Below are 57,671 nucleotides of genomic sequence, written 5' to 3' on the forward strand. Positions count from 1 at the left end.
ACGCTCGATTTGCTCAAGCAGTGCCGACTCGCCGGTCTCTTTCCATCGCTCATAAAACACGATGCTCGCGCCAGCATTGGTCACGTCGCCGTCGCGCCGCCCCATGTAAAAATGCTCGATATTCTTGATCGAGTAGCTGGGCTCGGACACCCGGATAGCTTCGCGCACGACCTTGTACAAATCGATCAGCTTGCCGTTGCGCAGCAACCAGTCCACTTGCGCTTCGCGCGTCCCGTGTTGGCTCATCAGTCGCTTGATAGCTGTTTCTTCGTAACTGGCGTAGTGGTAAATATGCGCGTCGGGGTAACGCTTGAGATGGCCGATTACCCAGTCGATAAACTGCTCGAAGGCGATCTTTTCTTCATCCCGGGTATGCGCCCAAAAGGGTTTGAAGATTTGCTGCCCACCCTCATCGATGTAAAGACCGAAGAGGTATTCCAGGCCACCCTCTTCCAGCGGATTGCCCTCCATATCGAAGAACAGGTCACCCTCGACCGCCTTGGGCATCCGATAAAAGCCACGTCGCTCACCCGACACGGGAAGCAGCTCGAATAGCGGGACATCACTGGAACGCCCCTGGAACTGCAAACGCGCCTGATGCCGCAACTTGCTCAATGACTCTGTCTGCAGTTTTGGAATGCGCAGGTCGTGAGTACTGTCCGCCAGCTGGTGCAATGTGGTCACGCCGGCACTCTGTAACTTCTGGATTTGCGAACGGCTGATACCAGCTACCGCCGAGAGATGATCGTCTTGCAGTCGTTGTTCGTCGCAGCGATCACGCCAGGCGCAGAACCCACAATGCCCGCACGGCTCCGGGTAGGTAACGGGTTGCTCGGCACTATTCACGAACGCTTCGAAACGCTGTAGCACATGCTCCAGATAATCGGCGTAGTCGGCGACCCGAAATGCCTGCTCGGTACGAGCAGCATCACCGAGCACGATGTACATGAACTGTGGCTGTACGCCCTGGATCGAGATCAGCATTCGTGAATAAAGCGCAACCTGTACAAGGAACTTGGCCTTAGCCGTTTTCGCCAGCTTGGTGTCGATCACTTCATAGCTGTGGTCGCCCAGCGCCGACGCCCGAGGCACTTTGCGCAGGAAGTCGGCATGACCAATAAAGGCGCCTTCCTGAAGCGACGCCTGGAAGATGATATCGGCGCCGGCCTTCATGGCCTGAATGGTAAGTTCCACCCGACGCGCGAAACTCGGATTGCCCTCGGCAATGTCGACTACGTTGGCATATTCGCTTTTGAGCCGCTCGAAAAAGGCCGCCTCGTGGGCCAATCCTTTGTCCTGTATCAATCGGTTCTGATCGCTTGCCGCCGCTTTTTCCATAGGCATGACAAGGTTCTGAAGGTCTAGCGCCGTCAGGTGCTGGCACTCAAGAAAACCGCAGATGTCTGAGGCGGAGTACAACTGAATTCCGTTTCGGGTTTGCATGGTCGCTTCCAGTCCGGTGAAGCGTCCAGAAACGCTTCATGCTGATTGAATGTCGTGTGTGAGTCAGGCGTCGAGCGAGCAGTCGCGGAAAAACTGCTCGAACAAGGTCGTCGGCAAATGTTTTGCATCGAGCAGACCGAAGTGCTTGCCCACGTTGCGCCCCAACGCCATCAGCGTCTTGGAAGAGTTCTCGGTACCCGCATATCCGGCGCTCAAGAGGTAGTCGATGCGTTTTTTCTCGGTCGTCGCCCGCAGATACGCATTGCCCGTGATCAATACATCTACCAAACAGACACTTGCCCGTTCATCACCCAGGGTGAACGGCTCCAAAGTCTCGGTGGCCAATGCCGCGCACAATCCGTCCTTGCCACCGTCGACGATGCGTTCGAGCTCTTCGAGCGGCCGGCCGAACAGGTCGAACTCATCAATGGAAAACGCGAAACAATAGCCCTGCGCGGTGGCACGCGTGAGCGGGTTCTCGTTACGCGGGTTAGTCAACAGCCATGCAACGAAGGACGCTTTATTGTCGAGCGAACCGCTGTGGCGGAAGGCCAGATAATCATTCAGGACCTGACTGAAGGGGTGCCCGGTAGGCACCCAGCCAGTGCCATCTCGTTCACTTTTCTGCGCAGACATTACTGGCCCTGCTGCCTTCGGGTCAGACGCGAGCATCACACCAAAACACCGCAGGTCATAGCCGAGCATAAACAGGCTGGCCTCGAAGGCGTGGCACCGCGCGGGCAGAGCCCCTTGTTCAGCAAACCAGCCGGTACGCTCAAGCAGGGCTCGGATAATCCACCCCAACCGCACCTGCCAACGTGCCCATTCGGCATAATCGATCGCCGAAAATTGCGGCGCCGCCAAACCGTTCAAGAACGCTTCCGGGTTGCGGATCTGGCTGCCGCGAGCGCCTCCGGACGGGAAAGCCAGCAGAGGTTTTCCGCTCCCCGTCCATTGCTGGCGAAACAGCGAATACAGCATGCCTATCGCTGCGCCGACGCGACTGTCATAGATGGGTGACCCCGACGCATCAAGCAAGGCATGAATCTTGGTCAGGCCTGCATCGAAACGCTCGACACTGATCGCGTCGAGATCATTCAGATCATTGTCGCCGTCGAGCGACATGAGCCCGGCCATTTTTTGCAGGTAGCTCGACAGCTCTCCCTTTGCGGCCAGACGGTGCAAAAATGGAATGGCTCCCCGGACACCACCCCAACGAAGAATCTGCAAGCACGCCTGAAGCGCTTGTTGTTCATCCCCTAGGTTGACCGCACTCGTCAGCCACTCGCGAAGTTGCCCGAGAGAGCGTTGAGTTTCAGCCCAGGTTTGTGAATCCACCGAGCTTTGGTTGGTATCTTGCCAACTTGCCTTCCAGCGATAGTGCTTAAGCACCTGCTCGAAATCTCGGACATCCGCCTGTAAACCGCCCGGCACGAATTTGCTGGATTTGAAACGAAGCTTGAACGTGAGCGTCGGCAAGTTCGCCGCCAGCCATGCAACGAAAGACTCAACTTCAGGTTGTGCCAGGAACTGTTCGCGCTTCATGCAGACTGCCTTGCAGGTAATATCGAATAGCCATACCCTAAGCAAATAAGAAGGCCCCGTCCACGTTGTCTGTCCATACAGGTAAACAAACGGAGCAGGTTCTGAAGCTCCTGAGAGACGCTTCTCTACCAACGTCGGCGTTTAGCACAAAGTGCGTAAAGTTTTCAGACACTCCCTTATCCGTTCGCACGCCCCATGACATCAAGGATCGGCATCCATGGACCATCAAGCACTCAAGACCCGTCATCGCCTGGAACGTGAAAATCATCACCCCAATCTCACCTTGCGTGTTCATCGGGCGTTGAGCTGGCTCAGTCGTGCCGAGCAAGCTGACGATGTCGATGGGCGTTTTATCTTCCTGTGGATTGCCTTCAACTCGGCCTACGCCACCGATATCGACGAACAGTACCGCCTTTCCGAGCAATCCACGTTCAAGGCGTTCCTGGACAAACTCTGTGCGCTCGACACTGCCAACCTGATCGAGAATCTGGTCTGGTCCGAGTTCTCTGGCAGCATTCGCGCATTGTTGGACAACCCCTTCGTGTTCCAGAGCTTCTGGGATCACCAGAACGGCAAGATCAGCGAGCAACAGTGGACCGAGCGCTTTGCCAGCGGTAGGCGAGCAGCGCAGCAAGCGTTGGCCAATCGCAATACCCCAGCAGTGCTCGGAGTGCTGTTCAATCGAATTTATACATTGCGTAATCAGGTAATGCATGGGGGCGCAACCTGGAACAGCAGTGTGAACCGGGATCAACTGCGCGACTGCTCAAATCTCCTCGGCAAGCTGGTGCCGGTGATTATTTTGCTGATGCTGGATAACCCGGAAACGCTATGGGGTGATGCTTGTTATCCGGTTGTTGCTTAGGTAGTGGGACTTTCCAATCCCACGATCACAAACGAAGTGATACCGCTGGCTGCTCACACAGCCAAACCGCCAACATGGCGCTGAAGCGCATGAGTTTCGAAGGGCGCCTGGTAAGCCATGACATGCGCTCAATGGCCTGCACTATCCTCAACGAACACGGCTGGGATCCTGAGTTGATTGAAGTAGCACTTGCCCACGTCGACAAAGACGAGGTTCGCAGCGCCTATAACCGGGCGGACTACATCAAACGCAGACGGCCGATGATGGATTGGTGGAACGAGCACATCCAAGAGGCTGCCACTGGCAACCTCTCCGTGTGAGCTATCAAGGAAAACCGGGACAAAAAGGTCGTATCGATACGCTAACCAGAAATTGCTAGGAAGGTTAGCTGACAGCTTTGCGTAAATCGCGACGAAAGTTATCCAAACTACGACAGTCGCTGGGTGACTTGGCCACAGTCAACGTCGACCGGCCGCCTGGGTGAGTAAGCCGCCCATGTTTACCACCACGCCTAAAACTCCAGCCCTGGCGAACAAGCTTGCGGATAAGTTGGTCGATTTCCTTGTTTGAACAGTACCTCATGCGCCAACCCCCGCGTTGGCTTGGATATAGCGTGCACTGAAGCGCTCATGATCAAAGGTCATTTCGGCGAAGGCTGCCTCCGCGCCAACCTCAAGAATCGGCCGACTGTAAGAGTAACCCTGCCCCGCAATCGTTGGGCTGTTCTGGAAGAAGCGCCCGTGAGGATCGATCATCAGGTAAGACTCGCACATGTCCGGGTTGTCCTCGGCGCAAAGGATTCGGGTAAAAGCGTGATGACGAGCAACGAAGGCAGCAAACTGTTCATCGCTTACAACCAGATGTCGATTCACTACCGGAAGCATTCGCAGAACTTTCCATTTGTCGGGAGCGAAGCGGCGGATTAGCGAGCCTAGGTCTTCGGCGTGATTGTGCTGGTTGACCACGGTATTGAGCTTGATCCGTAAGTCGGAGTTGAGCTGACGAGCTTTGACTAGCCCTTTAGCCAGACTATCCAAATCAAGCGGCCGGCCACGGCGGTCAACTCGGCCGATTGCAAGATTGGTCTCAGGATTGCTTGAGTCGACACTAACTCCCAACCAGCTCAACTGTGGAGCCAGGCAACCCAGTAGATCATTATCCAAATGACTGCCGTTGCTGATCATCGACACCTCAAAACCAAGATCTCGCGCCTGAGTAACGATGGCCGAAAGCTTCTTGGCATGCAGCAATGGTTCACCACCTGCCAAATTTAATCGCACCGAACTCCAAGTCAGTTGACTAGCTAATGGATTGACAAAATTGCTTGGCCGGAAGAATCGGTACAGTGCATTAAGCAGCGCGGCTGTTCTCTGAGAGTCATAAATGAGCTCACGCGGACAGATGGAATCATTCCAAGCTGCATAGCAGTATTGGCAACGATAATTGCAGGCTTCAGTGAGATGCCAGTTCAGAACCAGCGGGTTGGGATTGTGCATTACACGAGCTCCATTGAATGGGGTTCGTGCAGAGTGCCAGCGAGCCAGTTTGCGCTGTATGAAGCACCACGTACCCCCTCCCTGTTGTCGTCTTTAGAGGGGGGATACCGGACTTTTCAGAGGTAAAATAACCGGGTTTTGCAAGGATACAGCACCGTCAATACCATCAAGGAAAGCCGTCATGAGCACCCTTCCACTGCCCGAAGCCATTCTGCTGGAGATTCACCAGAGCCTTGGCGACCAGAACTATCCGACTATCAAGAAGAAAAAGTTCGCGACTGGGCAGGCAAGTTCTGCAACCCAGATGGCCATGGGCCAGGAAGTCCTGCTCGACATATTCAGTGCATTGGATATGGATCAACTGGCACGCGTGGATGCTCTCGACAACTTCATGGAGTTCGGGAATGCCTACAAGTTTATTGAGCTGAATACCTGGACATTTTCAGCCGACCAACGACAGGTTCTCTGGACGTTGCTGTGTCATTTCTATGTGCCTGGTTTAGCGCGCCGCGTGGGTTTTTGGAGCCTTGAGCAAGTGTTAGACAAGGGGATGCCCGGTGGTCGTTTTTGGTATCTACCCGAGCCTCGAGTGGTAGATGGCCAGCCCAGCTTGTATTTACCTGTAGCTCAAGTTGTTGACTGGCTTCTGGATTTGCTGGGAATGTCCGTAGAAGAATTCGCTGACCAACGTGATGAGCTCACCGATGGTAAGCACGAGCACCTACGCCGCTCCTTGTACAACTGGCGCAGTACAACCCCAATCCGCCCCGATACTATCCAGCAATACTTCTCGGATAGTACGGTACTGGACTTCAAGGGTGCGTTCTCACTGGACAGCAGTTGCACACCTGCACAGCAATTCGCTGACGCCTTGAATTTTGTGAAACGCAAGACACTGGATGCCGACAAGCTACGCTTGGAAATCCCCATGACTCAGGAAGGACGCTTGGAGTCAGTTCTGGACGAGACCGCCGATGAAGGTGATCGGGCTGAGTTTGTGCGCTGCCTAGCAGAGCGTTACGCTGTACCCTCACTGAAAACCATACGTCAACGCCTGTTGCTGGCGCGCACGGTGCAGGATGGCTACATCCGCCTACTCAAGTTCATCTGCCCAAGCGTTGACCGACAGTGTGCCAATGCGCAACAGAACAAGCTTCTACAGCTATTCGCTATTTACAAGCTTGTCTACAACCTGACCATCGGCGCCTACCGCAATTGCAGGCACCTCGGTGAGGACGCTGAAAATGCATGGTTCGAGGAGCATCTACCCGAGTGGGACAAGCATGGTCTATATCTATCTATCCTGCCTTCCCGCCGAGAAACAGCCAACCAAACTCTCGCGCATATGCTGACCCGCCGTTTTTACGAGATACAGGCCGGCGCGGACCTTGAAGACAATGTCGGGCTCGATGCGCAATCAGCGTTGCCAATCATTCAACGGAATACCGAACGTGCAGCTGCATTTGCCGACGAGTTGAATAGGGAATTGCATTTGGTTGCGCGCATGAAGAACTCATCTTCTTGGCGAGCCTTGCAAGGGGAGCATTGCTATTGGGTAATCAGTCAGGTGGCACAGGACGCAACTCTCAGCTCACGTGCAAAAGAAGCAGCCATCCAACGCCTGCGCGACTTGGCCGCTACTCCGGCTCAAACTGTCCAAGCCATTCTTCTCGAACTCGACAGCTATCTGAACGGTGAGCGCAAAAATCGACTGAAAGATACGCAATCCAGGGTTCAGTCCTTACTCGAAGAGGCCGAAACTAGCGAGGGGTATGAGTTATGGAGGGCCGCCGTTCTGCAATACAAGGCCAAACATCTATTGGCGTGCAACGACCTGGATGGCGCTGACAAGCTTTTTAAGGAGGCTCTGGAAGCTGGTCTTGAGCGCAATTATGGACCTCTACGCGGCGAGGTCGCACGGGACTGCCTAGCTATGGCAGTGGCCAACCAAAAATTGATCAACAACAACCACGAAAAATACTACAGGGTGATGCTGGCCGGGGGAATGATGGCCGAGTGTGAAGAGATACCCACCTTTGAGGATACCGCGCGATGGGCCTCGGAGTACTTCTGGGACACCTTGTACAAACCCTACCCGGGGTTCCTAGCTGAGAAACGCCGAGCCAGCAAAGCGAGTCAGCAAATGTTCAAAGACCTGATGCCGCTGCTCTCTAACGGCGATCAAGACAGTTTGAAGGCCTGGATAAAAGCCAATCGCCAACTGCTGAAATCTAATCTGCCAGACGTGGACGGTAACTCGGTATTGATGCTGCTGATCAAGATGCATAGCAGTTTCATGCAAAGACTTCCGCTGATGCAGCAGCTAGCACCATCTGAGCTGAGGGACGAAACACGTCACTTTGAAACGATGTTAGACCACTGGCAGCAGTTCCTCCGACTGCTAGCTCTAAACGCACCGGAACAGCTAAACATCCAAGATATCAAGGGCCAGACACCCCTGATGTTAATGACAGAAGCTGGAGATACTGAGCTGGTCAGGATCATGCTGCAGGCTGGTGCAGATCCGGAAATTCAGGACTGGCATGGTATGACAGCCCTTCACTCAGCGATCAAATCCCGCGTGGACAGTTGCGTGGATGCCCTACTTGATCATCCGTGCCGCTTGGATCATCTCACTTATGACGGGCAGTCACCGCTACACACCGCGAGCTGGACCGCTAATTTGCATGCTGTAAGACGCTTGCTGGAACTGGCCCCCGCGCTTGCCTGGCAACGCAACTCTCATGGGATGACACCCTTAGAGCAGGTTGAGTCTTTGATCGGCAATCCAGATGCTTTGGAGAAACTCGCCAAACGATTTGCTCAGGACTGCAAACGCTGCGCCTCTAAGCAAGAGCTGACGTGCATTGCCGAGCAGCTTGAACAAGCAGCACCAGTACCAACTATCTAGAGGAAGACGTGTCAGGCTGGACGCTCCCGCGTTATGGCGTCCAATTGCCTCGGAACTCAACTCAAATCAATTTCAGTCACACATTACTGCAATGACATCACCACCAAGAAGGTCCACCCAATGTCATTGCACTGCCCTCGCTGTCACTCCCCCAAAGTTGCTTCTTTCCATCACGCCATGAAAGTCGGCGCGGCCATCGGCACCCTGGGTGGTGCTGCGCGTGGCATAAGCGCTGCACTGGCTGGTAGTCAGGCCGGTGCGCTTGTTGGTGCTTTCGCTGGCCCTGTTGGTATCACGCTCGGCTCTGTGTCTGGCGCCATCTTCGGAGGCCTGGCCGGCGGTGTCGGAGGTTGTGCTCTCGGCGCACAACTGGGCGATACGCTCGACCGTCACGTTCTGGCCAACAACCTCTGCCTGCTCTGCGGTCACCGCTTCAACCTACCGGCCTGATCTGGCCTTACCGCTTCTATCTTTTCATACCGCCCGGACGGTGCTGCGCAGTGCGCGGCGCTTTATGCCGGCCTGCACCTAAAGGAATCTCAACCATGGCTCATCTCATCGAACAAATGGCCTACGTCGGCGCTACCCCGTGGCACGGTCTGGGCAACAACCTTCCCAAGAAACAACCCATCGAAATCTGGCAACGTGAAGCTGGCATGAACTGGCAGATTCAGGAAAGTCCTGTTTACTTCAAGGCCGACGCTGTCGGCAACCTAGGCACGATCCACTCCTTTCCGGAACAGAAGGTGCTATACCGCTCCGACACCAAGGCCCCCTTGTCGGTGGTTTCTAACCGTTACCAAGTTGTGCAGCCCCGTGAGGTGCTCGAGTTCTACCGGGATCTGACTGAGGTCTCCGGCTACGAGTTGGAAACAGCTGGGATACTCAAAGGTGGTCGCAAATTCTGGGCTCTAGCCAGGACGGGGCAGACAACCGCGCTGAAGGGTAACGACCAGGTCAATGGCTATCTTCTACTGGCTACCTCCTGCGACGGTACGCTGGCCACCACCGCGACCCCGACTTCCGTGCGTGTGGTTTGCAACAACACCCTGACCATATCCCTGAACGGCGCTACCCGCGCAATCAAGGTACCGCACAACACCCGCTTTGATCCGCAGGCCGTGAAGAAACAACTGGGCATCGCTGTCTCGCAGTGGGATGAGTTTATGTACCGCATGCGCGCACTGGCGGAGCGCAAGGTGCAGTGGCATGAGGCGATGGGCTTCTTCATGAATGTGCTGTGTGATGTGGCCCCCAATAGCAAGCTGCCGGAATTGCTTCCGAATGAGCGAGCACTGCGCAAAGTCCAAGGGCTGTACGAAGGCCAAGGTCGTGGAGCGACGCTTGAATCAGCTCAAGGAACTGCGTGGGGCTTGCTTAACGCCGTGACGGAGTATGTCGATCACGAGCGCCGTGCACGCAGTACTGAGAATCGCCTTGATTCTGCGTGGTTCGGTAATGGCGCGATCCTCAAAGAGCGCGCACTGAACGCAGCGCTGCAACTCGCCGCCTAGCCCCACTCACCTACTCAACTATTAAAACGCCTGGTCAGCTTCTGCTGGCTGGGCGTTTTTTATCCCGAATAGGAAATCATCATGGCAACGCAAACACTGCAGAACTCCAACGCCAAACCACGTTCAGCCTTGCGCCTTGTCGGTACCAAACAACTACCGCGTGAGGACTGGCTGGCCGTGCGTAAACAAGGCATCGGCAGCTCGGATGCAGCCGCCGCTGTAGGTCTTAACCCTTACAAATCCCAGCTGGAACTGTGGCTGGAGAAAACTGGCCGTGACAGTTCGCTGCCAAAGCTAGATCACAATGGTGAAGAGAGCCCAGCTTACTGGGGAAACATCCTGGAACCGATTGTCGCGACTCACTACACCAAGCGCAGTGGTAACCGGGTACGGCGGATCAATGCCGTGCTGCAGCATCCTGATCCCAAACTGCCCTGGATGCTGGCCAACATCGACCGCGAGGTCATCGGCGCCGACGATGTACAGATCCTTGAATGCAAGACTGCCGGCATAAACGGTGCACGCCTCTGGAAAGAGGGCGTGCCCGAGTACGTGCAGTTGCAAGTGATGCACCAGTTGGCCGTGACCGGCAAGCAGGCTGCAGATGTGGCGGTACTGCTCGGTGGCCAGCACCTGGAGATCCATCGCATCGAACGCGATGAGTCGATGATTGCTCGGCTGATCGACCTGGAGCGGCTGTTCTGGGATTACGTGGTCAGTGATACCCCGCCACCGGCCGATGGTACGGAGTCAGCGGAAGCCGCACTACGCTGCCTCTACCCCGAGGACAACGGTCAGACCCTGGACTTCAGCCAGCACCCGGAGCTGGCCACCACCTACCGGGAATTCAAGGCTGTTCGCCAGAGCATTGCCCAACAGGAGACGCGTGAGGCGCAGCTCAAACAAGTCCTGCAGCAGGCCATGGGGGCAGCCACCCGTGCGGAGTTTACCGAGGGCTATATCAGTTGGAAGAAGTCCAAGGACAGCATTGGTCTGGACGTCGAACAGATGCTCAAGGACAAACCCTACCTGCAAGCCCGCTATCCCAAGATCAAAACAGGCAGTCGTCGCTTTTTGATCAGCTGAGCCATCCCTCGTCACCCAAGCCACCTGGACCGTTTACGTCCTAGTGGCTTTTTTATTTCCAGATCAAGGATAACCGCCATGCTCAAAGGTTTAGCGATCACCCCTCCTGTACTCGGGCGTCTTTCCATCGGCAAGGTCGTCGAGAAAAACGGCAAACGTCTGCCGGAGAAAGACGATCAATTCACCATTACCTCACAGGTACAAAGCCGCGACGGCTGGCTGCTGCACCCGCTCAATGAGGAACTGCGTAATGGCCAGGATGGCAAACTGCGCAGCATTCCGATCCGTTTGCTGTTCAACGAGCCGGACCTCAACTTTCGCGCTGACTACAGTCTGTTCGACCGCACCACCGGCCGACCTTTGTGCATCGGTAATGGGGAGACCTGCAAGCGCCGGTGTGAGGACGGGATCAAGACCCTGCCCTGCCCTTCACCCGATGGCTGTTCACTGGCCCAAGGCAATGCCTGCAAGCCTTACGGACGACTGAACGTGGTGATCGGGGACGATGATCCGCTGGGCAGTTTTGTCTTTCGTACCACCGGCTTTAACAGCATCCGCACCCTGGCAGCGCGCCTGCATTACCTGCAGGCCATCTCCGGTAATCGTTTGGCGTGCCTACCACTGGAGCTGCGCCTACGGGGTAAGTCCACCCGCCAAAGCCACGGAGCACCAATCTTCTACGTGGACATCACAGTGCGCAGCAGGCTAAGCATGGAAGACGCCTTGCTGGAAGCTAAACAGCTGGAGGAAATCCGAAAAGCCTCGGGCTTTGATCAAGCTGCTTTGGATCACGCAGCCCAGCAGGGCTTTAACAACGGGGCCTTTGAAGACAGTGAGGAAGATAACGGCACCATCGTCGAGGAGTTCTTCCCTATAGCTGAAGACTCACCAAACAATACAGAGCCCCAACCCCAACCGGCAGCGCCTACGAAGCCATCACTGGCTCAGAAGCTGGAGTCTCAGGCTACCCGACACAACAGCAAGCCCTCTATCTAGTAACGCCCCTCTCGATATTCCCAGCGCTCTCACACATTCGTACAGGAATACCAGTATGAAATATCACAAGCTCAGAGCCGGTGAAGCGACCGGCACCTATGTCATGGAATCCCCTGTAACTGAAGCTGATATCCTGCAAATGGCGCAACAACTGGCAATGAGTCGTCTGTCTAAAGGCCGGGCACTGACTGAGCCGAAGCAAGTATTCAGCCATCTACAAACACTGCTCCAATACCATGAGTATGAAGTCTTTGCCTTGCTGCTGCTTGATGCCAAGCACCGGGTGATTGGTTTCAGAGAACTGTTCAGAGGCACGCTAGATGGAGCCAGTGTGTACCCACGGGAAGTGGTCAAGATCGCCTTGGAGCATAACGCCGCAGCCGTGATCCTGGTCCACAATCATCCCTCCGGCGATCCGGAGCCCAGCCACGCCGATCGCACGCTGACCACAATCCTCAAGAACGCTCTCAGCATGATAGGCACCCAAACACTGGATCATGTGGTAGTGGGCGCTGAGGGCTGTGTATCGTTGGCTGAACGGGGTTACCTGTAACCCATAATGGCTGGCTTAATCACTCCGCCCGATAGACTACACCCTGGCGAATGCCAGGGGTGGTTATCGGTGTGGATGTGCTCTAGCTTATGCTTTCTTATTTTTTTCAAGTTGTGTTCGGTGCATTTGAATGACGACCGACAACACTGTGATGCTCATTTGGGGTCAGTCAGCCATTGCTTTCAGCAAGGCATCTTTGGCATCCGAATAAAACTGGATATCGATCTTGGTCGCCATATCATCAGACAAATCGACCAATTGGCGTCGACATGCCACGGGTACTAACAGCGACGTTGCGCCCTTCTCAACGGCGATTTCAGCAATCGTGACCGCGTTGTGAACGGGCTCAATCGACCCCCCGAGGTTGATCTCGCCAACGATGATCAAGCCGCCACGTACGCTTCGCTTCAACAAAGACGTGCACAAAGCAATCAAAGAAGCCACACCGAGCTTCGCGCCAGACTTCGCCGCATCAAACGCCCGAAGCTGTACCGTGAACTCATGCTGTCTGGGGTCCTTGTCACCAACCAGCTGCAGCGACCTGGCATAAAGGTTTTGCTCGGCGAAACCAATGCTTTCGCGGAATGCCGGCGGAATGGGCTTGTTGAGCACCTTCACACCAGACCCAGGGCCATCGTTGACTTCGATGCGGTAGAGGCCAGAGTTTTCCTCGCCACCACCGGGGCTGATGGTCCACACCTGTCCAGGCTCCAGCGGGTCGCCACCAATACTGTTGTCGCTCTGCAGTTCTGGCGTGGAGACGAACTTCTCGACGCCGTCAGCGCCCATGATGTAGCTGAAATGTGTGTTCCGGAATTCGGCAGCACCCACGCGCTTTTGCTGCTCTTTCACCCGGCGTCGAACCTCCATGGCGATGCGAACCGCCCACTCCAAATCCTCGTCGGGAACCGGGACATCTGCGCTGGGGTACAGCAACTTCAGCAAGCCGCTGACTGTCTTGTTGATCGCATTCGTGTCGCGGCCAGACAGGGCGCCGCCAAAGAAGACGCGATTCTGCAGCTCGCTCACTCGGCTCTGGTTTCGAAGCTGGCTCCAGCACTCGGACAGGAAGTCGCTGACCAGACCGAAGTGATTGGTGACCAAGTCCTTGTTGATCTTGGGTACGTCCCAACCAGGCAGAAACGCGTGGATGCGGTCCATGAAGGCGGTGTCATCACGCATTTCCGGTGGCATAGGGCCAAACAAGTGCCCCACGCGCTGCTGGTGTTCCACATCGACATCGAAGTTGCCGACCAAGACGATGCTGCCATCCGCGCGGATACTCTCCTTGCCACGGCTGAATTCTCCGGACTCCATGTAACCCTTCATTATGTTCACGCCGTCCTTCTGATCGAAGGAAATACCGGACACCTCGTCGAAGCAGACTACGTCGTACTGGCACACCAGTCCCCGACGCCCCTTGGCCGTGTTCTCCACGAACATCTTGGCCACAGTGGCCTTGCCGCCTGAAATGAGGTGGGCGTAGGGCGAAACCTGCTGAAACAGATGGCTCTTGCCAGTGCCGCGCGGACCGAGCTCTACCAAATTGTAGTTGCGCTCCACAAACGGAACCATGCGCAGGAGCAGAGCATTCCGCTGGCGTTCGCTAAGCTCGCCGGACTCAATGCCGATGGATCGGAGCAGAAAGCACTTCCATTCTTCGGAGGTGAACTCCTGGCGGGCTTTGGCCAGAATTTCCAACACGTCGCGCTTGGACAGCTGAATCTCCCGCAGCGACGTGATCCCAAATGGACGCCCCTTTGCTTCCTGGGCGATGGCCACATCGAACGTCACCCCCAACTCTGCATAGAAGCCCCCGGTTAACATGCGCTGGTGTTCGTTGACCAGCTCGCTGCTGATGCGCACATCCGTCAGGCGCAGGCTTGGCAGGCTGGCCACGTACTCCCCTTTGTTGTCCACACGCGCTGTCACGAGGTCAATGATCTTCACCTCACCTGTCTCAAGTGCCTTAGCTTTGAACAGCTCCTCCTCGCCGGCACGCACCGTACGAGACTTAAGCTGGCGCTGAACAATCTCCAGGCCCTCGTCAATCTCCTCCTGATCGATGCTAGCGCAATAGCGCCCGAGCATGAACTCGACAACGTAGGTGGGTACCGGAAATTGCCGACTGAAAGTACGCACCAAGTCTTTCCGGACCAGATACCCGTCCAACACCGAGGCGGCTTTTTTGTCTATCTGATCCAATTCAATCATTCATCATCCTCCGATCACAGTGTTTGCCTCTGCCACCAGCTCGCCCGAGGCGCTTAGCAGAACCAGAAATGCCGCGCGGCCTTGCAGTTCTTCGTCCTCAACAACTACAGATGCGGTGCCGTTGTCTTTGAGCGGCTTCACGCACACGATCACGCTGGATGCTGGGTCTCCTGCCTGCGTCCGTACGTCAAGTGACAGATTCGCGTATTGGCCGTCGACGCCCACCGTGCAACGCAAGCCTTTCCACGCAATGTCTGTCACCTCGGCTACCTGCTTGCCTGACGCGCCGCCAGTCAAGGTCACCACAAGATCCAAGGTGAGACATTCCTGAAGGCTCAGCCCGCCATGGTTGTAGTCCACCGATTTTCCGTAGCACCCCACGCCGTCGGCCAGAGCGAACTGCTGATGCGGATTCCAGTACCAAGGGTACAAACGCTCACTGGTGGAAGCGCCTGGCTTGATCGAGGCGCAACGTCCCCATTTGTTGTCGGTGAGGTCCTTGGACATCTGAATCGTGGGTAACTTGCCCGGCATAAGCAGCCAGCCGTGATCGGTCACCACCCTAACGCTGTTCCAACCTGCAGCCAACAAGGCGGCGATGCGTTCTGCAATCTCTGCGAGAAGCGGATCGATGTGCTTGGCCAGCTTCCAGCCGCGCGCATGTCCCTCGCTGTCGATGTCGCCAAATTCGCACCACGCGTTGCCTAGGCCGTCGCCGTTGTCGGTACGATCCAGCACCCTCCAGTGGTTGTCGTTCAGCAGCTTCTTCAGGTGATAGCCACCCTTGAGCGACTGGCCCGTGGCGGCGACACAAGGTTCAAAGTCATCGCAATCATCAGTGCCACTAATCTTGCTTCTGACCGGGGAGACGGCAGCCTTTCCCGTTGCCGTTACGCTGGGTAGAGCCGTCCAGTTCATTGTCTCAGCTAACTGGTAGCCTCGCGCCTCCAAAGCTGCCGATAGCCGTCGAGCCGTATCAAAGCGCAGGCCATCAACAAACAGCACGCATTGCCCGCCGACCTTATAGAAGGCAGGAGCTTCGGCGATTCGTCCACCAGGGTAGATCGCACCATCCACTAGCTTTTGCAGGTAGCGCGCAGACTCTTCCAGCCAGGGCAGATAGATCACCCGCGTCGCTGTCGTCACCGCGTCAACGTCAGGCGCCTTGTCAACGCAAGCCAGTGCCGACAGCACCGCATCGTCGGCTCGCCAGCCCTGGTTGGCGTACCCCGCCTGCAAATCTGCAACCGAGCCGGCAGCCAGAGCAGTCTTAGTCACATCCGCTACCACAGCCAAGTGCTTGGTGGCCAACGCCAGAGGCGATTCACCCAACTCGGCCCAAACCAGCTCGCGGCGAGGCGCATGGGCCTTCTCAAGCTCCAGAACCCGCTTCCTTGCCTCATGCGCAGGCAAGTGGTTCAAGGCCAGCAGATCATGATGTAGCGACTTCTCCTGCTCCTCGTTCCATTGCGGCCAACCGCTCAGCTTCTCTGCTGGGATGTCGAAGATACCCAGATCGGGCGGCTTGCACTGGCGAATTCGGCTAGGGATGTTGGGGTAGCGTCTGGGTGCTTCGCTATAGCGCTCCCACACCGAATTCCAAGGCCCCTCACGCATCGCGAGCTTGCTGGCACCCGCCAGAACGCCATCGCCCTGAGGATTGAACACCAGCTGTGATTTGCAGACCTCAACGAAGGCCTTCCACTCGTTCGCGCCGCGCGTGGTTTGAAACGCGTCACCCTGATCCAACCACTGCAGCAGGTCACGCACAGGGTCACCGCCGGTCAGCAGGGTGTTGAAGTAGTCCTTGTCCAGCCGCTTGTCCTTCAGAAGCTCAAACTCCTCATCCAGCAGGAGGTAGAGCGCCAGTTGTATGGCGTTCTTGGCTTCGTTGTCCTGGGCCACATCCAGTCCCATGCCGCCTTGGTCCGACTTTAGGAAGGCCATGATGGTCCAGTCCTTGGCGTTGGCCTGCGACCAAATCACACCTCGGTACTGCAACTCAGCCAAGGGCTTCAGCATGTCAGGGCAGTCTTCGATTGCCCGCAAGTCCTGGCGGCTCACTCCGGGTAGATAGAACACAGGCACCCGGTCGGCAGGCAAGGTGACATCCGGCGCTTTGCCGGCAATCACACAGCGCAGCCAGATGGCCGGGCCGACGCGGTTCTCTGGCAGATAGTCGCCTAGGACCAGCAGCTCGCCCAGCTCGCTCTGCAGACGCGGAATCACCGCCTCCCACTGCCGGTCCTTGTCGGGCCACAGGATGCACGACGGTGCGACCTGGACCTCGGGGTTGAATACCGCCGAGTCGCGAAGTGCCTTGGTCAGGTAATCAATGACTTTCATGAATGATTCAGATCCCACTTGTCAGCCAATACACAAAGCAAGTTCTCCTGGCGGCTATTCGCAACGCTCTCGGTCCACTCCGGCGTGTTCAACACTTGGGTCGTCAACACATAGGAAGAGACACCTTGCTTCCCACCGAAGTAGGCGGACTTTTTCTTGTCGAAGTCAAAGTTCTGGGCTTGGGAGTTTCGCTTCTGGGTCAGCGGCACGAGGTTGGCGATGCGATGTACCCATTCATCGCGCACCTGAGGGTCAGGCCAAGTCTGAGCCCATTCACTTTTGGCATCGACGGTCTGCGGCAGCACATGCTCGATTGTCAAAACACTCGGATCATAGGTTGCCGCGCCATCGGATAAGAACGAGTCCAGCCGCAAAATGAGATAGTTGCGTCGGCGGGCAGTCAGCCAGTAGATCTTGCCGTCGAGCACGGCAGACATCTCCGCCTTTTCGTTATCCGTGAGCTCCACGGCTTCTACAGGTGACTGCAATGAGTGCGCCTTCTGCAACCCGGCAACGACAATCGCATAACGCTCAATACGTTCATTCACGTTCTTGCCACAGATGTGCATGAACGCCCCCAGGCGCTCCAGCTTCGTAAAGAACCACAGCACGTACTCCGGCTCGCTCTTCTTTTGTGCCAGGAACAGGATCGCTGGGGGCAACCAGTCTGAGTTATCGATCCGGTTGAGCCATTTCAGCAGACCATTGATATCCGACGCGTTGGCCGTGGATACGTATTGACCATTCTTGGCGACGAGATAGGCCTCGGCATAAGGCTCGATCACCTTGGAGACTAAGTCCTCCGGTGAGGCGACGGCGGCAAGGACATGCTCCTTGAATTCCTCCAGAAGTGCGCGCCGCGCTTTTACCCTAGCGTAGATCATTCGAATGTGACCAAACAGCTCGGCGAAGCCGTTGCGCCCGGTTTGCACCTCCAACTCTTCCCACTTATCCGTGAACTCGTCTTGCTTGGATTGAGTGATGCGTCCAATCACGTTCGACTTGATGATGTCGGTCGGCAGCAAGTCCAGCCCCCGGCTATTCAGCACCGAAAACACCCGGAAAGCAGATTGCTGGCTTGGCGTGGAAACGGCGACCAAGAAACAACGCTGCACCAGGAAGGCACCGAACTCGCAGAGTTTGTCGGCATCAGCGCCGAAAGCTTTTTTGAGTCTGTCCAGCAGTAAACGCGCGTTGCCTTGAATGTTCCGTTGCGATTCGTTATTGAGCTGCGCCGGATCGTGGCTCAGCAACTTATCGAGCTGCAGCGCCTGAACATGGTCGGCAAAGAAGGATAGATCACGCTCGCGCAGCGCTAGCCGTGGCTTTGGCTTCAAGCCTTGAGATGCACGACCGGGCTCGCGGATGTAGTTTTCAAAATCAGCCCGTAGCTCGCCAGCAAATTGTGCCGTCAGCGCCGAAAGCAAAATGGTCAGCGTAGTTAAGCGCTGTTGCCCATCGATCACCTCGGAGTGGGGTTTGCCTTCGTCCTTGATCAATACGATGCTACCCAGAAAATAAGTGTCCTCCGGCTCCCGCAGGAAGAAATCATGTAGATCGTCAAATAGCTCGGACGCTTGATCTACGGTCCAGGCATAGGGCCGCTGATAGGACGGAATGACGTAATCGAAATCCGAACTGAATATTTTCGCCAGTGGATATTCGGCGCCGCTGATCTTCTTGCTCATTGTCCGCTCCTTGCCTTTTGCTTTTCTTCCAGGCTGAGATGATGATCATTGATCCGATCGCCCACGTTGCCGTCGTACTGCAATCCGAGCTCGTACCAAGGCGCCGACGGCACATCACTACCACGGTCCCTTTCCCAACGCAGGCTCTTCGGCTTATCGCGCAACACCCCAGCGCCCTTTTTCCCCACATCAGGCACCGAGAGGAACGGCCGGATATTCAGCCGCACTCCATCGTTCAAATCAGGGTTCCAGCCCACCGGCTGCTCCTCGACTGGCTTCCATCGCACGAAGATGTCATAAGGCTTCTGGCCTTCCAGGATCAGCTCGAGGCGCTTCTTTAGCACTTCTGCTGCGGTCAATTTTTCCTGTGCGCCGTCTACGCTGTTATCGGCGTCACGCTTCTGGCGGCTGATCCAGTCCCCCAGGTAGGTGTAGATCAAAGCCTCTAGCGTTTTGTAGTCGAGCTTGTGATAGCTAACCAGGGCGGCAAAACCATCGCGAAGGCCATCCCACACATGCCAAACGAAGGGACGATTAGCAAACAGCGCGCAGTGCTGAGTGAAAAACTTGTCGCGCAACCAGGTTTCAAGTGACTTGCCAGCATGATCAGCAGCGGCCATTAGTTGATTGAAAACATCGCTGCTCCAATCCTCGCCATAGGTTGCAGCAAGCAGGTTGAGTAGCCGATCGCCGGCTGATGCCTCTCGGCCTACTGCTGGGATACATACAATCCCATCATTGTCGACGTAACCTACCAATGCTCCGCATTCCAGTACTAATTTTCGCGACTCATCAGACAACTCAATTTGTTCATCAACTTCAGCTGGCCAAGAAAATCCGAGCAGACGTGCTACGGCGACTTGCAGTACGCTTCCGTCAGTTCGATTGGGCCCTCTAGTAACTTGTTTACAAGCTTCATCCCAAACTACAGAGCCACATGGATGGCCATGGAACACCCATTGAATCGGGTCATTGGAGTACGGTTTTGGAAGGCCATTTGGATATTTTTCGATCGCAATACTTTTCCAGTACTGTAAATCAAATGGAACTTTGGCCAACGTTGCGTTAGTGACGCCGAGTTTTTCATCCAGCTTCCTTACGTCCGCATAGTATGAATCTGACGAACAGTAACACCACAAAGCCGGCAAATCGAGTGAGCTGTTGCAAGCCAAAATTGCAACATTATTGTCAAAGAATCCTCCAAGATAAATTGATGCCGGAAGCTTACGCGTTTGGGTGATTACCACACCATTACTTCCGTGAGCTCCTTCGCCTCGAATTGCTGCCTTGGTGCTCCTTGATAGTCGACCCACTCCTTTTTCCCAAAGCAGGATGTTGGTCAAGCCCTGATAGTGGCCACCCTCTTGATAAGTAACTTGTTGCAGCTCCCAATCGGCGCTTAGTGGGTAGACTTCCCAGAAGTATCGTCCATACAAAGGATAATCAGCAGTCGAAGGACCTTGGTACGACCATGCGTAAGCCTCAAGTAACTTTGATTCACTGGTAACGCCAAATGCAAATTTCGCATCTGGATTAGCTGACAACGACGCCAATGTTGTTACCGATAACGTGTTTAACTTCAACTCTTCAGCACGTGTTTGCTCCGAAGATGTAGTGGCTTCCAGACCTGTTACGATATTTTCTTTCAATGGCCTATTCTTAGAAACGATCGCGATTGCTCGCAGTACGTCCCAGCTAGCTTTTGCGGTTGCGCCAGACCCAACTTTTGTAAGACTAAGAATCGAGGAATTTTCAAGCAAATCCTGCCGCAAAGCAGAGTAAGACTTCAGGTAGTACCAGTTGAGAGGCGTTACCGAGCAGTGAGCTCCATTTGGCAGAAGGAACTCATCAAAACGCTTGAGGAACACAGTTGCCATATCCGCGTCGCCGGCCTTGTAATAGGAAGACAAGAAGCTCTTTAAGCGCTCCGATTGTTTCCCTTTGACTAAATATGGTGGATTGGTAAATATAAGCCAGTAGTTCTCAGAGAGCATCTTGGCAGCTTTACCTATGCCGCTCGCCACAACAGCCATTTCCGATTTCTCGTCACTTTTTTCACCACCGAGTGCTTTTTCAATTAGTGGCCCAACCACATCCCAGGGCAGTTCAAAAAGTGTCCCTTTACCAATATGTTTTCCCGGATTAATCAAACTCCCCAACAATGGCGCATCTTGGAATTGTTTGTAGATTTCTTCGAGACCGGCGCGCAAACCATGATCAGTTCCTGCCAAGGTCAACCATTCGTCTTTTGAGGCGCTGATGGAAAGCCCAACACAGGCAACATTTAATTCGGGCAACGCACGATATCCCCCGGCACCTGGATATCTCCAAGCATTAAGTGCTAGTGCAAAAGCTGCCAGTTCTACGCACCGTTGGTCAAGCTCTAATCCGTTTATGTTTTCTCTTAGAACAGCATCAACGGCTTCACGCGCGGATAAATTTTCTCTGGCCATCCTCATTGGCACGAGCATTAGAAATGCCGCTACCAAAAAGTGACCTGAACCACAGCAGGGGTCGAGGGTTGTAAACTCAGCAAGATCTTTTGGCCAGTGCTCAAAAAAACCCGTTGATGGCATCCATGTGCCATTTTCTAGTTTTGCAAAGCGGAGGTAATCCAAAGGCAAGCCCGGTAGCGAAATCTTCTTTCGCAACTCATCCTCAGAACTGTCCGAGGATAGGTCTACCTCAGATAGGTGTTGGGCCGCCCACCAAGCTCCTAAGGAGTTGTCGAGTACATACGCCACCATATATGGTTCAGTGAAAAGCTGGGTGACGGCGGGCAGCTCGTCGGCGGAGATTTTCACTTCGGATTTGTTGATGCGTTCTTTATTGTCGGCCTGCCAGAACTGGTAAACCCACCCTAGGCTGTCACTGGCCTTGAACACCACGTCGGGCAGGTCCTTAAGCAAGCGTTCGAGCTCACTTTGGTGTTCGGGCGCAAAATTAAGCTCAAACACAGGTGAACCGGGCTTGAATACTTGCGGTAGCATGCGTGCGGCCAGTTTGCCCGCCAACTCCCAGCCATTTTTGGCACCCTCGTCCGGTGCCAGTTCATCGCACACTTCGAGGGTGACGGGAACACCGTCGTACATCAGCAGCTCGTTGTCGGCCAGGAAGCGGGCGAACAGCATGCGGTGCCAATGCTGATAGGCCACCTCTTGCACCAGGTGCTGCACCTCTTGCTTACCGTAGGTTGGGTTTAGGCTTTTCGAGTCACGGGCATCACCGAGCTGCTTGCCGTGAGTGCGCAGACGATTGCGCAGCACTTTCTCGCCAACACTTAAAAAAGATTCGGGCTTGTCGTGACCGACGCCCAATTGGTCAACAGTTGCATGTGCTGCTTTTTCTGCCAACGTGCGGGCCAATTTAACGGTTCTTTCCAGTGTGCTGCGCAGGTCTTTATCTAGGGTTTTCATCATGTTTGTTCAGGCCTCAGTGAAGGATAACCGGGCCATTCTTCAGGGCCTTTGCGATAGTTTGTTTGGCATCCTGCAGCCAGGCCTCGATGTCTTCGTCGGTCTTGATGGTGCGGTTGGGCAGCTTGACGAATTGCGCTTTGGGCTCCATCAGCTCGGCGGCGGCCACCAACACGGCGTCAAAGCGCGAGTCTATGGCGGCAACACGGTCGGAGAATGACGACAGCGACAGACGATCCACCGTAGCTAGCACTTCGGTGGTATTGGCCACTTGCACCTTGGGCGCGTCGATGAGAGTCAGCTTCTGGGCGGCTAATAGGCTGTTACGCTGCTCGGGCTCCAACTGCTTCCAGTTGGTATCAGCGTCCAGGCGTGCCATACCGTTTTGGTGGCGTGTCTGATAGTCGGTGTGCAAGCGGTTGAGGTCGTCGCGCAATAGCTGCGTGAGGCCGGACACCAGCGGAGTGATGGGATCGGGTTCTTCTAGCAGTTGGCGTTGCTGTTCCACGTGTGCAACCTGTGCAGCCAAGACTTCAGCGTCCGAAAGACCATTGGCATGGACCAACAAGCGCTTGAGAGTGCTCCAGGTAGGCAGTCGCTTGTCAATGTATTCGGCGACATTCATCCAGGTGTCGATAGCGGCGCTGAGCTCTTCACGCTGGTTGTACAGAGCCAGGAGCTGCTCATTGCCTGCGGTGAGGCGGATCTCTTCCAGGCCAGCAGTTGCCGGGCGTACGGGACGAGGCGCGTCGCCCCCCGCGCGGTTGGCCAGCTCTTGTGCACTGACCAGGAATTGCGGCAGGTAAGCCAGCTCTTCACCTTGCTTAGCGTTGAGGCCGACTTTCTGCAGCACCTTGCGGATCTGGATGCGCTGCGCTGCTGATACGGTGGCCGACTCGACCTTGAACATGGTCTTTCCGATGACCTTTCGCTCTAAGTCCTTCGGGTCGATGGTTTGGCCCTTCTCGTCCTGGGCGCGGATCAGCCCAGCCACCAACAGTACTTGCAAGCCGCCATCCGCCGCGTCGCCCGGCCAACCGTAGGTGGCACCTTCAAAGTGTTTGCGGATATCGATACCCTTCTTGCCGCCGGCAATGAAGGCCAGGATGGTTTTGCAGACGGGGTTCTTGGCAGGCTCACCGTCATCGCCCACGCTCTTGAGAGCATCTGGCGCACCTTTCTGCGCCTTTTCGTAGACCTTCGGCCACCCGGCGTGGTCAGCGACGTGGAACTGCGGATAGAGTCGCTGCAGGGCGTTGGTGGCGGCTTCCAGGGTCATGTCCTGCAAATCGGTGCCCAAGATTTCGTTACCGCCGCCTTGGAATACTCGCGCACCAGAAAAAGCCTCTTGCAACAGATCGCGAATTTTGCCTTCAGCGGTCTGCTTGGTGGTTTCCATCGCTGAGCGGGCTTCGGTGCCCTCGGCGGTGTTGGGTACGCCACGCTTGTCCAGCGTGGCGCTAGCGGCCTTGAAATCGATCAGGTAGTGACGCAGGTCGTCGGCTGAGCGCTTGGGGATGAACACGAATACAGTCGACGACTGGTTGCCAGCCTGTCGTGCATCGGCACGCACCGAGTTTTCGTCGATGCCCCAGCCATCGCGAACCCAAACGCAGACCTTCTCGTTGGCATCACCTGGCAACTGCGCATCGAACACCGGGAATATATCGCGCGAGACCTTGGACGTACCTTGTGTAAGCGACAGCTTGCGCACCATCTCGCCGAAGCGGCGGCGGATGCGGTCGTCACGCTCAGCATCCACCCGGTGAGCCTCGTTGGCCAGGCTGTTGCATTGACTGAGGAATTCGTCGCTCCAGGCAGCACTTTCCTCGGTCTGGATGCGGTACTCGTCGCCAACCTTCATCAGCAGCTCGCACTTGTCGAGCAGGCTAGGGAGCTTGCTGCGCAGCGTGCTAGAGCCTTGGGTGAGGTCTTCCACCAACAGATCGGCCAGGGTATCGACCGTAGCGTGAATGCCGATTTCGTTGTTGCTGCTAGCCAGCTTATTGATTAGGAACACCAAACCACAGGCGCGACTCATCAGGCGCTGATCGTCAGTGCCTTTGGCCCAGATCATGGTCTTCTCATGGACCTTGCGCGGCAAGATACGGGACTGCTGCAGCTTGTCGGCGGCATCGAAGTAAAGGTAGTCCGCTGGCACCACACTACCGACCGGTGCGTCCACATTGGTCTGGATGACCCTATGGATCATCGAGAGCTGGTTGCGCAACTGGCTGTCCGTGCCGGTCTGATCGAGCACGCGCAAGGCATTCTCCCAAAAGCGGCGACGCACTGGGAGAATGGGGTAATCCTGCGGGAAAAACTGGATGTCGTCCGGGTGATGACCGATGGTGGTGCCCGCCAAGTGGCGCGAGATCTCACCCAAGTTGGTTTGCATCACCTTTTCCACCGAAGCTTTGGCCTCGGGTTTCTTGGCCAAGATTACTTGGCGGATCACCGCATCCACGTCGGCATCCGACAATTCGACGCGTACCGTGAATCGGCCTTCGAGCTTCTTCAGGTTGGATGTGCCAGTGACGGCCGTCTGGCCGGTGCCGATGAAGAGCAGCTTGGCGCCGATGTTTTTGGAGCAGGCCTCGACGGTTTCTTGAACATCGATAGAGCGCTGACTGTCTTCGCCGATGTACTGCTGCACCTCGTCAATGACCACGAGAGTGAGCGGAAACTTGCCATCGCGGGTGAGGGCCTGCTTGATGGCCTTGATCATGTCGCTGCTGGATACATCCTGCACATAAGGGTACAGGTTGTTCAGTGTCTCGACGCAGGATGCCGCCGATGTGAAGAGGTTGGGCTTGGCTTTAACCAGAGCCGCGTGCAGGCCCTCCGCCACGTAGAAGTTGTCCAACTCCTCTTCCCAGTCATGCCCCCCCTGCTCGACATAGCCACGCACCGTGTCGTAGATGTTCTCATGTTTGAGCCACATGACGAATCGTGCGACTGGGTACTGCTCTGGCAGTCCGACCGAATTGAAGAGAATGCCGAGCAGCGCCATTCGGGCTGACTTGTCACGCGACTTCGAACCAAGCGTGCCTGACGCTGCGTGAAGACCACCGTGTCGCTTGGCCTGGGTGCTTAGTTCCTTGAGCTGATCGCTAACGCTTTGTGGCAGCGACGCGAGGCCGCGCGCAGTAGCTCCGTCGTCGAACTGGCTGTCCACCCAAAGCGCGCGCAGCATCTTCACCAGATGCGACTTACCCGAGCCATAAAAGCCGCTAACCCACACGGCAGGCTGTTGCGCTTGCTCGATGTTCTTGAGATAGGTTTCTAAGATGTGGACTAAGCCCTTCTCGTACTGCCCATCGCAAACAAAGGTGTCCAATTCGTACCGCAGCACGGAAAGTGCTTCATTGGTTTTTTCGTCATTGACGCTAGCTACACCCTCGTTAACCAACTTACGGGTCGATGGATCTTTTTGGTAGATGTCGCGATTGAGCATGAGCTTCCCCTTAATCAGAATTCTTTGTCTGCGGTGATCGGCACGGCTAGGTAGTTCCAGCCGTCGTACCCATCCAGCAAGCGGTAGTTGTTGTCTTCGTAGCTGCCAGGGAAGAACACCAGTAGGCGGCCCTTCACCTTCGGGGCAAGCTTGTCCACGACCTCTTTGACCTTCAGGAAGCCGAACAGGGATCCCACGCCCTGGAGCGCCACGACAAAGTCCTTGCTAACGTTCTTATGCTGCAGGAAGGCCTCGAACTCGGTTTCGATATGGCTGAGGTACTTGGGCAGCAGCGTGGACAGCAAGTTGGGCTTTTGGAAGTAACTCTTGGCGTAACGCTGGGACGCCAGCCAGTTGGGGAACGAGTCCGTCAGGTCGAACAAGGCCCAGTCATGGCCCGCCTCACGGGTAGCAATCTCAAACTCGTCGACTTTGGCGCGAAGGCGCAGCTCTTCCGTCTCTTGGTAGACGCAGAAGATGACGCGCTGAGCGGCGGCCGCGTCATCGCGCCAGGGCACAGCCACATACCTGCTGTAAGACTGAGTCAATCGCTTAATTCTGCTCACGTAGCCACTCCATTTCCTGCGCAGTAATCAGGTTCGGGAAAAGCACCTCGACCACCTGGCCGACGCGCTTGAGCGAGATCCAGCCCCGGCGCGAGGCGTCCTCCGCCAACTCGATCGTCTTTTCGAAGGAACAGTCGAGCATCCGGGTGAAGTCGCTCTTGAACAGCGACTCGCCCCGCAGACCGCTTACGTAGCCCAGAAGCAGTGCCAAGGACACCGTGCCTGGTGTCGATACCACGCGGGCGCGCACTTTGCGGACGCGACCAGCCAGGTGGCCCGATTGGGTCCAGGAGGAGTTGATGTTCTGCGCGGTGGACTTTAGCGTAGCCTTGCTGAAGCGCTCCGGTTCTTGAGCGTCGATGAACTCTTCCGTCGCCTCACGGGCAACGGTGGCCCCTTCTTGAAAACCGAGGACAAAGGGGGCGGTGGCTCGAAGAATGGGATCGCGCGAGTAAGCGCACAGCGCAGCCAACAGTGGCTGCCCATCCACATCGCGCAGCCAGAAAAAACGCAGAGCGCGGAACACCATCAAGCCTGGGTCCAGCGCGTAGAGATCGGCCAAGTGCCGGAAAGTCAGCGTACGCGTTTTTCCTGAACGCTTGCCGAGGCAATTGGCAGTCTGGATTGCTTCGAGATACTCGGCCTTAACGGCGTCGGCCTTGTCCACATAGGACAACAAGGCGCGCAGCTCGACCAGCATCATCGTCCGGGCGGTGTGGACCCCGCCGCGTTCGAAACTGAAGCCAAGGCGCTGCAACTTATTCTGCTTGTACTCTACTTTCACTTTAAGGTCAGTCCTGCAGTTCAGCCGGCATCGACGCCGATTCGTTGTTGGTCGGAGGGCAGTAGCCAGGCGCCAACACAGCATTCTTGACGCCATAAAGCGCCAAGTGATCTTTCAGCCATAGCCTGAATTCGGGACCGTTAAGACTGTGGTCAGATGAGCAGTCCACACTCCACTGCCGCAGAATGTATCCAGCTGTAGCAGCCCGTAATTTCACACGTAGAGAACCGCGAACCATTCCATAGTCCATCTCTGTGATCTCAGGACGGGGCTGATCGGGGTGGGGCACCATCTCAAGCTCGACTATCCGGGTCCATTGAATATCCTGGTCGCTACGCTCATGGGGCTGCAATTCGGCCCCCCTCATTAAGGCTGGGTGCTTGATCCGGGTAATGACGAAGTCCCGGAACTCCCGAGACTTTCGATCAAATGCGCGGACATGCCAACGCAGGCCGTTATCGATCAACGCAAACGGGACGATCTCACGTTTGGTGCGGCCACTGGAGATCGAGTGGTACTCGATGCAAAGCGGAGATTCGTGGTGGATCGCTCGGGTCACACTCGCTAGGACATCTAGATCCGGATGAGTGAGCCGTGACGGGCTTTCGCTGGCAACCCATGCCTTGAGTAGCATCGGTTCGCCATCGCCGAAGCCTTGGGTCAGCCATGACAGCACGCGCTCGGAGGGAAAATCGAAGACGCGCTGAAAGTCCGGCCCAAGGATGTAGGACTTGCCTTTGGGGTCGTAGTCAATGTTGCCGGGGGCCAACTCCTTATACAACGCCAGGTCCCTTGACGCAGCGGCTGACTGAATGCCAAACCGAATTACTAGATCCTGGCGGCGTATCTCCCCGATGAACCGCACGCGCAGCTCCACAAATGCGAGCCGGTCGCGTTGTGGCTGGGTGAGATTTTCAAGCCGTTCGTTGGACATCGTAGCTGGCTCACTTAGTTTATCGACTGCTTTTGCACATCATACTGAATAGCATACCAAGACTATTTTAACCGGCTAGCAGCACATTATAAATCTGTAGTTATAATCATTTTGATGAGTATTTTCGCAGTGCCCCCCCGCTCTGAGTTTTAGCGAAAAGTCGAAGGATAGGTGCACTCGCGCAGTGCAAGAGGAAAGTTCGAAACACGCCCATTGAGCCGTGAGAATTGGATCAAATCATGATCGCAGCCGCATGCTTGCCGCTGCGCAACGATCCAGTAAAAAGCCAGATCTTGCGACCAAGTGCCCACGGCCAAACGTGCTGCTCCGGCTGGCTATTAGCAAAGCTACCCCTTACTGGCATCAAAGCTTCGCTGGCGATCCCCATACGATTTCGTAGCAGACTTGCACAGGTAGCTGGCGCGGTAGAACAGATCCGGCAGCACGTCCTCATCGCCTGCACGCACATACCTATCTACTCGGTATTCCGCATTACGGGGGATCTCAACCAGCCCATCAACTTGATTGTCAGCCAGGCCCAAGGCACTGGCCCATGCTTCTTGCATGCGGCTGATCATATTGTCAGCTTCAGATCGCAGCCGTCCAACCGTGTAGTAGGCATCTCGATTGAGCACGATCAGCAGGTGGTAGTGTGGTCGCCCTCCCCATCCCACTTCTCTGGCCCAAACGTAGCGAACCTTGCAGTCATGAGCGCATGGATTCCGTTCACAGGCCTTGTCACGGTTGCGCTTGATCTTCTCCTTGAAGGACTCAATGAAGTCGCTGATGACTTTGTTCCTGTATGCATGGTCAGGTAGATCGATGCCGACTGGCAGACGGAGATCCACTCTGTAGGCCAATATCCTAGAGTACTGCTCAAGTGCCAGATGTATGGTGTGCTTCAAGCGGGACAGGTATTGCCGGACGAAGGGGCCTTTCTCAACCATCACTGGCAGGCCTTCAAAGGTGTCGTCGTGGTGCAGGCGGAGGTTGGTGTTCTCGGGATGTCGAAGCATGGTTACTACTCACTGGGCTTAGGTTCATAACCAGTGCCCAGTGTGTATTTTTTTATTCACAACCTTGGTAGGACATGACCTACTGGCTTTGGGAGCCAGTAGACGCCATGCATAACGGTACCAACCCTGCAGGTAGCGAGGACTACTAAAAGCATAATACCCACACCGAGAAAGCCCTCTCCAGAAAGCTGAGGGAACTGAGACCCGACTGCTCCCGCTACGCTTACATATTTGTTCCGCTATCATTCCGGTAAAAAACTATGCCCTGATCCGGTTTGAAGCCCAGTAGGCTGAGGCAATGGAAGCAACATTGCCTGGTATATGTGGAGAGTTTCCAGGCAATCCCAGCAAGCGCCTGGCAAGGGCCAGCCGGCATAACCCCCATGACCGGCTGCAAACCGATCATGGGAGTTATGACTAGCTACTAGATGTCCTTACCTCAGACGCCCCCTAGGTAAGGTCGCGCTCCTCGATCCTTGCCAGGATCCAATCTTGCACCTCACTTTCAACCCAGCCAACGCAGCGGTCACCCAGTGGGACCGGCTTCGGGAAGCTGCCCTCCCCGATGTACTTGTAAATGGTCGACCGTGCCAGACCGGTCGAGTCGATGACTTCTTTCAGACGGATGATCCTCATGAACGGGCTCCTGTAATACGTTCAGAGGATTCGCAACGTCTGTAAAAAATTACTCACCACGCCTACTGCGTAACGTTGACCGCCCAGGGTTTCGCAGAGAATTTCATCAGAACGGCATAGCCCGTACCGCTCAGTTGATGACTTATTAGCCTACAACTCGGCCGACGCCACTTAACTCAGGAGGATCAACTGCTGCAAGCGGAGACGCCAGAGTGGGGAGCTCCGCCAATACCTTACCCAAGATGCCCGACGACGAATCAATTCGACCTTGCAGAGAGTATTAATTACCTTTGCACGCGCCCGACTTTGGCCACCACCTTTGCCACGCTCCAAAGACTCGAAGCAGTCTCGGCCAGTCGTTCGAAACAACCGCGCACGCTGTGCACCCGCGTTTTGCCGAAATTGACGTGCGCAACCTATAAGCATCAGCAGCATGTGCTGACAATCTCGCCGCCACTCGACATCAGCACCCACCAGTTCCCGTTTTACTAATGGACGTTTAACGCCATATGCACCACTAACTCCAGGAACGCGACAAAAACGTCACTGACGCCATGGCTGCCTTGAACGTCCGGATCGATTCACACGGTAAAAAATACTAGGCACTGCTAAAAAACCAACCACTTATGGCTACAGAGTACGGATTTACTGGCTACTATGAGAAAAATTATTCTAGAATATTCATAGAATAAACATATGATCTCAATTGATCCTCTATAGAAACCATGTAGAACACTCATAGAATGCATATAGAATCTCACTAGAAATAGACCAAATTAATAGTATTAATATTTTAGAATTGATAGAGCGTGACTATGGACGAGACTTTTATCGTTGACGATAGCGGGCTTGACGAGCTGAGCCAGCTACTCAAGGAACCACGACAAAACACTCGTCATGACATCTGGCTATGGCTGTACCTGAACCAACACAAGCGGGCTAGGTTTGACGCTAGTACATGTAATGGCTCGACTATGCGGGACGAGATCGCAAGATTCCTGAGACGCAAGACCGAAAACCTTAAAGACATAGCCTCTCAAAAGGACCGATTCCTGGTCCCGCATGACTATCTCAAGTGGATTGAGGGAGATGAGCGGCAGCATCGATGGCTACTTCGCAGGATTGAAGAGCTCACTGAGTTGAGACCTAATCAGGGACTGCCTAGCGGACTGGTAAGACTCAATGGCAGGAATCATCTCATCGCCATCCTTGATCTCTGGGATGTGGATATCGCAAAGAAAGCAGACGAAATCGAGCACCTTCACAATCGTTGGCTTAGACACAAGGCTGGGGACAGAGCTTTCGAGTGGTTCGAAGACAAAAAGGATGGCCTCAAACGCTGCAAATGCGCTTGGGAGTGGCTAGAGAAGCACCATGTATCCATATTTAAAAGCCAGCTCCCTATCAACAATTTCAAAGAGCTGCTCCTGTACTTTGATGAAGCAGAGCTCGGCCGCAATGAGATGAAAGCCATCATCCAGACGATCAAAAAACGATGGAACCGTAAGCAGTTCGACGAACGCACAGCAGACAAGAAGCAGGTTAATGTCATGCTATCGAAAACCGCGATCGAGCTACTCGATACGCTGGCAAAAAAGCACGAGCTGAAACGAGCTCAAGTCTTGGAGCTTCTGATAACGACGGAGTCTGAGGATGGCGTGTACTTCACAGGCAGGCTGAAAGGTGGCTAGGAAAACTACCTTAGGTGATGGAGCCAGCCGGACACCCTCCTTTCCTCTGCACCGCCAGCCCAAAGCCTTGGTATTCCAAATGGTATTCCAAAGAATCTTTTAACCGATATTTTTCATTTAAAATCAATTGCTTATATCATAAGCTCAGATTACCCCGGCACCAAATACGAAGCACCACCAAAACCCACCTTGTGCGGGTTTTGTTGTTTCTGGGCCCCTGGAAACACACCGCCGAATGGACCTTCGGATTTTTCCCGCAAGACATCGCGCCCTTGGTGAACTGGTGCTCATCAATCGACACGACTAGCCTTGAAACGTCGCTGCAAAATCAGCGACCGGGTTTAGCAGCTCGGTTAATATCAAGGCATGCAATGCCACCATCCGTTCAAGCGAAGCATCTTGCGTCCGCTTGTCCACGTTATGGCGGCTGTGCGTGGGGCACTTTCGAGTGCGCTGGGTTCCTTGATTCCTGGTCTGCTAACCCGCGTACGGTCGCCACCCTTTTCGTTTAGCAGCGATGTCTGGCGACTCCACCAATCAAGGAGTTGCACTCATGAAAAAGATCAGCCCCAATCCTCCGAGCCCGGGCCAATCCGGCACGAACATCTTCTGCATCGCTCAAGGCATCGACCCCGAAACCCTGCTCGTACAGGCCTGCGAAACCCTCGCCTCGCTAAACGCGCTCACTACTGACTTGGCTTTCGAACTTGACGGCGCCTTTCGCCATAAACTTCTGGCCACTCAGCAATTGAGTGTCTTGGGCGAGTTGCTGGTGACGCGCGCACTGGACATTCTCGTGCCAACGGCAGACTCGAAAACGCAGGAAAGGACGGCTTCCGAGTATTAAAAATAGCGACCCAGCAGGAAAGCGCCAAAAAGTAACCAAAGGGTGAGCGGGCTATTTTCTTCGAAAATAAATCCGTCACCTTTTTCTATTGGGGATGGTTGTGATACTTCTCCATCCCGTACCCAACACCGCCCCACCTGAAACCACCTATCAGACAACCGGAAGTCCGATACCTCATGCTCAAGCCCTGTTTATTCCTGGCCCTCGCCACGCTATCCACACTCGCCAACGCCGACCTCGCAGGGGTCTGGCAAGGCACGCTCGGCAAGACGCCGATCACCGCCTGTTTCAACGCCGCGCCCAATACCGGCGGCAGTTACTATTACCAGCGATTCCTGACACCGATCCAGCTCACCCAGGAAACACCCGATGCTCCCTGGGCGGAAGAAGGCAACAGCGGTGTCTGGCAATTGGAGACGCCACAGGGCGACTCGCTCAAGGGCGTCTGGAGCAAAACCAAGGGCGGCAATCCACTGCCCCTGGCATTGCAGCGCGTGGCAACGCCGCCCGAAGGTTGTGCCAGCGATGCGTATAACGCTCCCATGGAAGCTGCGCCCCTACCGGTCAAGACGCAGAAGCAATCCTTCGCCGGGCACAGCTACCAGATAAAGACTCAAGGCGCCCAGGTCACGCTCAAGCTTGAGGGCGACAACCCGGCAATTCAGAAGATCAACCGGCAATTGGGGAGCCTGGCCATCAGCGCCGATGGTCAAGCCGACTACTTCAGCGAACGACGGGAATACCTTGGACGCAACGGTGCGGCCTATACCAGCGAAATCAGCGTCGAACCCACGTACTGGTCATCCCAGTGGATCACCGTCAGGTTTTACCGATGGGCCGCCAGCACGGGCGCCAGGGGTATCAGTTGGGGGCTGCATTCCTGGAACCTGCAAACCGGCGAAAGCGTTGATCCATGGACTTGGCTCGGTGGGCACCAGGAATGGTATGACGCCTACTCCGGCCATCTGAAACTGCCCGCCAAATTCAGTGCCTGGCTGGCGAAGCAAACCACCACAGATGAAGGCTGCCCGGCGGTCACCAGTTACTCGACGTTCGACCTGAGCTTCGACACCCAAGGCATGAAGCTATCCACGCCCGCCAATGGCGACGGTTGCGACAATGACCTGAGTTTCACCTGGGAGCAGTTGGAACCTGTTTTGTCGCCCAAGGGTAAAGCCGCACTTTCCAGCTTGAAGATGCCTTGAATGCATGACCAGCACACGATGGTCCAGACACTGATCAGCAGCGATGCCCAACGCTGGCACCTACTGGACATCGTCCGCTCCCTCGCCCTCCCCGACTGCTGGATCGGAGCCGGCTTCGTACGCAACGCGGTATGGGATCACCTCCACGGTCGCCCCCTATCACCACCGACCGGTGACGTCGACGTACTGTGGTTCGACGCCACCTGCACCAGCCCCGACGAAGACCGCCGCCTCGAAGCCCTCTTACACGCAGCAGAACCCTCCATCGACTGGTCCGTCAAAAACCAGGCCCGCATGCACCTGCGAAACGGCGATGCACCTTACCGCAACGCCAGCGACGCCATGCGCTTCTGGCCCGAGACCGCCACCGCAGTCGCCGTCAGAAGAACCGCAGCGGACCTATGCGAAGTTTCAGCCCCTCTCGGCCTGGAGGACCTGTTCAATCTCCAACTCAAACCCACGCCCCGCTTCACCCAGGAAAAACACGCCATCTACCAACAACGCATCACCTCCAAACGCTGGTTAACCCAATGGCCACTGCTGAAACAACCCTGACCCTACAAAAACCTCACATTCATTCACGAATTATTAAGAATCGCCCTCGTATACTCGCCGATCGCCCGGGCCGTTCCCCCGAACGGCCCCCTGCCCCGGTAGCCAGAATCCATGACGCGTTCCGCTCCTCTGCTGCTCCTGCTCGCTGCGCTGTTGTTTTTCTTTGCCCTTGGCAATCACGAGTTGCAAGGCTCGACCGAGGCCCGTGTGGCCGGGATCGCCATGGCCATGCACCTGGATAACGATTGGGTGGTGCCGCGACTGTTCCGTGAACCCTTCCTGGAGAAACCGCCACTGAGCCTGTGGCTCGACGCCGGGGCGATCCGGCTGTTTGGCGGTACCACTTGGGCAGTGCGTCTGGCGTCGGCGTTTGCCGGGCTGTTCAGTGTGATGCTGCTGTACGGAATGCTGCGCAAGTTTGGCCGGCCCAAGGCGCTGGCGTTTGTCGCGGGCCTGATGCTGGCGACCATGGCCAGTTACTGGAGCAACGTGCGCGGTGTGGGTGAGGACTCGCTGCTCACCCTCGGGGTCACCATGGCCCTGCTGGCGTTTTATCAAGCCAACCGCCCCGAGTCGGAGCGCGACCGTTCCAACCTGAGCACCTGGTTGCTGTTCACCTTTGGGATGGTCATCGCCACCTTGAGCAAAGGGGTTCTGGGCCTGGCCATGCCGGGTGTGGTGATCTTCGTCTATCTGGCCAGTACCAGCCTGATGGATAAACAATTCAAGCTGGGCGACTGGATCAAGCCCGGGCTGTTCACGCTGCTGGCGCTGGTGCCGCTGATGATCTGGCTGGGTTTCCTCTACCAGCGCGACGGGCTGCAAGCAGTACGTGAAGTGCTGCTGACCAATAGCGTCGGGCGCTTCAGCGGTTCGTTTGTCGAAGCCGGTCACTACGAGCCGTTCTATTACTACATCGTCAAACTGCCCGAAGCCTTTTTGCCCTGGAATATTCTGGTGTACCTGGGGCTGTGGCACTTCCGTAAAAGCCTGGTGCGCAACCGCTACCGGCTGTTTTTCAGCGTATGGCTGGTGGCGCAGTTCACCCTGCTGACGTTCGCCTCCAGCAAGCGCACGGTTTATCTGATGGCCTTGACGCCCGCCGCGGCAGTGCTGGCCGCCGAGTATGGCGGCGTGCTGCTGGGCTGGCTGAAAAGTCGTGGGCAGGTTTCACACGTTGCCGAACACGTTTATGAAAACCGACGGGGTCTGGTAGGTGGCTTCTTCACCGTGGTGGTGGCCTGCTACCTGATTGCAGCTTTCTGGTTCGCGCCCAAGGCCGATGTGCGCCAGTCGTTTGTGCCGGTAATCAGCCAGATCCAGGCGATGCAGGCGCAAGGCAAGGAAGTGGTGCTGTATCAGGCCAACGAGCGAATCGCCGGCGCCGGGGTGTTCTACATGCAGGCCTATTTGACGATTCTGCAGACGCCGGAGGAACTCAAGAGTTACCTCGCGGCCAAGCCCGGCAACGTGGCCCTGGTGGACAATACTGACCGGCTGAACGTCCCGGTGAGGGTGGTCAAGGAGATGGCGATCAACCGTCAGCCGTACTATTTCGTCGAGCAGTAGGGCCTGTCACCACAGCGCCAGGTCGTACGTGAGGTAGATCCGGTAGTTGTCACGATCGCTCGCATAGGTCGAGCGATAAGTGGCCTTGCGCAACTCGATGCCTACGCCTTTGAAGGTGCTGTCCTGGATCACGTAGCGCAGGTTGGTGTCCGACTCCCACTCGCGGGCTTCGCGGCCCTTGTAGTCACCGTTCTGGCCCTTGTAGTAACGGGTCATGAAGGTCAGGCCCGGCAGCACAGCGACCAAGTCGTAGTCATAACGCAGCATCCAGGTTTGCTCACCGGCCTGGATGAATTTGCCGACACCTGCGTTGCTGAAGGAATACACCGTCGACACGCTGGCGTAGGGCAACGCGGTATCGCCGGTGACTTTCTGATAACCCACGCCCAGCGCCTGCGGCCCTAGCCGGTAGGTGAACAACCCGCTGAACATGTCGCTGTCGACCTTGCCATTGCGTGCCTCGCCCGCTTCGTTGCTGATGAAGTAACGCAAGTCGCTGGTCAGGCTGCCGGCACCCACTGGCTGTTTATGCACCAGGCCAAAGAACTGCTGGCGATAGAATTCACGCATTTCGCCGTAGTACCAGGTACCGCTTAGCTTGGGCGTGAAGGCATAGGTGGCGCCGGCGAAATCAAAGTCGCTGCCCTTTTTGCCGCTGTAACCCTGGGGATAAATGTCCACGCTGTCGGTCGAGTTTCGCAGCTTGAACTTGTCCAGATGCCCGGCGTGCACGTACAGGTTACGGACGCCGCTGTACTCGACTTGAGTGCCCTGGAATGTTTGTGGCAACAGCCGGCCATCGTTGTACACCAGCACTGGAATCTTCGGCAGCAGCGTGCCGGTTTTCACCACGGCTTCGCCGATGCGCATCTTGGCGGTCACGCCCAGGCTGGAGAATTCGCTGGCCGCGCGGCCATCGTCGTGCACCGGCAACAGCCCGGTGCCGGCATGGGCGCGGCTGGAGTCGAGCCTGATCCCCGACAACCCCAGCGCATCCAGGCCGAAACCCACCGTGCCTTCGGTATAACCCGATTGCAGGTTGAGCAAAAAGCCCTGGGCCCACTCCTTGCGGTCCTCGCCGCCGTCGCGGTAACCGTCGTTGAAATAGTAATTGCGCAAGGTCAATTTGCCGTGGGAATCCTCCCAGAAACCCTGGGCCATCAGTGCCGGTGACAGGCTCGCCAGCAAGCCCGTGCACACCACTCCTCCCCTCGTGAAAAGCTCACGCATAACCGTCTCCCGAATGCCGTATTGTGATTTTTTATGGGCAGTTGCTGCCTGCGATACGCTGGACGGCGCGTCGCATTGCGGCGGACACTAACGGCTCCTCGAACGCCCGGCAACGTTATGCGAGAAGCGCATCAGGCTATGCGCAAAGCCCTCAAACCACAGGAAAATCACGGTGAATCTCAAGCAGCTCGAAGCCTTCAAGGCGATCATGTCCACCGGTTCGACCATCGGTGCGGCGACCCGCATGGGCCTGTCGCAATCCGCGGTCAGCCGGTTGTTGAGCCAGCTGGAAGAGGCATTGGGGTTCGCGTTGTTCCTGCGCAAAAAGGGCCGCTTGATGGCGACCCCGGAGGCTGAAGAACTGCTCGCCGAAGTGGCCGGCCTGGTCGACGGCATGCAGCGTATCCAGCGCCTGGCAGATGAGATGCGCGTGGGCCGTTCGCGCAAGAGCCTGATCAAGGTCGGGGTGCCCACCAGCATGACCCAGGAGCTGCTGCCGCGGATCGTCGCCGAGTTTCTCAAGGGCCGGGAAGACATCGTCGTCGAGCTGCTGACCGGTTCCTACGACATGATCGAACGGGCCGTGCTCGACCGTTCCGCCGACCTCGGTTTTGTGCGCTTGCCTACCGAGATTCCCGACTTCGAGATTGAACCGGTGCTGGAAACCGAAGGCGTGTGCGTGATGCCCGCTGACCATCCGCTGACCCGCCACGCCTGCATCGAAGTGCAACACTTGCGGGACGTGCCGCTGGTAATGCTGGGCCGGCAACGGGCCCTGCGGGCGGAGTTGAACCAGGTGTTTCGCGCAGCCAACCTGACGCCCCAGGTGCGGGTGGAAGTGCACTCGGTGGGCGCCGCGTGCAGCTTTGTCGCCGAGGGGTTGGGGGTGTCGATCGTCAATGGTTTGCTGGCCAGCCACTTCATGCATTTGCCGATTGTGGTCCGTCCGTTTCGACCGGCATTGCCCTATGCATTCGGCCTGGCGTTTCGCGCGGATGAACCCAGGTCCAAGGTGGTGACGGCGTTTGCCGAGCACCTCAAGCACCGCCTGGCCGCACAAAACGCATAGCCCAACCCAGCCCGCGCATAACGTTGTCGCCGTTAAAACTTTGCCCTAGTGTCCGCTCCACAAGTGTCACCCGACACAACAATAACAGCGCACACCGGGGCAACCAGCATGACCGAACCGCAGATCGTCCGTACCCACTCGCCCACTGATACGCCGGTGGAAAAACCCGCGCAGCGCAAGCAGGTCAACCCGGCCATCATTCTGCTGAGCATCGTGCTGCTGGCTGTCGCCTTCACCTACGCGGTGAACTCGGGCAAGTTCCAGCGCCAGAACGGCCTGGTGGTTCCGGGCTCCTATCAGGTGCTGGAAAAGCACGACTCCCTGGGCCAACTGTTCTCCCTCGAACCGCGCAAGGCCAGCGATACGGTCGCTCGGCCGGTATCGTTGGTCGAGGGCTTCATGGCCATTCCCCAAGGCATCGAAAAACGCGCTGCGCTGATTTTCATGGTGCTGTTCATCGGTGGGATGTTCGGCGTGTTGAACAAGGCCGGCGTGATTGATGCCGGTCTTGAACGCCTGCTGGGGTTGACCCGGGGCAATATCTACGTGCTGGTGCCCAGCCTGATGCTGGTGTTTTCCGCCGGCAGCACCTTCATGGGCCTGGCCAAGGAATTCATCCTGATCGTGCCGTTGATGGTGGCCATGGCCAACCGCTTGGGGCTGTCGAACCTGATCGGCCTGGCCATCGTGGCCATCTCGGTGAAGATCGGCTACCTGGCCTCCATCTCCAACCCGGTGGCGCTGTCCGTGGCGCAGCCGATGGTGGGGCTGCTGATTTTCAGCGGCCTGAGCATGCGCGTCCTGGCCTACTGCACGTTCCTGCTGGTGGGCATCGCGTTCGTACTGTGGAGTATCCGCAAGCACGGGTTTGATGCCAGCGCGCAGATCACCTTCGAACGCAAACCGCTGCCCCTGCGCCACCTGCTGAACCTGATCGTGCTGGGGGCCGGCATTGGTTTCCTGGTGTACGCCTCGAACCGCTGGGAGTGGAAATACCACGAGCTGTCGGCGTTCTACCTGCTGCTGACCGTGGCGTTCAGCGTAATCGCCGGCCTGGGTGCCAGCACCGCCGCCAGCGCCTTTGTCGACGGCATGAAAAAGGTGCTGATCGCCGGTGTGTTGATCGGCCTGGCGACCGCCGTGGAAATCATCCTCAGCACCGGCCAGGTGCTCGACACCATCGTCAACAGCCTCGCCAATCTGGTGGGTGATCATGGCCCGGTGGTCTCGGCCTACGGCATGTTCTTCGCACAACTGGGGCTGGATGTACTGATCCCGTCCACCTCGGGGCAGGCGGCGGTGACCATGCCGATCTTCGGGCCGCTGGGACAGCTCTCCGGCGTCAGCCCGCAAACCACGGTGTTCGCGTTTTTGATGGGCAACGGCCTGACCAACATGATCACCCCGACCTCCAGCGGCCTGTTGGTATTGCTGGCCACCGCCAACGTCGGCTGGGGCCAGTGGGCACGCTACATCCTGCCGCTGTTTCTGATCTATGCGGTGCTGGCGATGGTGTTGTTGGCCATTGCCGTAGGCACCGGGTACTGACCCCATGAGTGTTTTCCCCATGCAGACGTTGCACAACCAGATGATCGCCATGCGCGACGGCATCCACCTGGCCACCGATATCTACTTGCCGCCCGGTCCAGGTCCGTTTCCGGTGGTGATCGAACGTACGCCCTACGACAAAAGCAAACCGTCGCGCTCGGAAATCCAGCTCGACGGCCAGCACATCTCCCGCGAGCAGATGGCCGCGCGGCTCACGGCCCAGGGCTTTGTCGCGATCTTCCAGGATTGCCGCGGGCGCTATGCCTCCGAAGGCGTGTTCACCAAATACACCGCCGAGGGCGAAGACGGTTGCGACACCCTGGCCTGGATCGTCGAGCAGCCGTGGTGCAACGGCAAGATTGGCAGCATGGGCCTGTCCTACGCCGCCCACACGCAACTGGCGATGGCCTGCCTGCATCCGCCGGGCCTCGCCAGCATGGTGCTGGACAGCGGCGGCTTCGCCAACGCCTACCAATGCGGGATTCGCCAGGGCGGCGCGCTGGAGCTCAAGCAGGCCACCTGGGCGTTTCGCCAGGCCAAGGAAAGCCCAGCGGCACTGGCGGATCCGAAGATCCTCGAAGCCCTCGAACAGGAAGACATCAACCAGTGGTTCAAGCGCATGCCGTGGCACGCCGGGCAATCGCCCCTGCGGCATGTGCCGGAGTACGAAGCCTATCTGCTGGAGCAGTGGGCCCAGGGCGACTTCGGCCCGTACTGGCAAGCGCCGGGCATCTACGCCGAGGGGCATTACCACGATCTGCCGGATATCCCGGTGCTGTTCATGTCCAGTTGGTACGACGCCTATGTCAGTTCGACCCTCGCCAACTACGCGGCGTTTTGCGCCGGCAGTACGGCGCAGCATCAGTTGATCATGGGCCCCTGGCTGCATGGTGATCGCAATATCACTCACAGTGGCGATGCGCAATTTGGTGCGCCAGCGGCCTTCGACGGGCAGGTGGCGAAAGACTGGTTGAGCTGCCGCCTGGACTGGTTTGAACGCACCCTCAAGGGTTCGCCGCTGCCTGCACCCGCGGCGGTGAAGGTGTTCTTGATGGGCGGTGGCACCGGTGAGCGCGATCAACAGGGGCGCTTGCAACATGGCGGGCACTGGATCGACAGTCATCAATGGCCGCTACCGGAAAGCCGGCAACTCACCCTGCACCTCACCGCACAACGCCAACTGCAACCTGAACCACCGACCACCGAGGGCCAGCTCAGCTACTGCGCCGACCCGGCCGATCCGGTGCCGACCATCGGTGGCGCCCTGACCTCCGGCGCGCCGATTTTTGTCGGCGGCGCTTTCGACCAACGCGAGCGGGCGGACTTCTTCGGTACCCGTGGCGACCAGCGCCCCCTGGCCGAGCGCAGCGATGTCTTAAGCTTCCAGACCGAGCCACTCAGCCACGACCTGATCGTCGCAGGCCCGCTGCGCGTGGAACTGTGGATCGACAGCGATGCGCCCGACACCGACTTCACCGCCAAACTGGTCGACGTCTACCCGGACGGCTACGCCATGAACATCACCGACGGCATCCTGCGGGCCCGCTACCGAAACACCTGGGAGCACCCCACCCTGCTGACCCCGGGTGAGCGGGTCAAGGTGGCGATCGAACCCTTCGCCACCTGCAATCTGTTCCAGCGCGGCCACCGGTTGCGCCTGGACATCGCCAGCAGCAACTTCCCGCGCTTTGACGTCAACCCCAACAGCGGCGAAGCACCCGGCCAGGCAGAACATCCCAGGGTGGCGCGCAACACGCTACACCTGAGTACCGATTGCCCGTCACGCCTGATACTGACCGTGGTCGAGGCCTTGAGTAACTAACTACCGCCATCCACACGCCGAGACTGCGCACCCTCAGGGACCATTGACTCCCTGAGGACCGGCCATGCCCGCCCAGCCCCCGAACACATCACCACTTACCCCGGAACAACTGAACGGCTACCTGCTGCAAATCGGTCATCGTCTACAGATTTTCCCCAACGGCCACGCACCGGCAGCGCAGTCTTCTACCGAGTTGCTGGAGGTGCAGGCATTGCACACCGCCCTGGCAGAAGAAAGCCGCTGGAGCCTGCAGAACGCACAAGTGCATTACACCGTCCCCGGCGACTGGCTGATCCAGGGCGAGCCCGGCCGGTTGAACCGCACGCGCATCAGCCAGGCATTGCACAAGAAGCTGGCCGCCCTGGAAATCGAACGGCGGCCCAACGGCCATTTACGCAAGAACTGGATACTCGACAGCCATCAGCCGATGCTGGACGCCGAGGCCAGGATGAAGGTCAAGGATCGCCTGCTCAGCCCCGCCGACCAGCTGCTGGTGACGAATATCGTCAGCGGTCCCGAGCTGCGCCCGGGTATCCATCGCCTGACGTTTCGCTACCGCCAGCAGACCATCGAGTTCGCCGGGGCGTTCGTCCTCACCCGCAGCCAAACACCGGCCACCCACCTGGAAATCGAGGACGGTGATGTGTTGCTGTTCACCCCTTCCCGAGGCCTGGAGGCTTTCACCTCGCTCAAACACCTGGATCGCACGCTGCAAGAGCGCATGAAGCAGGCGGCCTGGCGTCAGGAACTGCTGCAACACTTGCCGCGCCGTTACCAGCACTTGCGCGCGGCGAGTATCTGGCCGCTGGTGCCAGAGCCTATCGACAGCCTCCCGCTGAACGAACACACCTACAACGCCCTGCAGGACAAACAACATCAGGACATCGCGTTTGCCCTTGGCCTGGACGGCCATCCAGCACCGACAGACGTTGCCAGAATGACCCTCGAACTGGACCAGGCGCTGCGCTGCTCGCCTTGGGACCTGGCCTCGCGCCTGGAACTGCGCGCGCAACAGTTACTGGAAAAACTGCTCCACGAATCCGCTCCCGACTGGTACCGCAGCGCCAATGAGGCCCAGCGCAAAACCCTCGCCGAACACCTGCGCACCTATGAACACCTCAGCCTGCAAGTGCTGGCGCTGCTCGGCCCGGCGGCCTCGCCGGAGGCCATGGCGCGCCTGCAATTGCTTGAGCACCTGGACGACGACCTGGATATCCAGGGCCTGATCCCCGAGCAACTGCAGATCAGCACTGAGCGCACCCTTAAGTCGGGCAACTCGTACAACCAGCACAACAACCTGGTGCAACTGGCGGTACGTGGCTTGCACCGTGGCGATGAACACGCCGGTTCCGAGTTTCTCGAGCACACCCAACTGACCTACGCCCAGCAGCCATTGCCGCCCGAGTTCCAGGACGTCACCCCGGCTTACCTCGCCGAGCTGCTGGCCAAGGTTCAACCAAGCCTGACCTTCGCCGAAGAACAAAAGCGCGCCCACAGTTTGCCCGCCGTACAGGAAGCCATGCAGCAGATGCTCGACAGCCGCCTGCACGCGCTGGCCTACAGTGCGTCGTTGCAAAACCATATCAGTGCAGATGACTACGCACTGCTGCAAACCTTGAGTGAAGGCCCCTCGCCCACACTCACTGCCTGCTGCCTGTTCCTGCACAAGGCTCCGCTCAAGGACCTGTGGGTGCTGCGCCAGACCGATGCAACGGGCGCGGTCAAACGCTTGCTGCTGTGCACGCCTCACGCGCCACGCGCCGAACAGTTCCAGGCCTTTGGCAGCGAGCGGGAATTGCAGGCGCATATCCTCGGCTGGAGCCAGGAGATAGCGTCCGCTCCCGATTCGCGCAGCATGAAAGACTACCTGCTTGAACAGTTGGTCAGCCGGATCCGGCCCAAATACAGCGCGATGCTTTCCGCCCTGGGTTTTACCCCGGCCAGCCTTGAGTATTTGATGATCAGTTTCGGCGCGCCCTCCACCTATGAGGCCTGCCTGGTGGAAATGAGCACCACGACGCTGGCCATGCAGGCCGATGAATACCTGTATCAGATGCCAAAGTGGCTGAGCCAGGCATCGGCAGCCGACCGACAGAAACTCGCCGATCTCAAGGAACAGGCACTGGGCGCGGCACAGGCCTACGCCGCAAGCCCGGGTAGCCCACAACAGTTTCTCGACTTCGACAGTTACTTGCACAAGGCGGCAAAAGCCGCCCTCAACCAACTGCTCGGCAACCCGATCCCGGCGGTAGACCCAAACCTCGTAGGCGTGATCACCCCTCGCGAACGCGTCAGCTACACCACGCTGTACCGCAACGGCTACGACGCCAGCCTGGGCTTTATCAACCCCGACGCCAGCACCACCGCGCAGTTCAAGGGACCGCCCGGCGTCGACCTGAGTCGACTCACCGCGCAAACGGTGAGCAACTCGGTCAGAGGTACCTGGATCGGTGACCGCTATGTCGCCGAGGTCGAGAAAACCCTGTTGGACCCGCAAGGCCCCCACTATGCATGGCGCCGCAATATGGCCCTGGAGGTTGCCCAACTGCACATGCACGTCGCTGCGCTTGAGTGCTGCCTGCAAGGCTGCCTGGCAACAAGCGACCTGGCCTGGCTGGAAAAAAGCATCGACAGCCTAGCCGATAACAGCGATGCCGTGCGCAATCGGTATCGGCTCTATCCCCTGCACATCAGCGGCCAAGTGATCGATGGCTGCTACCTGTTCCACCACGCCAACGACCTGCCCCTGCTCTACACCCCGCACGCACCGGATGGCATCGCCTTCAGGCCGCAACGGGAATTCAACGAACGCCTGAAAAACCTTGAAGGCATGGACACCTACTACATCAGCCGGGTCGCCAGCGTTGAGCGCGCGGCGTTCGAGCCGAGGTTGCATGCGTTGGTGGCCGGCCTGCCGGCACAGCTCAAGGGGCTGTATTCCAAGCCGGTGTTCGACGAAGTGCCTCGCACCGCACTGCCGCTGAAGAACCTGCATTACCACACCTACGACAAAAAGCTGCGTCACCGTATCGACGAAGTCAAAAGCACCACCACCGGGCGCTTGCAGATGATCATGGAACTGGTCAGCGTGATCGGCGAAATCACCATTGCCGTGCTGACCGCGCCCTTCCCGGCACTGAGCCTGGCCTTGGGCGGCTTGCTGGTGTTCAAGGATTCGATGCTCGCCCTGCATGCCTACAGCCGCAACGACACCGCCGCCGCGCTGGGACACTATCTGGGTGCGCTGCTCAATGCCGGCGGGACGTTGTTGACCGACCTGCGGCCCCTGCTGTTCGCCCCCGTCAAGCTCGCCCGTCCGCCGTTGCGCCATATTGCCCGGGTGACCAAGGACCAACAGGCCATGAGCTTGATCAAGCAACTGCAACCGCAACCCCCATTGCCCCAGGGCATGCAGCCCGTGCTGTTCGCCGGCGACAGCCTGTGGGCCTCGCACACCCCGGACAGCCTGGGGCGATTCCTGTTGTTTCGCTACGACAACACCAGCGGGCAATTGCGCTCCACCGGCAAGCTGGTGAACCAGACGGTGGACGGCCAGTGGCAGCGCTCCGGTGTCATCGGTGGCATGCCTGGCCCTGAAAGACTCGGCCAGCCCTATGAGTTGTCGGAAAAGTTTCGTCGCGACGTATCGGCTGTCATCGCCCCCGAGGACCGGTCGGCGCTGTTCCTGCAGATCGCCTACCTGGATCGTGACCTCAATACCCACAGCATCTGGATCTCGCGTCGGCAACTCGCCCCGGCACTCAAACAGCACCTGGACAATGTCAGGGCCCTGACGGATGACGCCGACGCGTTTTTTGCACGGTTGCCCGCCGTGGTTCCCCGGGCCGAAACCCTGAACCCGGCGCCAGACATCGCCCTGCGTGATTTGCTTAAGCTGCTGATCGATGACGCGCACAACCTGGTGGTAGGCGAGGCACCGTTTTCCACCGTGGCTAAACAGGTGCTGATCGAAAACATGCAGTACCTGCGCGAACTGAACGTGACGGTTCTCTATATCGAGCCGCTGTGGCGCGACATTCATCACCTGAAAACCCACTCACGGTTTTCCAGTGGTTTCTCCAAACGGGCCGAGGGCCAGCTCAAATCCATCGACAAGGAAAATTACCGCGACCCCGACGGGTTGCACGGCCACTGGATGCTGGTAAACACCGCGCAACAGCACGGGATTGAGGTTCGGCCGTTGAACGCCTCAAGCTCCTACGACCTGGAAAACACCCTGTGCCTGTTTGATTCACGCCCGGCACCGATTCGCGCCAACCGGCTGACCAACTTTTACTCCCACACCCTCATCAACGACGACCAGGCGAAAAAACCGGGCGAGCGCTGGATAGCGTTGGTTGATCAAAAACGCATGAGTACCTACCGCGGCACGCCGGGCCTGGCCGACCTGCAAAAGAGCATTGCCCTGCGGGTCGACGACGCCTTCGACCAACCCACCCGAGTCATCGCGGATGTGGCCGGCGGCATTCCCGGCGATGCCCTGGCCAAGGGCGACCTGAAGCTGTCGTTGCACACGGCACGCCAACCGGCGCCGCACCCGGGGCCCTCGGTGGAGCGCTCACACGCGCTACGGCCAACGCGCCCTCTGCCTGTTGAGGCGCCGCGCCACTTCAGCACCTTTGACCTGCCCCATGAACACCTGGGCCTGATCAGCGAGGAAATCACCTTGCCGATTGGCACGCGTGAAGCGCTCTTCGCCACCGCCTACAGGGAGACCGCCAGCAGCCGTCGCGCGGCGCAAACCACCTTCGACCAGACCCGCAAAAAACTTCAGGATCAGGCCCAGGCGTTTTTTACCGAACACACACCGCCTGCTCGGGGAGCACTGCCTGCGGTCGACCCGGCCCTGGATGAGGCGAAATTTATCGATCAACTGCTGGACACCGCCGATGGCCTGGTAGTCGGCGAAGCCCACGCCGGTACGTCGAGCAAAGGCTTCCTCAGCCGGCACATGGAATACCTGAAGGGCCCGCGAGAAGTGAAAACCCTGTACATGGAGCAACTCACCACCGAGCTGCATCAGGCCGACCTGGATATCGTCCACAGCCTGGGCTTTATGCCAGATGAACTGTGGAGCTACCTCAACGCATTGGACAAAGGCCACGGCGTACCGGCCGACAGCCCCTACGGTTTTGTCAGCCTGGTGCAGGTGGCGATGAAGCATAACGTGCGGATCCGCGCACTCGACTGTGTCGCCAGCTTGCGGGTGGACGGCATGCCCGCCTCCAGGACATCAATGTTCAACTACTTTGCGACCCAGGTGATCCGCGCCGACCAGCTTCAACAGGGGCCACACAAGTGGGTCGCACTGGTGGGCGAAACGCACGCCAATACCCATCGCGGCGTGCCGGGCATTGCCGAGCTCAACAACGGCATCAGTCTGCTGCTGGACGATGTACCTCCCGGCTCGGCCAGCGGCTTTGTGCGTGAGCCCGCCAGCGTCCAGGCGCTGCCGCGCGAGCAGCAATGGCCACTGGTGCGCTACGACTTCAAGAAAAACGTCGAAGTCGCCGGTGCGCCATTGCCGCTACCTGCCACGCCCGCACCACCCCTCAGCCTCGAACAACGCCTGCGGCGCAAAGGCGACTATCTGCTTCAGCGCACCCTGGACGATGGGTTGGAGATGGTCCATAAAAACCGCGACGGCGTACTGGTCCACACCGCGTTGCAGCAGGATGCCAGGGGGCACTTCGTCAATCGCTGGAACCTGGATGACCGCCGTTTCAGCAGCAGGGAAGCGTTGATCGACATCATCACCACCAGCAAAAGAATGCGCCAAGTCCACTGATCCTCGCACCGCCCTCTGCATGAGGGCGGCGCGACCGCTCGTCGCTCACGTTCCATAAATCCTGCCCTCACGAAAAAACCGTTTCAGCTCTCGCCAGGGCTGCCGATACCTCCTGACTACCCATCGGCTGGTCGCTACTTCCAGCAACCGGATGTACCCGCAAATCTGTTCCTGGAGGAATGCGATGAATAGTTGGTTCGGCAACATCAGCGTCAACATGAAACTGGGCCTGGGCTTCGGCCTGGTACTGGTCCTCACCTCGATCCTCGCGCTCACCGGCTGGACCAGCCTGGGCGGCCTGATCGACCGCAGCAACTGGATGAGCGACATCACCCAGCTCAACGCTTCGCTGACCAAGTTGCGCATCGTGCGCCTGCAATACATGTTGGCCAACGGCGACGAAGCCGTGGCGCAAAACGTGCAGACCAACCTCGACGGTTTTGTCGCCCAGCAACAGAAGCTGCTGGACAGCTTCAAGAGCCCGGACAACCTCAAGCTGCTCAATGAGCAAAAAGCGATCATCACCGCTTACCAGCAGTCCTTGAACAAAATGCGCGAGGCCTATCGCAACGGTAACGCCGCGCGCCAGGTCATGGGCGACAAGGCTGACATCGCCAATGCGCAGATCAGTGCCCTGGACGCCAGCGTGCGGCAGATGCCCGAGAGCACCGAGCGCTTTGCCCAGTTCGAGGCCGTGACCAGCGCCAAGGAACAGTTCCAGTTGGCCCGCTACGAAGTGCGCGGCTACACCGGTAACGTCAACGCCGAGACTGAAGCCCGCGCCGCCGCGCAGATCGAGAAAGCCATCGACGGTCTGAAAGGCCTGCACGCAGCGTTTGGCGCCAGCCAACAGCCTGCACTGACAGCCCTGGAAACCGCCCTCGGTGCTTATCGCAGCGCGGTGCAGAACTACAAGGCGGCCAACGCCAACATCGTCTCGGCCCGGGCAGAAATGACCACCCAGGGCACCGACATTGTCACCATCAGCGACAAGCTGTACGACATCCAGCTGCAACGCCGCGACGCCGAAAGCGCCCAGGCCCGCAGCCTGCAACTGATCAGCACATTGCTGGCCTTGCTGGTGGGCATCGTGGCTGCGGTGATCATCACCCGCCAGATCACCCGCCCACTGCGCGAGACCCTCGCCGTGGTGGAGCGCATCGCTTCCGGCGACCTGAGCCATAACATCCAGGTGACCCGCCGCGACGAACTCGGCGTGTTGCAGCAAGGCATCCAGCGCATGGGCACTACCCTGCGTGAACTGATCAGCGGCATCCGTGACGGCGTGACCCAGATCGCCAGCGCCGCCGAAGAGCTGTCGGCCGTGACCGAACAGACCAGTGCCGGGGTCAACAGCCAGAAGATCGAGACCGATCAAGTGGCCACCGCCATGCACGAAATGACTGCCACCGTGCAGGAAGTCGCACGCAACGCCGAACAAGCGTCCCAGGCTGCCTCGGCCGCCGACGGTGAAGCCCGTGCCGGTGACAAGGTGGTGGCCGAAGCCATCGCCCAGATCGAACGCCTGGCAGCTGAAGTGGCACGCTCCACCGACGCCATGACGCACCTGCAACAAGAGAGCAACAAGATCGGCAGCGTGATGGACGTGATCAAGGCCGTGGCCGAGCAGACCAACCTGCTGGCGCTCAACGCCGCCATCGAAGCCGCCCGTGCCGGTGAAGCCGGTCGGGGTTTTGCGGTGGTCGCCGATGAGGTGCGCGGCCTGGCACAGCGCACCCAGAAATCCACCGAAGAAATCGAAGGCCTGGTGGCCGGTTTGCAGAACGGCACCCAGCAAGTGGCCGCCGTGATGAACAACAGCCGCAGCCTCACCGACAGCAGCGTCGAACTGACGCGCAAGGCCGGTGTGTCACTGGAAAACATCACCCGTACGGTGTCGAATATCCAGTCGATGAACCAGCAGATCGCCGCAGCCGCCGAGCAGCAGAGTGCCGTGGCGGAAGAGATCAGCCGCAGTATCGTGAATGTGCGGGACGTGTCGGAGCAGACGGCAGCGGCCAGCGATGAAACGGCCAAGTCGAGTGTGGAACTGGCGCGTTTGGGCGGGCAGTTGCAGCAGATGGTCAGCCATTTCCGGGTGTAGATCCCAGGCACAAAAAAGCCGCCCCGGTCGAAACCGGGGCGGCCCACTTCTCAGACCTTAACGGTCATCAAAGCTGTCCCGCAGGAATTTCCACACGTGATAAACACGCAGGGAGTTCACTACGAGGTCCCACGTACGTCGTGCAAACTTGGACATACTCGGCCCTCCATCAGTTGGGCCTACCTCCAGCGCACTTACCGGAACACGTGAGCCTTCGGACGCAGGTCAATGCTTCCAGTGAGGCGGCCGGGCTTTGGGTCCTCCCGCATGAATCCGGCACGGATTACTAGCCCGTGGCGTTCGGTCCATAAATTCGCGCGCGTACCCAGCCCACCTACAAACGACATACACAGAACGGGGGCGATACTAACCAACATCCCGCTCAAAGGTGTGACTTGGGAGAACTAATCCACCGGTAACGCTCCAAGAATTTATTGCCAGTTTTTGCAGTCGTCCTTAAATAGCGTAGATCTCAAAGAACTGAAAACACCGAGTGTCACCAGGCCTTGCGTGATGCCTGAACCGACAGTAGTATCCGGTCAGCAGGTCAATGCTTCCGGTGAGGCGCAACCCCAGCCGCGAACTGGGATTGCAATAAAAAACCGCCCTACTAAGGCGGTTTTTTATTGCCTGCGATTTATGCGCGCAGCCTCAGCTGCTGACTTCTTCAACAAACACCAACCGGTTCCCAGACGGGTCGCTGATGCTCATCTCGCGGCTGCCCCACGGCGTGTCTTCAATACCGGGCTTGGCGTTGCGGTAATTCCTGGCCAGCAATTGTTGCTGGTACGCTTCCAACCCTTGAGCCTGAATCCGCACCGCCGCACCTGGCGTGCAGTCGCCATGGTGCTCGGACAAGTGCAGCACGCAGTCCCCCAGCGACACCTGCAGGTACAGCGGAAAGTTGTCTTCAAACCGGTGCTGCCAATCGACCTTGAACCCCAGGAAGTCGACGTAGAACTCCAACGTTTTGGCCTCGTCGAAACTGCGCAAGATGGGGGTGACTTTTCCTAAGTGCATGGCGATTGCTCCGTATTTGAGAGCGGCCACTATACGGCCGCAAATCCCTTTCGCAAATCCCCACTGCGCGCCAGGAATCGTCCGGACCGCTGCCCATTGGCCTGCCCGTCTCTGTAGCTGAGCACGCCATTGACCCACACACCGTCAATCCCTTCCGCCGCGCGCTGCGGCTCTTTGAAGTCCGCCACATCCCGCACCCGCAACGGATCAAACAGCACCAGATCGGCCCAGTGTCCTTCACGGATTTCACCGCGCCCGGCCAGGCCAAAGCGCGCCGCCGACAGTCCGGTCATCTTGTGCACGGCGGTGTGCAGCGGGAACAAGCCAAGGTCCCGGCTGAAATGCCCCAGTACCCGGGGAAACGCGCCCCACAGACGTGGATGAGGAAACGGATCTTCCGGCAAACCATCCGAGCCAATCATCGACAGCGGATGTGCCAGGATGCGCTGCACGTCGGTCTCGTCCATGCCGTAATACACCGCCCCGGCGGGTTGCAGGCGGCGGGCGGCGTCCATCAGCGGCACCGCCCACTCGGCGGCGATATCCTGCAGATCCCGCCCGCCCATTTCCGGATGCGGCGCAGACCAGGTGATGGTGATGCGAAACGCATCGGTGACTTGCTTGAGGTCCAGGGTCGAAGAGCTGGCCGCATACGGGTAGCAATCGCAGCCCACCGGGTGGGTCTTCGCCGCGTGTTCCAGCGAGGCCAACAACTGCGGACTGCGCCCCCAGTTACCGGCGCCCGCGCACTTGAGGTGGGAAATGATCACCGGCGCCTTGGCATGCCGGCCGATCAGAAAAGCCTCGTCCATCGCCTCCAGCACCGGTTCGAATTCGCTGCGCAAATGGGTGGTGTACACCGCGCCATACGCCGTCAGTTCTTCACTCAACTGCAGCACTTCATCGGTCTCGGCGTTGAAGGCGCTCGCGTATGCAAGCCCGGTGGATAAACCCAGGGCACCGTCCGCCAGACTCTCCTGCAACTGCACGCGCATCGCGGTGATTTCACCCGGCGTGGCGGTACGGTGCAGGTCGTCCATATGGTTGCTGCGCAGCGCGGTGTGGCCGATCAGCGCCGCCACATTGACGGCCGGGTGGGCGTTTTCCACCGCCGCCCGGTAATCGCTGAACCGTGGGTAGGCAAAGGCCTCGGCGGTGCCCAGCAGGTTCATCGGGTCCGGGGGATCAGCCTGCAAGCTCACGGGCGAGGCGCTGATGCCGCAGTTGCCGACGATCACCGTGGTCACCCCCTGGCTGAGCTTGGGCAGCATCTGCGGGTGACGGATCACCACCGTGTCGTCGTGGGTGTGCACGTCGATAAACCCCGGCGCCAATACGCGCCCGGTGGCGTCGATTTCATGCTCGGCGCTGTCCCGGGACAGGTCGCCGATCTTCTCGATACGGCCCTCGTGCACTGCCACATCGGCGACATAGCCGGGGGTGTTGCTGCCATCAATGATCAGCGCCTGGCGGATCAGCGTGTGGTACTTCATCTCAATCTCCAAGCGGCAGGCTGTCAGGGCCGCCGCGATAATCGTCCAGGGCCAGCTTGATCCGTCGCAGGCGTTCCTGGTTGTCGTCCGGCATGGCCAAGGCCAGCTCGGTAGCGAGCACGTCGATGGCCAACAGCATTCCGTAGCGCGCCGCCGTTGGCTTGTAGATAAAACTGGTTTCGGCCGGTTGCAGCGGCAGCAGCACGTCGGCCAACTGCGCCAGCGGTGAATCCGGCAGGGTGATGGCGATGATTTTTGCGCCGTAGTTGCGTGCCAGCGCCACCACGCCCAATACCTCCGGGGTGATGCCGGTCAGCGAGCAGACGATCAGCGCATGCTCCGGGCCCAAGGTGGCGGCGGTCACGCGCATCATCACCGGGTCGTGGCAGGCGTTGATCGAGTAGCCCAGGCGCACCAGGCGCACTTGCAACTCGTCGCTGCACAGGCTCGACGGCCCGCCCATGCCGAACGCGTGGATCATCCGCGCATTGCCCAGCAGGCTCACGGCGTCGACAAAGCTGCGCTGGTTGAAACCGGACAGGTGCCGGCGCAACGTCGCCTCGATATCGCTGAGAATCTGCCGGTGGAACGCCGACTGCTCCGGCAGGCCCGCCGGGTCGAGGAAACGGCTGCCGACACCGCTGGCCTGGGCCAGTTGCAGGCGCAGGTCACGCAGGTCGCGGCAGCCGACGCTGCGGGCAAAACGCGACAAGGTGGCGGTGCTGACCTCGGCCCGTTGGGACAACTCTTCCAGGCTGGCGGACGCTGCGAAACCGACGTCATCAAGCATCAACTTGGCGATACGCCCTTCGCCGGCGCTGAAGGAATCCTGGCGGGCGCGGATCTGGTAGAGGATGTCCATCGGTTCGGCTCCGGGTTACAAGATGCAGGACAAACCATAAGTCAGACCGAAGGCGACCACCGAAATCAGGGTCTCCAGCACGGTCCAGGTCTTGAAGGTCTGGATCACCGTCATATTGAAGTATTCCTTGATCAGCCAGAAGCCGCCGTCGTTCACGTGGGAAAAGATTACCGAACCCGCGCCGGTGGCCAGCACCAGCAATTCCGGGTGTGGATAACCCAGGCCCATCGCAACCGGTGCGACCACGCCTGAGGCCGTGGTCATGGCCACGGTGGCCGAGCCGGTGGCGATGCGCATCAGCGCGGCGAACAGCCAGCCCATCACCAAAGGCGACAGGTTGAAGGCGTGGGCCAGGCCGAGGATCTCATTGGTGACCCCGGCGTCCACCAGAATCCGGTTAAGCCCGCCGCCCGCGCCCACCAGCAAGGTGATGCTGGCCGTTGGTGCCAGGCATTCGTTGGTGAACTTGAGGATCGATTCGCGGTTGAAGCCCTGGGCCAGGCCCAGCGTCCAGAAGCTCACCAGGGTCGCCACCAGCAGCGCAATCACCGAGTTACCGATAAACAACAGGAACTGGTTAAAGGCGGTGCCCGGTGTGGAAATCAGGTTGGCCCAGCCGCCGATCATCATCAGCACCACCGGTAACAGGATGGTGCCCATGGTCAGGGCGAAACTCGGCAGGCGGGTGCGCGGCTCGCGGTCGATGAACTGGCGTTCCAGCGGGTTTTCCGCAGGCAGGTGAATGTGCGGCACGATAAATTTGGCGTACAGCGGGCCGGCAATGATCGCGGTGGGTATGCCGATCAAAATCGCATACAGCACCGTCTGCCCGACCGAGGCGTTATAGGCCAGCACCGCCATCATCGCCGCCGGATGCGGCGGCACCAGCGCATGCACCACCGACAAGCCCGCCACCATCGGCAGGCCGACCATCAGGATCGACACGCCCACCCGCCGCGCCACGGTAAACGCGATCGGCACCAGCAACACAAAACCGACCTCGAAAAACAGCGGCAGCCCCACCAGGAACGCGATACACACCATTGCCCAGTGCGCGTTACGCTCGCCGAACCGGTTGATCAGCGTGCGCGCCACCTGCTCGGCGCCACCGGACTCGGCCATCATCTTGCCGAGCATGGTGCCCAGCGCGACCACCAGCGCAATATGCCCCAGCGTCTTGCCGACGCCCGCCTCGTAGGAGCCCATGATCGTATCCGCCGGCATCCCGGCCAACAGCGCCAGGCCTATAGACACCAGGGTGATGACGATAAACGGGTTGAGCCGGTAACGCGCGATCAATACGATCAATGCAATGATGGCGATGGCGGCGTAGATCAACAGCCAATACCCCGGTGATGCGGCCATGCGGTACTCCTCGGAAAGGGTCACGTCGAATAGGTTGTGAAAGTCATAAATCATTACCGAGGTGTATTTTCAATTTTTATGAAAGTAATTTTCGCCCACAGACAAGCCCTGTCGCGCAGGGATATGCCCAGGGTCAGTGGATGAAAATTCGGGGGGCGTTCTTACATGAAGATCGCCGGGGCTGGAAACTCAACTGCGCAGGCCGAGTCTTAGACTGCACACCGACTCATGACCAGGAAAACCCAGAATGAATCGTAACCCCCTGCTTGTTCCTTTCGCCGCCGGCGCACTGTTGCTGGCCTTGTGCGGCACGGCTTCGGCCGACGAGAACCCGGCACTGAAAAAATGCATGGACGGTGCCAACACCACCGCCGACATGGTCGATTGCAACGCCAAGGAAACCAAGGTGCAGGACGCGCGCCTGAATACCGCCTACAAAACCGCGCTGACCGCGATGGAAGGCAACCGCAAGCAGCAGTTGCAGGACGTACAGCGCCAGTGGCTCAAGTTTCGCGATGCCAATTGCGGCTTCATCGGCTCGGCCACCGGCGGCACTATTGATCAGGTCAACGGCTCCGGCTGCGTGCTGGACATGACCCAGACCCGCGCCCAGGAACTGGAAAACCTGGTCGGGCCATGATCGTTCCCACGCTCTGCGTGGGAATGCATCCTGTGACGCTCCGCGTCACGATTTTAAGAGCGGACGCGGAGCGTCCAAAGCGGCGTTCCCACGCAGAGCGTGGGAACGATCATTGCGCTTCAACAACGGTCAGTCGTGCTGCACCCGGGCCCGCTTGAGCAGTTTGCGGCAGCGCTCGGACAGGTGCAGCACCCGCAAATGCTTGCCGGCCTTGGTGTAGCGCTCGCGCAAGGTCATCAACGCAGCAATCGCTGAATAGTCGACGAAGCTCAAGTGACGGCAATCCAGCGTCACCTGGGCCGGGTCGTTGGCCGGATCGAAGCGATTCAAAAACGGCGTGGTCGAGGCAAAAAACAGCGTGCCGTGCACCCGATAGAGTTTGCTGCCGTCCGCTTCCATATGTTCATCCGCGTACAACTCGCGCGCTTGCTGCCAGGCGAAGTTCAGCGCCGCAATCACAATCCCGCACAGCACCGCCGTCGCCAGGTCGGTGAACACGGTAATCACCGTCACCGCCATGATCACCAGCACGTCGTTGAGCGGCACCTTGTTGATCACCCGCAACGAAGCCCAGGCAAACGTCTGCTGGGACACCACAAACATCACCCCCACCAGCGCCGCCAGCGGAATGCGCTCGATCAGCGGTGACAGAAACAGAATGAACAGCAGGATCATCACCCCGGCAAATACCCCGGAGAAGCGCCCGCGCCCGCCGGAGCTGAGGTTGATCACGGTTTGCCCGATCATCGCGCAGCCGCCCATGCCGCCGAACAGGCCCGAGACCATGTTGGCGGCACCCAAGGCCACGCTTTCGCGGTCCGGGTAGCCGCGGGTTTCGGTGATTTCGTCGGTGAGGTTGAGGGTCAGCAGGGTTTCCAGCAGGCCGACCATGGCCATCAGGATCGCGTAGGGCGCGATAATGTGCAGGGTTTCGAGGGTCCAGGGAATCTGTGGCAGCGCGAAGGTCGGCAGGCCGCCGGCGATGTGGGCCATGTCGCCCAGGGTGCGGGTCGGCAGGCCGAGCAGGTACACCGCCAGGCCAACGCCGAGGATCGCCACCAGGGCTGGCGGTACCGCGCGGGTCAGGCGCGGCAGCAGGTAGACGGTGGCCATGGTTGCCGCGACCAGCCCGGTCATTACGTACAGCGGCGTGCCGCTGAGCCAGGTGTCACCGCTTTTGAAATGCTCCAGCTGCGCCAAGGCAATGATGATCGCCAGGCCGTTGACGAACCCGAGCATCACCGGGTGCGGCACCATGCGCACCAGCTTGCCCAGGCGCAACAGGCCGAAGGCGACCATGATCAACCCGCCCAGTAATACCGTGGCCAACAGATACTGCACGCCGTGCTGCACCACCAGCGCGACGATCACCACCGCCATCGAGCCGGCGGCCCCGGAGACCATGCCAGGCCGGCCGCCGAACAGCGCGGTGAGGGTGCAGATGATGAATGCGCCGTAGAGGCCCATCAGCGGGTTGAGATGAGCCACCAGGGCAAAGGCGATGCATTCGGGCAGCAAGGCAAAAGACGTGGTGAGTCCGGCCAGGGCATCGGCGCGCAGACGGGTGAGGTTCATTGAAGTACCGGGGAGTTGCGAGGGATAAGGCGGGGGATGGTACGGAATTGGGCGGGGTGGGGCTAGTGTTGGGTAAGACCGTTGGACCGAGTCGCCCCTTTCGTGAGCAAGCCCGCTCCCACATTTGACCGCATTCCAAAGTTGGAACTCGGTTAAGTGTGGGAGCGGGCTTGCTCGCGAAGGGCTCGCCTCGGTCTCAAGCGAACATCACACCATCTCGTTGCGAATCCACTCCACTACGGAGGTCCGCTTCGGCGCCCATCCCAGCAATTCCCGAGCATGCTTGCCGCGCACCCGGCTGTTGGAGCCCAGGCCGTAGTTGGCCATTTCATAACCCCACTCGGCCTCGGCATCCGCCAATGGCCAATCCTGTGGTTTACCCAGCTTCAGCGCTTCGGCAATCGCGGTGGTCATGTCGACAAACGCCGCTTCGCCACTCTCCACAAAGTAGAAAGTGCCCGGCACATTCTTTTCCAGGGCCAGCAGGTACAACGCAACCACGTCTTCAATGTGCACGTTGGACCAGATGTTCTGCCCGGTGCCCACATGCCGCACTACACCGCTTTTGCGTGCCTGCTTGAGCAAGCGTGGCAATTGCACGCTGTCGCGCTTGACGCCCAGGCTGTGACCGTAGATCAGGGTGTTGCAGATCACTGCCGAGTTCACGCCATCTTTGGCGGCAGCCAGGATCAGGTTGTCGATGGCCACGCGAGCAGCCTTGTCGACAGTCGGCGCCGGCAGGTTGTCTTCAAAGTAGATGACATCGCTGGACTTACCGCCCGACGCATCGCCAACGATGCTCGAACCGCTGGTGTGCAGGAAGGTTTTGTTGGAACCGCGCAGCGCGGCCAGCAAGGTTTCCACGGCGCCGCGATGGTCGCTGCTGGCGGCGTTGATCACCGCGTCAGCTTTCTTCGCCTGTTCGGTCAAGAGCGTGTTGTCATCCAGCGTGCCGATTACCGGCGTGATGCCCAGTGCAGTCATTTCCGCAGCCTGTTCGGTGCTGCGCACCAGGCCGGTGACATTATGGCCGGCCTTGACCAGGCCAGTGGCGATGGAACCGCCGATAAAACCGGCAGCGCCGGTGATGAATACGTTCATGGAGGTGTCTCCCTGCGTGAGTAATTGATGGACTCAGTATTGCGGACCTATCCATTCCGAATAAGTCCGTATTGCCCAATTCAATCTTGCGCAGAGGTCACGAATCAGCTGGCGTAGCTGGCCAGCTTGCCCTGGATAAAGTCCAGGAAGCACTGGATGCGCAAGGCCAATTGCGAGTTGCGGTAGTACACCGCATTGATCGGTTGACGATAGCCGCTGTTGAACTCGGCCAGCACCGGTATCAGGCGCCCGGTCTTGATGTCCTGGGCGGTCATGAAGTCCGATAAACAGGTGATGCCCTGCCCTTCCAGCGCCAGCTGGCGCAAGGTTTCACCGCTGGAAGCGGCAACGCCAGGCTGGATTTGCCAGCGATCGCCGTGCACATGGCGCAACGGCCAGTGGTTGAGGGTTTCGGTCTGGGTGAAGCCGAGCAAAGTGTATTCGGCCAGTTCGGCAACGGTAGTGGGCGTGCCGTGCTGTTCCAGGTACGCCGGGCTGGCGAGGATATGCAGCGGGCTGCAACCCAGTGAGCGGGCGTGCAACGTCGAGTCGGCCAGGGCGCCGATGCGAATCGCGATGTCGGTGCTCTGTTCCAGCAGGTCGATGATCAGGTCGTTGCTGTTCAGTTCCAGCTGGATATCCGGGTACAGGCCACGAAACTCGGCGATGTACGGCACGATCGCATGCAGCATGAACGGCG

The 57,671-nt window shown here is 58.2% G+C and carries 39 protein-coding genes and 3 pseudogenes (2 of these 42 running past the window's edge); 20 read left to right on the top strand and 22 right to left on the bottom strand.

What is annotated here, in order from left to right; genetic code table 11:
- On the bottom strand, positions 1 to 1,443 hold the start of the coding sequence (locus ACW9I6_RS00510) for a TM0106 family RecB-like putative nuclease (RefSeq protein WP_457338663.1). The gene continues 1,959 nt to the left of window position 1, outside the view; 1,443 of the gene's 3,402 nt are visible here — the first part of the coding sequence; its start codon is at positions 1,441 to 1,443; its stop codon lies off the left edge, out of view.
- A 63-nt stretch (positions 1,444 to 1,506) separates the two neighbouring features.
- On the bottom strand, positions 1,507 to 2,988 hold the full coding sequence (locus ACW9I6_RS00515; protein WP_457338664.1) for a hypothetical protein: 1,482 nt from the start codon (positions 2,986 to 2,988) through the stop codon (positions 1,507 to 1,509).
- 217 nt (positions 2,989 to 3,205) lie between these two features.
- Between ACW9I6_RS00515 and ACW9I6_RS00520 the strand changes: the two genes are divergently transcribed.
- Complete coding sequence (locus ACW9I6_RS00520) at positions 3,206 to 3,853, top strand: HEPN domain-containing protein (protein ID WP_122755114.1); 648 nt, start codon at positions 3,206 to 3,208, stop codon at positions 3,851 to 3,853.
- A gap of 56 nt (positions 3,854 to 3,909) precedes the next feature.
- A pseudogene (locus ACW9I6_RS00525) lies at positions 3,910 to 4,173 on the top strand (tyrosine-type recombinase/integrase); the annotation flags it as partial.
- Between the two features lie 64 nt (positions 4,174 to 4,237).
- Here the strand turns inward: ACW9I6_RS00525 and ACW9I6_RS00530 are convergent.
- Together ACW9I6_RS00530 and ACW9I6_RS00535 are read right to left on the bottom strand one after the other, a co-directional pair.
- A complete protein-coding gene (locus ACW9I6_RS00530) occupies positions 4,238 to 4,435 on the bottom strand; it encodes a type II toxin-antitoxin system HicA family toxin (protein WP_457338665.1) in 198 nt (65 codons plus the stop codon).
- Positions 4,432 to 5,349: a viperin family antiviral radical SAM protein gene (locus ACW9I6_RS00535; RefSeq protein ID WP_457338666.1), complete on the bottom strand. Its 918-nt coding sequence runs from the start codon at positions 5,347 to 5,349 to the stop codon at positions 4,432 to 4,434. The genes ACW9I6_RS00530 and ACW9I6_RS00535 overlap by 4 nt, the downstream gene beginning before the upstream one ends.
- A 181-nt stretch (positions 5,350 to 5,530) precedes the next feature.
- Between ACW9I6_RS00535 and ACW9I6_RS00540 the strand changes: the two genes are divergently transcribed.
- From ACW9I6_RS00540 to radC, 6 genes are all read left to right on the top strand, one after another.
- The gene (locus ACW9I6_RS00540) at positions 5,531 to 8,260 is read left to right on the top strand and encodes an ankyrin repeat domain-containing protein (protein ID WP_457338667.1); all 2,730 of its coding nucleotides are present in this window, start codon (positions 5,531 to 5,533) and stop codon (positions 8,258 to 8,260) included.
- A gap of 177 nt (positions 8,261 to 8,437) precedes the next feature.
- Positions 8,438 to 8,710, top strand: a complete 273-nt coding sequence (locus tag ACW9I6_RS00545; protein WP_457338693.1) for a hypothetical protein — start codon at positions 8,438 to 8,440, stop codon at positions 8,708 to 8,710.
- 95 nt (positions 8,711 to 8,805) lie between these two features.
- Positions 8,806 to 9,774, top strand: coding sequence for a DUF932 domain-containing protein (locus ACW9I6_RS00550; RefSeq protein ID WP_457338668.1), 969 nt, complete (start codon positions 8,806 to 8,808; stop codon positions 9,772 to 9,774).
- A gap of 81 nt (positions 9,775 to 9,855) precedes the next feature.
- Entirely contained in the window at positions 9,856 to 10,860 is a 1,005-nt protein-coding gene (locus ACW9I6_RS00555; RefSeq protein WP_457338669.1) for a YqaJ viral recombinase family nuclease, read from the top strand.
- Between the two features lie 78 nt (positions 10,861 to 10,938).
- Positions 10,939 to 11,856, top strand: coding sequence for a recombination directionality factor (locus ACW9I6_RS00560; protein WP_457338670.1), 918 nt, complete (start codon positions 10,939 to 10,941; stop codon positions 11,854 to 11,856).
- 55 nt (positions 11,857 to 11,911) lie between these two features.
- The gene (gene radC / locus ACW9I6_RS00565) at positions 11,912 to 12,409 is read left to right on the top strand and encodes a RadC family protein (protein ID WP_457338671.1); all 498 of its coding nucleotides are present in this window, start codon (positions 11,912 to 11,914) and stop codon (positions 12,407 to 12,409) included.
- A gap of 165 nt (positions 12,410 to 12,574) precedes the next feature.
- Here the strand turns inward: radC and brxL are convergent, their stop codons facing one another.
- From brxL to ACW9I6_RS00615, 10 genes are all read right to left on the bottom strand, one after another.
- Complete coding sequence (gene brxL, locus ACW9I6_RS00570) at positions 12,575 to 14,623, bottom strand: BREX system Lon protease-like protein BrxL (RefSeq protein WP_457338672.1); 2,049 nt, start codon at positions 14,621 to 14,623, stop codon at positions 12,575 to 12,577.
- A 3-nt stretch (positions 14,624 to 14,626) separates the two neighbouring features.
- A complete protein-coding gene (gene pglZ / locus ACW9I6_RS00575) occupies positions 14,627 to 16,969 on the bottom strand; it encodes a BREX-1 system phosphatase PglZ type B (RefSeq protein WP_457338673.1) in 2,343 nt (780 codons plus the stop codon).
- Positions 16,966 to 18,657 carry a DUF262 domain-containing protein gene (locus tag ACW9I6_RS00580; RefSeq protein ID WP_457338674.1) on the bottom strand — a complete coding sequence of 564 codons (1,692 nt, stop codon included), beginning with the start codon at positions 18,655 to 18,657 and terminating at the stop codon, positions 16,966 to 16,968. Before ACW9I6_RS00580 ends, pglZ begins: the two co-directional genes overlap by 4 nt.
- Positions 18,654 to 22,076, bottom strand: a complete 3,423-nt coding sequence (locus ACW9I6_RS00585; RefSeq protein WP_457338675.1) for an Eco57I restriction-modification methylase domain-containing protein — start codon at positions 22,074 to 22,076, stop codon at positions 18,654 to 18,656. The genes ACW9I6_RS00580 and ACW9I6_RS00585 overlap by 4 nt, the downstream gene beginning before the upstream one ends.
- Positions 22,077 to 22,089: 13 nt before the next feature.
- Positions 22,090 to 25,530, bottom strand: coding sequence for a BREX system P-loop protein BrxC (gene brxC / locus ACW9I6_RS00590; protein WP_457338676.1), 3,441 nt, complete (start codon positions 25,528 to 25,530; stop codon positions 22,090 to 22,092).
- 14 nt (positions 25,531 to 25,544) lie between these two features.
- Positions 25,545 to 26,096 carry a BREX protein BrxB domain-containing protein gene (locus ACW9I6_RS00595; protein ID WP_457338677.1) on the bottom strand — a complete coding sequence of 184 codons (552 nt, stop codon included), beginning with the start codon at positions 26,094 to 26,096 and terminating at the stop codon, positions 25,545 to 25,547.
- On the bottom strand, positions 26,083 to 26,880 hold the full coding sequence (locus ACW9I6_RS00600) for a hypothetical protein (protein WP_457338678.1): 798 nt from the start codon (positions 26,878 to 26,880) through the stop codon (positions 26,083 to 26,085). Before ACW9I6_RS00600 ends, ACW9I6_RS00595 begins: the two co-directional genes overlap by 14 nt.
- A 7-nt stretch (positions 26,881 to 26,887) precedes the next feature.
- On the bottom strand, positions 26,888 to 27,814 hold the full coding sequence (locus ACW9I6_RS00605) for a WYL domain-containing protein (protein WP_457338679.1): 927 nt from the start codon (positions 27,812 to 27,814) through the stop codon (positions 26,888 to 26,890).
- Positions 27,815 to 28,161: 347 nt separating this feature from the next.
- Entirely contained in the window at positions 28,162 to 28,830 is a 669-nt protein-coding gene (locus tag ACW9I6_RS00610) for an inovirus Gp2 family protein (RefSeq protein WP_457338680.1), read from the bottom strand.
- A gap of 450 nt (positions 28,831 to 29,280) precedes the next feature.
- Positions 29,281 to 29,466, bottom strand: coding sequence for a helix-turn-helix transcriptional regulator (locus ACW9I6_RS00615; protein WP_200611402.1), 186 nt, complete (start codon positions 29,464 to 29,466; stop codon positions 29,281 to 29,283).
- Positions 29,467 to 30,281: 815 nt separating this feature from the next.
- Here ACW9I6_RS00615 and ACW9I6_RS00620 point away from each other — a divergent pair.
- The 5 genes from ACW9I6_RS00620 (at position 30,282) to ACW9I6_RS00640 (ending at position 35,333) form a co-directional block, all read left to right on the top strand.
- Positions 30,282 to 31,157 (top strand): hypothetical protein, encoded by an 876-nt coding sequence (locus tag ACW9I6_RS00620; protein ID WP_457338681.1) that lies wholly within the window; start codon positions 30,282 to 30,284, stop codon positions 31,155 to 31,157.
- A gap of 553 nt (positions 31,158 to 31,710) precedes the next feature.
- Positions 31,711 to 32,004 carry a DUF6124 family protein gene (locus ACW9I6_RS00625; RefSeq protein ID WP_457338682.1) on the top strand — a complete coding sequence of 98 codons (294 nt, stop codon included), beginning with the start codon at positions 31,711 to 31,713 and terminating at the stop codon, positions 32,002 to 32,004.
- Positions 32,005 to 32,180: 176 nt separating this feature from the next.
- Positions 32,181 to 33,209, top strand: a complete 1,029-nt coding sequence (locus ACW9I6_RS00630; protein WP_457338683.1) for a hypothetical protein — start codon at positions 32,181 to 32,183, stop codon at positions 33,207 to 33,209.
- Positions 33,210 to 33,764, top strand: a complete 555-nt coding sequence (locus tag ACW9I6_RS00635) for a nucleotidyltransferase family protein (RefSeq protein WP_457338684.1) — start codon at positions 33,210 to 33,212, stop codon at positions 33,762 to 33,764.
- A 111-nt stretch (positions 33,765 to 33,875) separates the two neighbouring features.
- Positions 33,876 to 35,333, top strand: a complete 1,458-nt coding sequence (locus ACW9I6_RS00640; protein WP_457338685.1) for an ArnT family glycosyltransferase — start codon at positions 33,876 to 33,878, stop codon at positions 35,331 to 35,333.
- A gap of 6 nt (positions 35,334 to 35,339) precedes the next feature.
- Here the strand turns inward: ACW9I6_RS00640 and ACW9I6_RS00645 are convergent, their stop codons facing one another.
- A complete protein-coding gene (locus ACW9I6_RS00645; RefSeq protein ID WP_177081361.1) occupies positions 35,340 to 36,563 on the bottom strand; it encodes an OprD family porin in 1,224 nt (407 codons plus the stop codon).
- A 172-nt stretch (positions 36,564 to 36,735) separates the two neighbouring features.
- Here ACW9I6_RS00645 and ACW9I6_RS00650 point away from each other — a divergent pair, with 172 nt between their 5' ends.
- The 6 genes and pseudogenes from ACW9I6_RS00650 to ACW9I6_RS00675 form a co-directional block, all read left to right on the top strand.
- Positions 36,736 to 37,632, top strand: a complete 897-nt coding sequence (locus tag ACW9I6_RS00650; RefSeq protein ID WP_003212270.1) for a LysR family transcriptional regulator — start codon at positions 36,736 to 36,738, stop codon at positions 37,630 to 37,632.
- Positions 37,633 to 37,740: 108 nt separating this feature from the next.
- Positions 37,741 to 39,180 (top strand): YfcC family protein, encoded by a 1,440-nt coding sequence (locus tag ACW9I6_RS00655; RefSeq protein ID WP_457338686.1) that lies wholly within the window; start codon positions 37,741 to 37,743, stop codon positions 39,178 to 39,180.
- Positions 39,181 to 39,199: 19 nt separating this feature from the next.
- Positions 39,200 to 41,002 (top strand): CocE/NonD family hydrolase, encoded by a 1,803-nt coding sequence (locus ACW9I6_RS00660; RefSeq protein WP_457338694.1) that lies wholly within the window; start codon positions 39,200 to 39,202, stop codon positions 41,000 to 41,002.
- 64 nt (positions 41,003 to 41,066) lie between these two features.
- Positions 41,067 to 46,811 (top strand): membrane-targeted effector domain-containing toxin, encoded by a 5,745-nt coding sequence (locus ACW9I6_RS00665; protein WP_457338687.1) that lies wholly within the window; start codon positions 41,067 to 41,069, stop codon positions 46,809 to 46,811.
- A 217-nt stretch (positions 46,812 to 47,028) separates the two neighbouring features.
- Positions 47,029 to 48,060: pseudogene (locus tag ACW9I6_RS00670) on the top strand (methyl-accepting chemotaxis protein); the annotation flags it as partial.
- Positions 48,061 to 48,318: 258 nt separating this feature from the next.
- Positions 48,319 to 48,915 (top strand): annotated as a pseudogene (locus tag ACW9I6_RS00675) (methyl-accepting chemotaxis protein); the annotation flags it as partial.
- A 651-nt stretch (positions 48,916 to 49,566) separates the two neighbouring features.
- Here ACW9I6_RS00675 and ACW9I6_RS00680 read toward each other — a convergent pair.
- Genes ACW9I6_RS00680 through ACW9I6_RS00695 form a run of 4 tightly spaced genes read right to left on the bottom strand, consistent with a single transcriptional unit; the run spans position 49,567 to position 53,709 of the window.
- Positions 49,567 to 49,935 carry a glyoxalase superfamily protein gene (locus ACW9I6_RS00680; RefSeq protein WP_177021603.1) on the bottom strand — a complete coding sequence of 123 codons (369 nt, stop codon included), beginning with the start codon at positions 49,933 to 49,935 and terminating at the stop codon, positions 49,567 to 49,569.
- 29 nt (positions 49,936 to 49,964) lie between these two features.
- On the bottom strand, positions 49,965 to 51,428 hold the full coding sequence (locus ACW9I6_RS00685) for an N-acyl-D-amino-acid deacylase family protein (protein WP_457338688.1): 1,464 nt from the start codon (positions 51,426 to 51,428) through the stop codon (positions 49,965 to 49,967).
- A 1-nt stretch (position 51,429) separates the two neighbouring features.
- On the bottom strand, positions 51,430 to 52,290 hold the full coding sequence (locus ACW9I6_RS00690; protein ID WP_102368042.1) for a MurR/RpiR family transcriptional regulator: 861 nt from the start codon (positions 52,288 to 52,290) through the stop codon (positions 51,430 to 51,432).
- 15 nt (positions 52,291 to 52,305) lie between these two features.
- The gene (locus ACW9I6_RS00695) at positions 52,306 to 53,709 is read right to left on the bottom strand and encodes a GntT/GntP/DsdX family permease (protein WP_017478510.1); all 1,404 of its coding nucleotides are present in this window, start codon (positions 53,707 to 53,709) and stop codon (positions 52,306 to 52,308) included.
- A 193-nt stretch (positions 53,710 to 53,902) separates the two neighbouring features.
- Between ACW9I6_RS00695 and ACW9I6_RS00700 the strand changes: the two genes are divergently transcribed.
- Positions 53,903 to 54,295 carry a lysozyme inhibitor LprI family protein gene (locus ACW9I6_RS00700; RefSeq protein WP_457338689.1) on the top strand — a complete coding sequence of 131 codons (393 nt, stop codon included), beginning with the start codon at positions 53,903 to 53,905 and terminating at the stop codon, positions 54,293 to 54,295.
- Positions 54,296 to 54,424: 129 nt separating this feature from the next.
- Here ACW9I6_RS00700 and ACW9I6_RS00705 read toward each other — a convergent pair whose 3' ends face one another.
- The 3 genes from ACW9I6_RS00705 to ACW9I6_RS00715 all read right to left on the bottom strand — a co-directional run.
- A complete protein-coding gene (locus ACW9I6_RS00705) occupies positions 54,425 to 55,870 on the bottom strand; it encodes a SulP family inorganic anion transporter (RefSeq protein ID WP_177021606.1) in 1,446 nt (481 codons plus the stop codon).
- A gap of 207 nt (positions 55,871 to 56,077) precedes the next feature.
- Positions 56,078 to 56,971: an NAD-dependent epimerase/dehydratase family protein gene (locus tag ACW9I6_RS00710; RefSeq protein WP_177047041.1), complete on the bottom strand. Its 894-nt coding sequence runs from the start codon at positions 56,969 to 56,971 to the stop codon at positions 56,078 to 56,080.
- 104 nt (positions 56,972 to 57,075) lie between these two features.
- Positions 57,076 to 57,671, bottom strand: partial view of a LysR substrate-binding domain-containing protein gene (locus tag ACW9I6_RS00715; protein ID WP_457338690.1) — the 3' portion only. Its footprint extends 301 nt past the window's final position; the window shows 596 of its 897 coding nt (coding positions 302–897); its start codon lies off the right edge, out of view — the gene reads right to left on this strand; its stop codon occupies positions 57,076 to 57,078.

It is taken from the genome of Pseudomonas sp. SDO5522_S412 (genome assembly GCF_054071215.1).

Bases quoted from the DNA above. Each gene is read 5' to 3' on its own strand.
- ACW9I6_RS00515 (WP_457338664.1), bottom strand. From the start codon at position 2,988: ATGAAGCGCGAACAGTTCCTGGCACAACCTGAAGTTGAGTCTTTCGTT.
- ACW9I6_RS00520 (WP_122755114.1), top strand. From the start codon at position 3,206: ATGGACCATCAAGCACTCAAGACCCGTCATCGCCTGGAACGTGAAAAT.
- ACW9I6_RS00530 (WP_457338665.1), bottom strand. From the start codon at position 4,435: ATGAGGTACTGTTCAAACAAGGAAATCGACCAACTTATCCGCAAGCTT.
- ACW9I6_RS00535 (WP_457338666.1), bottom strand. From the start codon at position 5,349: ATGCACAATCCCAACCCGCTGGTTCTGAACTGGCATCTCACTGAAGCC.
- ACW9I6_RS00540 (WP_457338667.1), top strand. From the start codon at position 5,531: ATGAGCACCCTTCCACTGCCCGAAGCCATTCTGCTGGAGATTCACCAG.
- ACW9I6_RS00545 (WP_457338693.1), top strand. From the start codon at position 8,438: ATGAAAGTCGGCGCGGCCATCGGCACCCTGGGTGGTGCTGCGCGTGGC.
- ACW9I6_RS00550 (WP_457338668.1), top strand. From the start codon at position 8,806: ATGGCTCATCTCATCGAACAAATGGCCTACGTCGGCGCTACCCCGTGG.
- ACW9I6_RS00555 (WP_457338669.1), top strand. From the start codon at position 9,856: ATGGCAACGCAAACACTGCAGAACTCCAACGCCAAACCACGTTCAGCC.
- ACW9I6_RS00560 (WP_457338670.1), top strand. From the start codon at position 10,939: ATGCTCAAAGGTTTAGCGATCACCCCTCCTGTACTCGGGCGTCTTTCC.
- radC (WP_457338671.1), top strand. From the start codon at position 11,912: ATGAAATATCACAAGCTCAGAGCCGGTGAAGCGACCGGCACCTATGTC.
- brxL (WP_457338672.1), bottom strand. From the start codon at position 14,623: ATGATTGAATTGGATCAGATAGACAAAAAAGCCGCCTCGGTGTTGGAC.
- pglZ (WP_457338673.1), bottom strand. From the start codon at position 16,969: ATGAAAGTCATTGATTACCTGACCAAGGCACTTCGCGACTCGGCGGTA.
- ACW9I6_RS00580 (WP_457338674.1), bottom strand. From the start codon at position 18,657: ATGAGCAAGAAGATCAGCGGCGCCGAATATCCACTGGCGAAAATATTC.
- ACW9I6_RS00585 (WP_457338675.1), bottom strand. From the start codon at position 22,076: ATGATGAAAACCCTAGATAAAGACCTGCGCAGCACACTGGAAAGAACC.
- brxC (WP_457338676.1), bottom strand. From the start codon at position 25,530: ATGCTCAATCGCGACATCTACCAAAAAGATCCATCGACCCGTAAGTTG.
- ACW9I6_RS00605 (WP_457338679.1), bottom strand. From the start codon at position 27,814: ATGTCCAACGAACGGCTTGAAAATCTCACCCAGCCACAACGCGACCGG.
- ACW9I6_RS00610 (WP_457338680.1), bottom strand. From the start codon at position 28,830: ATGCTTCGACATCCCGAGAACACCAACCTCCGCCTGCACCACGACGAC.
- ACW9I6_RS00615 (WP_200611402.1), bottom strand. From the start codon at position 29,466: ATGAGGATCATCCGTCTGAAAGAAGTCATCGACTCGACCGGTCTGGCA.
- ACW9I6_RS00620 (WP_457338681.1), top strand. From the start codon at position 30,282: ATGGACGAGACTTTTATCGTTGACGATAGCGGGCTTGACGAGCTGAGC.
- ACW9I6_RS00625 (WP_457338682.1), top strand. From the start codon at position 31,711: ATGAAAAAGATCAGCCCCAATCCTCCGAGCCCGGGCCAATCCGGCACG.
- ACW9I6_RS00630 (WP_457338683.1), top strand. From the start codon at position 32,181: ATGCTCAAGCCCTGTTTATTCCTGGCCCTCGCCACGCTATCCACACTC.
- ACW9I6_RS00635 (WP_457338684.1), top strand. From the start codon at position 33,210: ATGCATGACCAGCACACGATGGTCCAGACACTGATCAGCAGCGATGCC.
- ACW9I6_RS00640 (WP_457338685.1), top strand. From the start codon at position 33,876: ATGACGCGTTCCGCTCCTCTGCTGCTCCTGCTCGCTGCGCTGTTGTTT.
- ACW9I6_RS00645 (WP_177081361.1), bottom strand. From the start codon at position 36,563: ATGCGTGAGCTTTTCACGAGGGGAGGAGTGGTGTGCACGGGCTTGCTG.
- ACW9I6_RS00655 (WP_457338686.1), top strand. From the start codon at position 37,741: ATGACCGAACCGCAGATCGTCCGTACCCACTCGCCCACTGATACGCCG.
- ACW9I6_RS00660 (WP_457338694.1), top strand. From the start codon at position 39,200: ATGCAGACGTTGCACAACCAGATGATCGCCATGCGCGACGGCATCCAC.
- ACW9I6_RS00665 (WP_457338687.1), top strand. From the start codon at position 41,067: ATGCCCGCCCAGCCCCCGAACACATCACCACTTACCCCGGAACAACTG.
- ACW9I6_RS00680 (WP_177021603.1), bottom strand. From the start codon at position 49,935: ATGCACTTAGGAAAAGTCACCCCCATCTTGCGCAGTTTCGACGAGGCC.
- ACW9I6_RS00685 (WP_457338688.1), bottom strand. From the start codon at position 51,428: ATGAAGTACCACACGCTGATCCGCCAGGCGCTGATCATTGATGGCAGC.
- ACW9I6_RS00690 (WP_102368042.1), bottom strand. From the start codon at position 52,290: ATGGACATCCTCTACCAGATCCGCGCCCGCCAGGATTCCTTCAGCGCC.
- ACW9I6_RS00695 (WP_017478510.1), bottom strand. From the start codon at position 53,709: ATGATTTATGACTTTCACAACCTATTCGACGTGACCCTTTCCGAGGAG.
- ACW9I6_RS00700 (WP_457338689.1), top strand. From the start codon at position 53,903: ATGAATCGTAACCCCCTGCTTGTTCCTTTCGCCGCCGGCGCACTGTTG.
- ACW9I6_RS00705 (WP_177021606.1), bottom strand. From the start codon at position 55,870: ATGAACCTCACCCGTCTGCGCGCCGATGCCCTGGCCGGACTCACCACG.
- ACW9I6_RS00710 (WP_177047041.1), bottom strand. From the start codon at position 56,971: ATGAACGTATTCATCACCGGCGCTGCCGGTTTTATCGGCGGTTCCATC.